At 49.8% G+C, this 57112-nt stretch carries 39 protein-coding genes and 1 pseudogene; 15 read left to right on the forward strand and 25 right to left on the reverse strand.

Annotation, left to right across the window (positions count from 1 at the left end; all coding sequences use genetic code 11):
* Positions 1-92: 92 nt before the first annotated feature.
* From D515_RS24110 to D515_RS24120, 3 genes are all read right to left on the reverse strand, one after another.
* Positions 93-932, reverse strand: coding sequence for an isopenicillin N synthase family dioxygenase (locus tag D515_RS24110; protein WP_002542561.1), 840 nt, complete (start codon positions 930-932; stop codon positions 93-95).
* A gap of 162 nt (positions 933-1094) precedes the next feature.
* Positions 1095-1862, reverse strand: coding sequence for an alpha/beta fold hydrolase (locus D515_RS24115; protein ID WP_002542562.1), 768 nt, complete (start codon positions 1860-1862; stop codon positions 1095-1097).
* Between the two features lie 15 nt (positions 1863-1877).
* A complete protein-coding gene (locus tag D515_RS24120; protein WP_002542564.1) occupies positions 1878-2441 on the reverse strand; it encodes a GNAT family N-acetyltransferase in 564 nt (187 codons plus the stop codon).
* A gap of 310 nt (positions 2442-2751) precedes the next feature.
* On the opposite strand from D515_RS24120, the gene D515_RS24125 reads away from it, so the two are divergent.
* On the forward strand, positions 2752-3165 hold the full coding sequence (locus D515_RS24125) for a globin family protein (RefSeq protein WP_002542566.1): 414 nt from the start codon (positions 2752-2754) through the stop codon (positions 3163-3165).
* Here the strand turns inward: D515_RS24125 and D515_RS24130 are convergent.
* The 5 genes from D515_RS24130 to D515_RS24150 form a co-directional block, all read right to left on the reverse strand.
* Positions 3162-3842, reverse strand: a complete 681-nt coding sequence (locus D515_RS24130) for an SOS response-associated peptidase family protein (RefSeq protein ID WP_002542567.1) — start codon at positions 3840-3842, stop codon at positions 3162-3164. The two genes, D515_RS24125 and D515_RS24130, sit on opposite strands and share 4 nt — an antisense overlap.
* 106 nt (positions 3843-3948) lie before the next feature.
* Positions 3949-6426, reverse strand: coding sequence for a trimethylamine-N-oxide reductase TorA (torA, locus tag D515_RS24135; RefSeq protein ID WP_002542568.1), 2478 nt, complete (start codon positions 6424-6426; stop codon positions 3949-3951).
* 13 nt (positions 6427-6439) lie between these two features.
* Positions 6440-7618 (reverse strand): pentaheme c-type cytochrome TorC, encoded by a 1179-nt coding sequence (gene torC, locus D515_RS24140; protein ID WP_002542569.1) that lies wholly within the window; start codon positions 7616-7618, stop codon positions 6440-6442.
* A gap of 41 nt (positions 7619-7659) precedes the next feature.
* Positions 7660-7839 (reverse strand): periplasmic nitrate reductase, NapE protein, encoded by a 180-nt coding sequence (locus tag D515_RS24145; protein WP_002542570.1) that lies wholly within the window; start codon positions 7837-7839, stop codon positions 7660-7662.
* A gap of 219 nt (positions 7840-8058) precedes the next feature.
* Positions 8059-9762 carry a methyl-accepting chemotaxis protein gene (locus tag D515_RS24150; protein ID WP_002542572.1) on the reverse strand — a complete coding sequence of 568 codons (1704 nt, stop codon included), beginning with the start codon at positions 9760-9762 and terminating at the stop codon, positions 8059-8061.
* 250 nt (positions 9763-10012) lie between these two features.
* Here D515_RS24150 and D515_RS24155 point away from each other — a divergent pair, with 250 nt between their 5' ends.
* Together D515_RS24155 and D515_RS24160 are read left to right on the forward strand one after the other, a co-directional pair.
* Positions 10013-11629: an alpha-amylase family glycosyl hydrolase gene (locus tag D515_RS24155; RefSeq protein WP_002542574.1), complete on the forward strand. Its 1617-nt coding sequence runs from the start codon at positions 10013-10015 to the stop codon at positions 11627-11629.
* Positions 11630-12045: 416 nt separating this feature from the next.
* On the forward strand, positions 12046-13587 hold the full coding sequence (locus D515_RS24160) for a glutamate synthase-related protein (RefSeq protein WP_002542577.1): 1542 nt from the start codon (positions 12046-12048) through the stop codon (positions 13585-13587).
* A gap of 241 nt (positions 13588-13828) precedes the next feature.
* Here D515_RS24160 and D515_RS24165 read toward each other — a convergent pair whose 3' ends face one another.
* From D515_RS24165 to D515_RS24195, 7 genes are all read right to left on the reverse strand, one after another.
* Positions 13829-14962 (reverse strand): ABC transporter ATP-binding protein, encoded by a 1134-nt coding sequence (locus D515_RS24165; protein ID WP_002542579.1) that lies wholly within the window; start codon positions 14960-14962, stop codon positions 13829-13831.
* A gap of 17 nt (positions 14963-14979) precedes the next feature.
* A complete protein-coding gene (locus D515_RS24170; RefSeq protein WP_002542580.1) occupies positions 14980-16602 on the reverse strand; it encodes an alpha-glucosidase in 1623 nt (540 codons plus the stop codon).
* An 8-nt stretch (positions 16603-16610) separates the two neighbouring features.
* Positions 16611-17441, reverse strand: a complete 831-nt coding sequence (locus D515_RS24175; RefSeq protein WP_002542581.1) for a carbohydrate ABC transporter permease — start codon at positions 17439-17441, stop codon at positions 16611-16613.
* A gap of 1 nt (position 17442) precedes the next feature.
* Complete coding sequence (locus tag D515_RS24180) at positions 17443-18363, reverse strand: carbohydrate ABC transporter permease (protein WP_002542582.1); 921 nt, start codon at positions 18361-18363, stop codon at positions 17443-17445.
* A 60-nt stretch (positions 18364-18423) separates the two neighbouring features.
* Positions 18424-19686: an ABC transporter substrate-binding protein gene (locus D515_RS24185; RefSeq protein ID WP_002542583.1), complete on the reverse strand. Its 1263-nt coding sequence runs from the start codon at positions 19684-19686 to the stop codon at positions 18424-18426.
* 29 nt (positions 19687-19715) lie between these two features.
* Complete coding sequence (locus D515_RS24190; RefSeq protein ID WP_239644016.1) at positions 19716-20075, reverse strand: hypothetical protein; 360 nt, start codon at positions 20073-20075, stop codon at positions 19716-19718.
* 414 nt (positions 20076-20489) lie between these two features.
* On the reverse strand, positions 20490-22472 hold the full coding sequence (locus D515_RS24195; protein WP_002542585.1) for a replication initiator protein RctB domain-containing protein: 1983 nt from the start codon (positions 22470-22472) through the stop codon (positions 20490-20492).
* Between the two features lie 1341 nt (positions 22473-23813).
* On the opposite strand from D515_RS24195, the gene D515_RS24205 reads away from it, so the two are divergent.
* The 6 genes from D515_RS24205 (at position 23814) to D515_RS24230 (ending at position 31455) form a co-directional block, all read left to right on the forward strand.
* A complete protein-coding gene (locus D515_RS24205; RefSeq protein WP_002542587.1) occupies positions 23814-25022 on the forward strand; it encodes an AAA family ATPase in 1209 nt (402 codons plus the stop codon).
* A 3-nt stretch (positions 25023-25025) separates the two neighbouring features.
* A complete protein-coding gene (locus D515_RS24210; RefSeq protein ID WP_002542588.1) occupies positions 25026-25994 on the forward strand; it encodes a ParB/RepB/Spo0J family partition protein in 969 nt (322 codons plus the stop codon).
* A gap of 133 nt (positions 25995-26127) precedes the next feature.
* Positions 26128-28173 carry a tRNA(Met) cytidine acetyltransferase TmcA gene (locus D515_RS24215; protein ID WP_002542589.1) on the forward strand — a complete coding sequence of 682 codons (2046 nt, stop codon included), beginning with the start codon at positions 26128-26130 and terminating at the stop codon, positions 28171-28173.
* Between the two features lie 9 nt (positions 28174-28182).
* A complete protein-coding gene (locus D515_RS24220) occupies positions 28183-28935 on the forward strand; it encodes a phosphatase (RefSeq protein WP_002542590.1) in 753 nt (250 codons plus the stop codon).
* Between the two features lie 186 nt (positions 28936-29121).
* The gene (locus tag D515_RS24225; RefSeq protein ID WP_002542591.1) at positions 29122-29505 is read left to right on the forward strand and encodes a PilZ domain-containing protein; all 384 of its coding nucleotides are present in this window, start codon (positions 29122-29124) and stop codon (positions 29503-29505) included.
* Between the two features lie 285 nt (positions 29506-29790).
* Entirely contained in the window at positions 29791-31455 is a 1665-nt protein-coding gene (locus tag D515_RS24230; protein ID WP_002542592.1) for a DUF342 domain-containing protein, read from the forward strand.
* Positions 31456-31839: 384 nt separating this feature from the next.
* On the opposite strand, the gene D515_RS24235 is transcribed toward D515_RS24230, so the two are convergent.
* The 8 genes from D515_RS24235 to D515_RS24270 form a co-directional block, all read right to left on the reverse strand.
* Positions 31840-33957, reverse strand: a complete 2118-nt coding sequence (locus D515_RS24235; protein ID WP_002542593.1) for a type I secretion system permease/ATPase — start codon at positions 33955-33957, stop codon at positions 31840-31842.
* The gene (locus D515_RS24240) at positions 33950-35881 is read right to left on the reverse strand and encodes a bifunctional diguanylate cyclase/phosphodiesterase (RefSeq protein WP_039850651.1); all 1932 of its coding nucleotides are present in this window, start codon (positions 35879-35881) and stop codon (positions 33950-33952) included. Before D515_RS24240 ends, D515_RS24235 begins: the two co-directional genes overlap by 8 nt.
* A gap of 6 nt (positions 35882-35887) precedes the next feature.
* Positions 35888-36556: a transglutaminase-like cysteine peptidase gene (locus tag D515_RS24245; RefSeq protein ID WP_039850648.1), complete on the reverse strand. Its 669-nt coding sequence runs from the start codon at positions 36554-36556 to the stop codon at positions 35888-35890.
* A 16-nt stretch (positions 36557-36572) separates the two neighbouring features.
* A complete protein-coding gene (locus tag D515_RS24250) occupies positions 36573-37166 on the reverse strand; it encodes an OmpA family protein (protein WP_002542596.1) in 594 nt (197 codons plus the stop codon).
* A gap of 3 nt (positions 37167-37169) precedes the next feature.
* Complete coding sequence (locus tag D515_RS24255) at positions 37170-38489, reverse strand: TolC family outer membrane protein (protein ID WP_039850649.1); 1320 nt, start codon at positions 38487-38489, stop codon at positions 37170-37172.
* An 83-nt stretch (positions 38490-38572) separates the two neighbouring features.
* On the reverse strand, positions 38573-39973 hold the full coding sequence (locus D515_RS24260; RefSeq protein ID WP_002542599.1) for an HlyD family type I secretion periplasmic adaptor subunit: 1401 nt from the start codon (positions 39971-39973) through the stop codon (positions 38573-38575).
* Between the two features lie 374 nt (positions 39974-40347).
* On the reverse strand, positions 40348-41655 hold the full coding sequence (locus D515_RS24265) for a sigma-54-dependent transcriptional regulator (protein ID WP_002542600.1): 1308 nt from the start codon (positions 41653-41655) through the stop codon (positions 40348-40350).
* Positions 41652-43460 carry a sensor histidine kinase gene (locus tag D515_RS24270; RefSeq protein WP_002542601.1) on the reverse strand — a complete coding sequence of 603 codons (1809 nt, stop codon included), beginning with the start codon at positions 43458-43460 and terminating at the stop codon, positions 41652-41654. The genes D515_RS24265 and D515_RS24270 overlap by 4 nt, the downstream gene beginning before the upstream one ends.
* Positions 43461-43592: 132 nt before the next feature.
* Here D515_RS24270 and pdxH point away from each other — a divergent pair, with 132 nt between their 5' ends.
* A complete protein-coding gene (gene pdxH, locus D515_RS24275; RefSeq protein ID WP_002542603.1) occupies positions 43593-44231 on the forward strand; it encodes a pyridoxamine 5'-phosphate oxidase in 639 nt (212 codons plus the stop codon).
* Positions 44232-44312: 81 nt separating this feature from the next.
* Here pdxH and D515_RS24280 read toward each other — a convergent pair whose 3' ends face one another.
* Together D515_RS24280 and D515_RS24285 are read right to left on the reverse strand one after the other, a co-directional pair.
* On the reverse strand, positions 44313-45023 hold the full coding sequence (locus D515_RS24280; protein WP_002542604.1) for a helix-turn-helix transcriptional regulator: 711 nt from the start codon (positions 45021-45023) through the stop codon (positions 44313-44315).
* 510 nt (positions 45024-45533) lie between these two features.
* Positions 45534-47372, reverse strand: a complete 1839-nt coding sequence (locus D515_RS24285; protein ID WP_002542606.1) for an SUMF1/EgtB/PvdO family nonheme iron enzyme — start codon at positions 47370-47372, stop codon at positions 45534-45536.
* A gap of 740 nt (positions 47373-48112) precedes the next feature.
* Between D515_RS24285 and D515_RS24290 the strand changes: the two genes are divergently transcribed.
* From D515_RS24290 to D515_RS24310, 5 genes and pseudogenes are all read left to right on the forward strand, one after another.
* Positions 48113-48886, forward strand: a complete 774-nt coding sequence (locus D515_RS24290) for a helix-turn-helix domain-containing protein (RefSeq protein ID WP_002542607.1) — start codon at positions 48113-48115, stop codon at positions 48884-48886.
* 216 nt (positions 48887-49102) lie between these two features.
* A complete protein-coding gene (gene putA / locus D515_RS24295; protein ID WP_002542608.1) occupies positions 49103-52210 on the forward strand; it encodes a bifunctional proline dehydrogenase/L-glutamate gamma-semialdehyde dehydrogenase PutA in 3108 nt (1035 codons plus the stop codon).
* The gene (locus D515_RS24300) at positions 52207-52944 is read left to right on the forward strand and encodes a hypothetical protein (RefSeq protein WP_002542609.1); all 738 of its coding nucleotides are present in this window, start codon (positions 52207-52209) and stop codon (positions 52942-52944) included. The genes putA and D515_RS24300 overlap by 4 nt, the downstream gene beginning before the upstream one ends.
* Positions 52945-53362: 418 nt before the next feature.
* On the forward strand, positions 53363-54859 hold the full coding sequence (gene putP / locus D515_RS24305) for a sodium/proline symporter PutP (protein ID WP_002542610.1): 1497 nt from the start codon (positions 53363-53365) through the stop codon (positions 54857-54859).
* Positions 54860-55103: 244 nt separating this feature from the next.
* Positions 55104-57112 (forward strand): annotated as a pseudogene (locus D515_RS24310) (hypothetical protein); the annotation flags it as partial.

Consider the following 57112-nt stretch of genomic DNA (forward strand, 5'->3'; position numbering starts at 1 on the left):
CGAAATTTGCCTCGAATTGAACGCATTGATGACCTCTGAACTCAGCATCTTCAGGTCGTTTGGGTATATAAATCTAGCTTGGAATTGAAGCGTCAGATCAGACCCAACTCGCGCAGACGTTCCATCAGATAGCTGTTGGCCGTATAGCGTTCAGACAGCACCACTTCTGGCTTTGGGTGCAGGAACAAAGGCAAGGAAATGCGGGACTTGGTCATGTCAGCTCCTTCCGGGTTAACCACGCGGTGTGTGGTTGACGGGAAGTAGCCGCCAGATGCCTCTTGCAGCATGTCGCCAATGTTGACAATCAGGTAGCCAAAATCACAAGGCACATCCAACCACTCGCCGTCTTTACCCAATACTTGCAGGCCTGGCTCATTGGCCGCAGGAAGGATAGTCAGCAGATTGATGTCTTCATGGGCGGCAGCACGGATAGCACCTGGGTCTTCATCACCTTTCATTGGCGGGTAGTGCAGTACGCGAAGCAAAGTCTGCTCGCTGCCATCCACCATGCTCGAGAGGGATTGCGAGTAAAGTGAAGATACATTTTCCGGCGAGTGCGCTTCTACCCAGCCCAGCAGGATTTTCGCCAGACCGTTCGCTTCGTCATAGTAACCTTGCAGCTGTTCTCTCAGGTCATCCGGACACTGACCCCAAGGGTAGTAATGGAAGAACTCTTTGATGTCTCTTTTCTCGTGGCCTTTTGCCACTTCAGACACCTCTGCCGGGAACAATCCGTCCTGAGTTTCTGGCTTGAATCGATATTGCATTTTCTCTTCGCTATCGAAAAAGCCTTGCCAGTTTTCATACACTGACGACACCAGATCCTGGCTGATTGGGTGATTTTTCAGAACGCCAAATCCTGTTGAGCGTAGGGATTCAACAAAACGTTCAGCCGCGTCTGGCGCGTTGAAGTCGACTGCTTCCAATTTCATGGTGACTCTCTTGGTTTCTTTTTTGTTTGGGTAGATACCCAAACAACTTGAAGATGCAGCATTCAGGTCGTTTGGATATATATCGCATTTTCTTTGAAATGCGTTGCGAGAATTCTAGCAGTTGAGTGAAGCAGAACAATCTAAAGGGGTGAGAAAGGTGCGCTAGGTTCGTTCAATCAGCCAATGACTGAGCACTTCGTTGAACTCAGTCGGCTTTTCAATCGGAACAAGATGTCTGGCATTGGGAAGACAAGCGAATTGCCCATCAGGATAGAGATAAGCGAGTACTTTTTTCGACGCGACCGGCGTGTAATCAAACTCTGAGGTCAGCATAAACAGCGGACATTTCAGCTTGGAAAGTTTGTTCAATGCGTCCCAGTTCACCACGGCATTAAAGGCCGCAATGTAGCTTTCCCTGTGGTTTTTCGACCAGCGACTGATCACCTCAATCCGAGTTTGGGCGTGACCATCTCCCGGTAGGAGTTGCTTCGCCATCAGTTTGGCAATGGTTTCGACGCTAACAAACTTAAGTAAAAAGCGTCTTGAAGCCAGCATCCACCATTCATTGAGCTTTCTCGGGCGACATTCCGCGAGCGCATTCACTACACATAGTCCTGCAACATGCTTAGGAAAACGGGTGGCTAACTCAATACCGACCATGCCGCCCATTGACACCCCAACCACCAGCACATCGCGAAGTTCCAGCTTCTCAATCAGTGAAGCAATGATGACTGCACACTGCGGCAAACTGAAGGTATCAATGTCGCCGGGTGAGGCGCCGTGCAGCGGGAAGTCAGGTGCAATCACATCAAACCGGTCGCTGAATGCGTCGATTTGATGCTGCCAGTCTTCGCTGCTCGAACCCAAGCCATGAAGAAGCAGGAGCGGTCGCCCCTGCCCTTTGCGTAGATAGTGAATATGAGATTCCATGTTTACAGTGTAAAGCTATCCAACACAGCGAAGTGTATCATCGCCTTTACTTTGCGCCTGCCACTCTTCGCGAAGCACCCCATAACGGAGCGAATCGTAGTACTTGCCTTCAAAGTAGCGAACCCGTCTTATCCGCCCTTCTTCCTGAAGGCCAAGCGCTTCGGCACATTTCATCATGCGTGGGTTACCCGACCAGGTTGTCAGGCCAATACGGGCGACGTCATAACGCTCAAAGAGGTGGGTGATCCAAAGGGTCAGCGCTTTACGTCCGAGTTGTTTTCCCCAGTATTGGGAAGTGAAAAGCGTAATACCTACTTCCAACCAACGGGTCGACTGATCTTCCCAATAGCAGGAAAGGTAACCAATGGCCTCTCCGTTGTAGTCAATCACCATGGCAGTCTGCGCTTCTTTCAGGCGTTTAAACAGATGACGTCGGAATTGAAAGCGGGATTGATGCTCGAGCGGAAAATAGGGGGCATCGTGTGCCTTCCACTCGTTTTGCACATAAATGAAATGCCACAAATGATCGCGTTCATCATTCCGGGCGGGTCGCAAGCAAATATCTTCAAGCTTTAACATGTCTCTCCTTTTTCATGTCGCCGCGTTTACGCAGTCTTTTCTTTCTACATTATCAAGCTACCGCAGCCCTAAAAGGATAGCCAACAGAAAACGTTATTATTGATTATTATCAGCTTTAAACTGTGTTTCCTTCCCCAAATACGCATCGTATTTCATTTTGTTGGCGATCTGATGCATTGAGCCAGCTATCAATTGGACATGTGAGCAGGTTTTTCTACGCTTGTTTATATGAATAAAGATCCATAAAAAATGCACCATCACTATTAAAGGTCAACAGAACTTTGGGCCTGTTAACCTTGGGGATACTGCAATGTCGCTAACACAACAACAAATCACACTGATCCAAACCAGTTTTAGCAAGGTGGAACCTATTTCTCTCAAAGCTGCGGAGATTTTTTATGACACCTTATTCTCTTACGATCCTTCCCTTAAAAGGCTCTTTAAAGGGGACATTAAACAACAGGGCAGAAAATTGATGGCGATGCTCCATGCCGCGGTCAATGGACTGAACGACCTTGAATCTTTGGTGCCTGTGTTGCATCAGTTAGCGCAACGTCATGAAGGCTACGGGGTAAAGAAAAGTCACTTTACGCCGGTCGGCAATGCCTTGCTGCATACCCTGAAAATCGGTCTGGGCGATGAATTTACGCCAGAAGTTCGCGCCGCTTGGGTGGCACTGTTACACATAGTGGCAGACACCATGAAATCAAAAATGGCCGCCTAGTCAGCTGCCAATAACACGCTCTCGCCTATCGGGTTCCGCTTAGACGCTTTTTCTATCGGCGTCACCTTCAATGGCAGTGGTAATTGCGGTGAGAGCAGTGCTTCCAATTCCCCGGCATTCACTGCAGTGCTTGCCAACCATTTTCTCTGAATATCCGGGTCGGGCGGTAGTATTAACGGCATCGACTTCGCATGGTAAGGTGCGATTTTAGGGTGTGGCGGCAAAGTAACGATTGAGCATGACAGGACTTCTTCTCCGGTTGTCCCATCAATCCAGCGCCGGAACAAACCACCAAACGCAATGGCACTCCCCACGGGATCCATCGCATAGGCATTGCCTTGTTGGGTTTCGACAAAGCCTGACGCAGGAATAATGCAACGCGTCTGGCGAAAAGCATCAAAACCTGCGCTGCCTTGGACATTGAGTTTATCGCTACGGGTATTGAAGCTGGCGTATTTGGTGAGTGGGCGAATGCGTCCATCTTCATGATGCATCAGCAGCCACCAGCAGGCTTCTTTCAATACCGTCTCTTTCCCATTCGACACCACAATACTGACCGTTTCGGTGGGTGCAATGTCGTTACCCACCCTAATCGGAAGTTGGCCTAAATCTACGCCTAAGCTATCCAACAGCGCGTGCATATAAGGGTCATCGGTGACGTTAAAGCGACCGCACATTGCATATCCTTTATCTTTTAATATTCAATAAAGTGTATACAAGGGTCGGATTGCGCCCAAAAAAAGAGCCGCAATTGCGGCTCTCAAGACAATTTTTATCCCAGATTTACAACGAGACAATCTCTGGGCCTGAGAAGGCATTCACGGCTGGCGCCTCGCCTTTGAATTTCTCGTAGTCCACCAAACAAGTGTATGCACTACAAGCCTGTGCAAGCTCAGAAGTGCCGACATCCAGCGTCACCGTATTTGGGTCACCATAGGTGTCAATCGCACCGATTTCAGAGCCCGTTGGGCCATACCAAGCCCCTTCCTGAATACGGATAACACCCGGTGGGTAATCGTCCGATACCACAGCGCCGGCAATCAGCTGTCCACGGTCGTTAAACACGCGGATCAGATCGCCATCTTTCACGCCACGCGCTTTAGCATCTTCAGGGTTGATGTAGGCAGGCTCGCGACCCTGCACTGTGTAGGTTTCACGCAGTGCGGGCGATTCACACATCTGTGAGTGCAGGCGTTTATCCGGGTGACATGATTGCAACCACATCGGGAATTTCTCAGAACCCGGGCCGCCGTGCGAGCGCTCGGCTTTCTCAAACCACATAGGGTGTTCCTGACAGTATTCGTAACCAAATCCGCCGATTTTGCGGCTGGTGATTTCGATAAAGCCAGAAGGCGTTCCCAATGGATTGAGCTCAGGATCTTCACGGAACAAAGCGTGACGGACAAAAGTACTGCCCTTACCAAAGCCGACATAACCATCCTTCCAGAAGGTTTCAAAGTCAGGCATTTCAAAGTTGCCTTTGTTGGCTGTCACACACTCGTTGTAGAGCTTCTCAACCCACTGCATCTCAGTCATTTCCTGCGCGTACTCTTTGTCTTTATTCAAGCCAAAGCGGGCAGTCAGACCTTTGAAAATCTCAAAGTCTGTGCGGGATTGATAGAGCGGATCCACCAGCTTGTGCATAGCAAGGACACCCGTCGCTGAATACGCACCGTAGAGGTCGATATCGTTACGCTCAAACTGGGTACAGGCTGGCAACACAATGTCCGAGAAGCGGCAGGTTGCCGTCCACGCAAAGTCGATGGTGATGGCCGTTTCAATGTTGTGGTAGGCCTTCTTCATCCGGTTGTGATCCTGATGGTGATGCCATGGGTTGTTACCACTCACCACAACCATTTTGATCGGCGGCAATTTCACTTTGCTGCCGTTGTAGTTGATCACTTTGCCCGGCTCTTCAATCGCCTCTATCCATCGTGCCACCGGAATGGTGCTCGCATAGCCTTTGAAGTCACTGTTGTTGTATTTCGGCTCCATGCCAGGGTCGAGGTTTCGAGGGAAGCCACCAGGGCCAGCGGCACCTGTAGCTGGCTCACCAATCCCGCTGTAGTGGTGCGCGTAAGAAACACCTGCACCCGGAAGGCCAATACCGCCGAGCATACTCGCCAGTACAGCCCCCATCCAGTAAGGCTGTTCACCGTGTTGCTGGCGCTGCACACACCAGCCGAACATCAGTTGTGTGCGCTCACTAGCCAACATGCGGGCAAACTCGCGAATGCGATCAGCATCGACGCCGCAAATCTTAGATGCCCATTCCGGCGTTTTCTCGACTTTGTCTTTGGTTTTACCCATGACGTAATCGATGAAAGGTTCAAAGCCGAGGCAGTAAATCTTGATGAATTCTTTGTCGTACAAATCCTCTGTGTAAAGGGTGTGCGCCAGTGCCAGCATGAAAGGCACATCAGTTTGAGGATTGATGTACTGATGCTCACAGCCGAGGAATTTCTGGGTCTTGCTGACCACAGGATCAACCGAGATCACCTTGATATCACCGCTGGCGACTTTGTCTTTCAGTTGATCGAAGTAGCCGTACACATCATGGGTTGGACACTGCCAGCCAACCTGCGCGTTTTTCACCGGATCGTTCGCCCAAATCACAATCTGCTTGGCATTATCCAACACCAACTGCCACGAGGTTTGCTGCGCGTATACTTCAGTTGAACCCAGCACATAAGGCATGATGGTTTGTCCGGCACCTGTCGAATAATCCCCGATTTTCTTCACGAAGAAGCCGTGCATCGCCATCGCGCGCTGCATGTGAGTCGTACAACTGTGGAACTGACCTGTCTGACGCCAGCCGGTTTGTCCTGCCAGCACGCCTGATGGACCATAAGTCTTCTGCACACGCTCAAGTTCGCTATAGAAGAGATCAAGCGCCTGATCCCATGTCACGCGAACAAAACGGTTATCACCGCGTGTGGTGTTCCAGCCTTCGGCACGTTTCAACCAATCAAGGCGCACCATGGGGTAGCGCACACGGGATGGGTTATAAATCAGGCCTTTCACCCCTTCCAACATTTCAGTCGGGTGTTTGTCATGGCTGAACGCAACCACCTCGGCGACTTCACCGCCGACGATACGGGCGCGGAATGCGCCCCAGTGAGAACCAGAAGTGCGCCAAGTGCCCTCCAGCAGTTCTGAATTGGCATGTGCGTCTGTAGCAACGAGAAGGCTGGGACCAATGACAGCCGTTGCACTGACAGACAACATGCCTTTAAGGAAAGTTCGTCTATTGATTGTCATACTGTTATCCCTCTCAGTGTTCTACAAAGGTGCTGGAATGTTTCTGCAGGTACTTGAGCACCAAAGCCTGAGTTGCCTGATCAAAGTTAACAAAGCCCATCATGCCGTCGAACATGCCCGGCCAGGTGTTGGCATCAAAGTGCGCCACATCAGGCTGGGTATGACACAAGCTACAGTTGGTGTCGTAAGCCTGTTTTGCTTCCGTCCAGATTGGATCGATACTGTCAAGGAAGTCAGCTTTTTTCACCCAAAGATCTACCTCCACGCGCTGCCAGGTCAGGCCGGTTAGGTCGTCTTCTTTGGTTTCAAAAGTGCGGATATCGGTCTGGCTTTGTGCCACTTCTTTCGACAAGGCGGCGGAGGCGATATTCAGGCCAAAGTCTTCGTAAATCACACGGCCAAAACCTTTCATCTTACGCCAGCCAGTGAGGGTGACTTTCGCCGCGCTGTCGTTCTCTTCAAGAATGGTCACCATAGAAGCAGGCTCGAGTACACCACCATCTTGTTGCAGGCCTTCATCAACATACATTTCCAGGAAATTGATGCTGTAAATCGGCGCACCTTTGTTGAAGTCTGTGCTGTGAGAGCGGGAAATCAACTTACCGATCAAGCCACCGGTTGAATCCATTTCCGCAGGCAGTTCGTGAGCGATCCCTTTGTGGCAGTCGATACAGCTTTGGTCGGTTTGCGCCGCGTGCTGCATTTGGAAGCGCGACGTTGGCCTCATCTTATCAAACTGCATGCTGGCGTAATTGTGGCAGGCCTTACACTCTTTCGAGCCATTGGCACTGAACCTCGCCCATTCATGCTGTGCCAGCTCCAGCCGCTTATCGAGAAACTTCTCCCGCGTGCCAATCACGCCGAAGACCTGGGCAAATACCTCTTTACTGGCCTGCATCTTACGGGCAATTTTATCGGTCCAGTTGTGCGGAACGTGACAGTCAGGACAGGTAGCGCGGACACCGGAACGGTTAGACCAGTGGACAGTTTTCTGTAGCTCCGGGTATACGTTGTCACGCATGGAGTGACAGGAAATACAGAACTGCTCAGTGTTGGTCAGCTCCAGCGCGGTATTGAAACCACCCCAGAAGATCACCCCAGCAATAAAGCCCCCGAGCGTCAATGTCCCGAGACTGATTTTGGTAGCAGGACGCCGCATGGTCGCCCAAAGTTTTCTAAGAAATTCTTTCATGATTGTGTGCTCTTGATTGGGTCAGTGTATGTGCATCGCTGTTAACCGTGACCCGGAGGGCCAAAAAAGAACACCTGACTCATCCAGATGAGAAAACCATATCCACCAATCAATACCACGCTGAGAATGGGGAACAGGAAGACGGCGATAAAGAAGAAAGCACGCCACTCAAACGTTCCTTTCTCGCCTTCCTGAACAATATCTGTTTCGCTTTTGTCCATGACGTTGTCCTCGCTTTTCCAGCTTCTTTTTATATGCCGAGCCGGAATTGAAAATGTGCTCCCCACAAGTCTAGGAGAGCATCGCTTTTAGCGTGTCTCTTTATTGACTCACTGAACAACACAAAGTCTTTGAATACAGTGCGCTAGAGGGTATATGCAGTAGGAAGGAAAACTATTTCATTGTTAAGACTGGGGACATATTGTCCCCAGTCTTGAGTTTTATTGGCCTGTCGCCACTTTGAGGACTTCTGAAAGTTCGGTAAGCAGTTTTTGGGTATCGTCAGACAGACGGTTGATTTCACTGGTCGATTCCGAAGAACGGGTCGCGAGTTGACGCACCTCATCGGCGACCACTGCGAAACCTCGGCCATGTTCCCCGGCACGCGCAGCCTCGATAGCCGCATTTAGCGCGAGCAGGTTAGTTTGCTCGGAAATGCCGTCGATGACCTTAGCAATATTGGAAATCTCTGAGCTGGATTTCGCCACCCCATCCATGATTTCGCCCATGCCATCACGCTGCTCAACCTGAGCTGTCACATCTTTCACGAAGGCGGTGTACATGGTTTTGCCATCAATCTTCACCTTGGAAAGAGACAAAAGGCCGTGATAAAGCTGTCCATCTTTACGGTGGATCGGCACTTCCCGACTCGAACCGACAATTTTGTCGTTCCCTGTGACGCGGTTTGAATTCACGAGCGCGTCATGGTTAGACTGAATTTCTGGTGGCACCAGTAACTTCACATTCTGACCAATCACTTCTTCCGACGAATAGCCCCAAAGCAACTCTGCCGCCGGATTAAAGAAGGTCACGATGTTGTTTTCATCAATGGTCACCACCGCATCCAATGCTTGTGACAAAGTCTGGTTGATAGATTCCTGTGCCATGCGCTGGGCAGAAATATCTCGGACGAAGGCGGTGTAACCGATATTGCCCCCGATATCGACTTTGGAGAGCGAGAAGTTCACCCAAATTCGGCTGCCATCTTTTCGCTGCATTTCCAACTCCCGGGCGTTACCGACGATTTTGTCGTTGCCGGTACGGCGGTTGGTGTTGACATAGTTGTCATGGTTGGCCTGAAACTCATCTGGCACCAGCATGCGCACGTTATTGCCGACCACTTCATCCGCCGAATAACCCCATAGCTCCTCGGCAGCAGGGTTAAAGAAGGTCACGTTGTTGTCGGCATCAATACTGACCACAGCATCAATAGCCTGACGAAGTACCTGCTCCGTCTCCTCACTGGCAAGCTTCTCTTTGGTGATATCCCGGGCAAATGCGGTATAACCCACTTCGTTCCCAACTTCGACACGTGACAGGGAGAGATTCGCCCAAATCCGACTACCATCGCGGCGCTCTAACTCGATATCCCGGCTCGTACCAACAATGATGTCAACACGGCTCTGACGGTTGGTGTTCACGTAGGTATCGTGAAACTGCTGGATTTCCTTTGGCACCAACATCTTCACGTTCTTTCCAACAACTTCATCAGCGCTGTATCCCCAAAGGGCTTCTGCAGCAGGGTTCATGTAGGTGACATTGTTCTGACCATCAATTGACACCACCGCATTCACAGATTGCTCCAGCATTTGCTCGTTGCGCTGACGTTCACCGTATTCCTTGGAAATATCTTTCACAAAAACCGATAAGCCCTTGCCGCCAGACACTGCAATTTCGGAGACATTCACTTCCACCCAAGCTTGACCGTTGAGCTGGGTTTGAAATGAACCTGTATTCAGGCTTCCAAGATTGAATGAGGAGATATCTTTCCCCTTCGCATCTTTTGCAGACATATTGAAAAGCCGTTCTGCCGCTGCATTGATGTAGCTCACACGGTTTTTACTGTCTGTGTAAAGCACTGCATCGTTGGCTTTGTCCAGTACTTGCTTGATGACGCTGTCGTTGCTGTTTCCGAAAAGTCCCATGTCTCTGTCCTACCTTGAGTATTGGAAGTCAAAAGCTCACATTTGTGACTAATACTCAAATCTTAGACAGCGTTGGAGATAACCCCAAATATACAAAGTTTGTTTTTGCAACTTGGTGATAATTAAGCGCTAATGAAAATTCGTGGATTGAGACGCCATATTTACAGTGTAAAGCAAGATAACACCCTAAAAGCCCGACAAATTGCACTACGCTGAAAGGGTTAACCCGTTAAGGAATAAAACAAAAACAATGAAACCCAGCGCATCACCTATTCTCTATCACATTTATGTGCGTAGCTTTTATGACAGCAACGGTGATGGCATCGGCGATCTGCAGGGCATCATTGAAAAACTCGACTATTTTGACTGGCTGGGTGTTGATGGCATATTGCTTTCCCCTGTCTTTGAATCTCCCCTTAGCGACTTTGGTTACGACATTACCAGCCTCCGCGGACTCAACACTGAATACGGTGACATGGCGACATTCACCAAGTTAGTAGCGGAAGCCAAAAACCGTGGGCTTTCCGTGATGCTGGATTTTGTCGCCAACCACACTTCCAGCAAACACCCTTGGTTTATTGAAAGCAGTGCCAGCGCAACCTCCGCTAAGGCGGACTGGTATATTTGGGCACCGGCGAAAAACGATGGCACACCCCCGAATAACTGGCTCACCATATTCGGAGAATCTGCTTGGCGTTGGCACCCCACGCGCGGGCAGTACTATTTGCACAACACGTTAAGCAACCAACCTGACCTCAATTACCGCAATCCCGATGTGGTGAGAGAACTCAATAAAAGCGTGCGGTTTTGGTTAGATACCGGGGTAAGTGGCCTGCGCTTGGATTCTGTGAACCTGTTTCTTCATGACGATAAGCTTCGCAACAACCCACCCCGACATTTGGGCTGGCAAGATGACGCCCGTACCGATCCCTATCGTTACCAAAGCCAGCGATACAACATCAGCCGACCAGAGAACATTCACCTGCTCAAGCAACTTCGGGGGATTGCTGATGGTTACGACGATAAAAAGTGGCTACTGGGTTCTCTAAGTGACCCATCGCCTTACGCGGTGATTGACCGCTACACCAGTGAAAGTGACGCCCTGGATGCGGCCAATGTTTTCGAATCGCTGAGTCTTTGCCACAGTGTTGGGCAGGTGGGTGAGCAGCTCGATGATTTTATGAAGTCGGTGCATCCCGGCATAGGCTGCTGGAGCACGGGAAACCACGATATAGCCAGAACCGTCAGTCGCTGGCAGGACGCCAATAATCAGCCAGAGGCAGCAAAATTACTTTTGACTATGCTGATGTCGCTGCAAGGGGTGATCAGTCTGTTTCAGGGCGAAGAACTTGGACTGCCAGAGGCCGATGTCCCTCCTTCTCTACGCAGGGATTTATTCGGTAAACAGGTTATCGCCAATTATGTGGGTCGCGACGGATGCCGCACGCCAATGCCCTGGCTCAGTGAGGCGGAAAACCTCGGCTTCAGCGCATCACCTCCTTGGTTGCCAGCCGACCCGACGCATTCAGAATATGCCATCGATAAACAGCAACAGGATGAAAGCTCTGTGTTGCACTTTACCCGCGCCTTGCTTTATTGGCGCAAACAACATGTCGCCATGCAGCATGGTGCTTGCCGCGTGCTGGCCTACAACCAGACGCTGATGGTGCTGGAACGCCACCATGAGGAGCAAACCCTCATCATTGCACTCAATGCCTCAAACAACGAGGCAACTGTCAGGCTCAACCTGCCCTCTGACGCAAAATCCCTTTCGCTTCCGCATATGGCCGATGCAGTGCCCGAAAACCATGGGGTGCTTAAGCTTCTCCCCTGGCAAGCATGGGTAGGCGAATTGGTTCGCAGCTAACTAATTTAGGTTTGACTCATACTTGTTGCGCATTAGGTATTGAAAAACAGGCCATACTTATACCCAAACAGCCTGAAGATGCAGGATTCAGCGAGTTTGACTGGCGTTGTGATCGCGGCGTTCCTTTGCTGGTGTAGCCATCTCCATCAAAAAGGAACAACAAAGAGTACGGCGTCAGTCAACTCGCCCGAAGGGAGGCCATCAATGCGCCCACTTCTTCGTTAAACTCCACGGAAATAGAATGACTATTCCTCGCGGAATTTGCCTCGAATTGAACGCATTGATGACCTCTGAATACGAACACCTTCAGGTTGTTTGGGTATACATCTGACGATCTTCGACACTATTCCTAAATAGGCGTGAAAAACGCCAATCACGTTGATCGTCTGAAGCAATGTCGCTTAAAGGAGTAAGTCATGACAGACCCTGTTGTATCCAATAACAAACCGATCAAAGTCGAGCTCGAAAAAGGTAAAGAATATTACTACTGCCGCTGCGGACGCTCGAAGAAGCAACCCTATTGTGACGGCTCCCATGCCGGGACGGAATTCACGCCTCTGGCCTACAAGGCCGACAAAGATGGCGAAGCTTGGTTCTGCGCCTGTAAACACACCGGAAACGAGCCTTTCTGCGATGGCACCCATACCCGCTATGCGGATACTGATGTCGGAAAAGAAATGCCGCCGGTTCAAAGAGAAAGCGCTTCCCCCGCGCCAAAAGCGACCAAGGAAGAGCCTTACGTTGAGCTGATCCACCAGCTCGCAAAAGAAGGACTGGAAAAATTTGGCCACCACGGGCCGATGACCTCCATGGGCGTGCCACGCTATCAACTCCCAACCTGGGACGATATCCAGATCATGGTGGCGCAAATGGCAACGAAACCACTCTTGGATGACGAATCTGTCGGCACCGAACTTATCGTTGGTCCCCGCGCGAAGAAGCCACTGAAACTCGACACGCCGCTGTTTGTGTCTGACATGAGTTTTGGTGCGCTGTCAGAAGAAGCCAAAGTGGCACTGGCAACCGGTGCGGAAAAAGCGGGCACTGGCATCTGTTCGGGTGAAGGCGGCATGCTGCCCGAAGAACACGCTGCGAACAGCCACTATTTCTATGAACTGGCAAGTGCCAAGTTTGGCTTTGAGCTTTCCAAAGTGCGCGATGTTCAGGCTTTCCATTTCAAAGGTGGTCAGGGTGCGAAAACCGGTACAGGTGGTCACCTGCCGGGCATCAAAAACCATGGAAAGATTTCACAGGTGCGCGGTATTCCAGAAGGGAAAGATGCCATTTCGCCATCCACCTTCCCTGATCTGAAAACACCCGCGGATTTTGCGCGCATCGCGGATGAAGTGCGCCGTGAAAGTGGCGGTATTCCAATTGGTTTTAAACTGAGTGCCAACCATATTGAAGCCGATATCGGCTTTGCGCTGGATGCAGGCGCCGATTACATCATCCTAGATGGACGAGGCGGCGGCACAGGTGCAGCGCCGACACTATTCCGGGATCATATCAGTGTGCCAACCATTCCGGCGCTGGCCCGCGCAAGACGCTTCCTGGACGCACAAGGCGTGAATGATGTCACCTTGATCATTACTGGTGGTCTTCGTGTGCCGAGTGACTTTGTAAAAGCATTGGCTCTGGGCGCGGACGGTATTGCCCTCTCCAACAGTGCAATGCAAGCGATTGGTTGTGTCGGTGCACGCATGTGTAACTCCAATATGTGTCCGGCGGGTATTGCGACGCAAGATCCAGAGCTTCGCAAGCGCCTGAATGTGGAGGCAGCTTCCGAGCGACTCTACAACTTCTTCACCGCATCAACCCATCTGATGCAGGTGATGGCACGCGCTTGTGGCCACGATCATCTGAGTAAATTCACTCACAGCGATCTCGCGACTTTCAATAAGGAAATGGCGGAGCTTTCCGGTATTCACTACTCCGGTACAGGCCCTTCAACGCTCTGATCCGATTCCATTGAGCAAATAATACCAATCACAGTAGGTAGGTGATCAGAAATAGCGCAGGAAAAATGCTCGAGAACAAGGCGAAAAATTTCGATAAGTAGTTATTCTACAATCAAATTTTTCAACACAGTGATCGAGCATTTTAACAAGCTAGGATGAGCAGATATTTACTACGATTGGTATAAAAAGAGGCAGGACTAAAAAACCTGCCTCTTTTACGTTTTCAGCGGTTATTTGCTAATTACGGCGTCACAACCAGTGACGGTTTGGTTTCGCCCACCACAGAGCGTTTGAAGGCCTTTCCATCGCGATCAAACAGGTGGCAATAATCCGCAGGAAACTCGATACAACGTTTATCACCTGCACGGATATTGGTTTGCCCTTCGGTGCGAATCACCACTGGCTCGGCACTTTGTGGCGTAATGAAGTACATCAGGCACTCGTTACCTAATTGCTCGACAACACTCAGCACCACACCACCTTCCTGGATCGCATCTTTCTCGCCGAAACGAATATGCTCAGGACGGATCCCAATCACGCAAGGATCGCCGACGCTGGCGCCGATCGTGTTGGCTGAGACTTCCACTTCCTGACCACGGTGGATCTGAACGCGGGTCGTCATCTCTCCTGTTTCAACAATATCCGCCGTCAGAAAGTTCATCTTCGGTGAGCCGATGAAGCCGGCCACAAAGGTGTTTGCAGGGTGGTTGTATAGCTCAAGCGGAGAACCCACCTGCTCAACACGGCCAGCATCCAGCACCACGATCTTGGTCGCGAGTGTCATCGCTTCCACCTGATCGTGAGTCACGTAGATCATGGTTGCGCCAAGACGTTCGTGCAGACGGGCGATTTCCATGCGCATTTGCACGCGAAGCGACGCATCCAGATTCGACAATGGCTCATCGAACAGGAAGACTTTTGGCTCGCGCACAATTGCACGGCCGATTGCCACACGCTGACGCTGACCACCGGAAAGCTCTTTCGGCTTGCGTTCCAGCAATGGCTTCAGTTGAAGCGCCGCTGCCACTTCGCGCACTTTCTCGTCCACGGTTTTGGCTTCGGTTTTCGCCAGTTGCAGGCCAAACGCCATGTTCTCGTATACCGTCATGTGCGGATACAGGGCGTAAGACTGGAACACCATGCCGATACCACGCTCCGGTGGCGGCAGATCGTTACAGACTTGGCCATCAATCTTCAGATCGCCCGTGGTGATATCTTCAAGACCTGCGATCAATCGAAGCAGGGTTGACTTACCACAGCCTGACGGGCCAACGAATACCACAAAATCGCCTTTATCGATGTGAAGATCCACATCCTTGGTGACATGTACCTTGCCAAACTTCTTGTTAACTTTATTTAAAATGACCTCAGCCATATTGCGTCCTTACCCTGTTATGTCGTTGCAAATGCCGCCTGATAAGGCGGGAGGGTGACCGATCCATTTTCCAGCCTGAATGCAAATCCATGACCTTCCAGCGCCTGCCAGTTTCCTTCCGGCAGGGAAATAGTCATGTCTGAATCGGACAGGTTAAAGGCCACCAGCAGACGTTGCTCGTCGTTGTAGCGGACGAATCTGAGCCCCTGTGCATTGGACTGCACATCACTCAACTCGCCATCCACCAGCACGGCGAACTGCTTACGCCAGCGAAGGTAAGTACGGTAATGCGCCAGCATGCTGTCGCTTTGCTGCTCTTGCTTATCAACCGCCAGCGAGTTGTGGCGTGGGTCAACGGGCAGCCAAGGTTCGGCAGAGCTGAAACCTGCGTTGCCTTCATCACCAACCCAAGGCATTGGGGTACGGCATCCGTCCCGACCTTTGTATTCCGGCCAGAAAGGAATCCCATAAGGGTCCTGAATTTTCTCAAACGGTATATCCGCTTCAGGCAATCCAAGCTCTTCCCCCTGATACAGACAGACACTGCCGCGAAGCGAGGTGACCAAAGCCAACAACACTTTGCCGTAAGCCACTTGGTCTGCTTCTTCTGCCCCCCAACGGGTGATACAACGCACCACGTCGTGGTTTGACAGCGCCCAACACGCCCAGCCATCGTTGATGGCCCCTTCGATTTTCTCAATCACGGACGCCAGGTAATCCGGCTTGCGGTGAATGTTGAGCAAATCAAAGGTGTAAGCCATGTGCAGCTTGTCGTTGTCTGCCGTGTACTGAGCCATCAGTGCCAGTGGGTTATCGTCGCCGATCTCCCCAACAGTGGTGATGTCATCGTACTGATCGAGCAATGCACGCAGCTTTTTCAGAAAACCAAGGTTTTCCGGCTGCGAAATGTCGTACTGGTGTTTTTGCATTGAATACGGGTTGGTTCCCGGCACGCCGAGCGATTTACTGTCTCCTGCCGACAACCCAGGGTTGTCACGCAACTGACGGTCATGCATGTAGAAATTGACCGTATCGAGACGGAAACCGTCGACGCCCAAATCGAGCCAGAATTTCACGGTATCCAACAGGTGTTCCACGACCTCTGGGTTGTGGAAGTTCAAGTCAGGCTGGCTGACGAGGAAGTTGTGCAGATAATACTGCTGACGTCGGCTTTCCCACTGCCAGGCACAGCCACCAAAAATGGAGAGCCAGTTGTTTGGCGGTGTACCGTCAGGCTTTGGATCAGCCCAGACATACCAGTCAGATTTCGGGTTATCGCGGCTCACGCGGCTTTCCTGAAACCAGGCATGTTCATCCGAGGTATGGCTGAGAACCTGATCGATCATCACTTTCAGACCCAGTTCGTGCGCAACCTGCACCAGCTGCTTAAAGTCATCCAGTGTGCCGAACAGCGGATCGACATCGCGGTAATCGGATACGTCGTAGCCGAAGTCTTTCATGGGCGATTTGAAAAAGGGCGACAGCCAGATGGCATCTACGCCGAGCGCCGCCACATAAGGCAGTTGCTGGGTGATACCCGGCAAGTCACCGATCCCGTCCTGATTGGCATCGTAAAAGCTGCGTGGGTAGATTTGGTAAATAACCGCGCCGCGCCACCAGGTTGATTCTTGTTGTTTCATGTTTCGATTTATCCCTTAACTGCACCGGCGGTGAGGCCGGAGACGATTCGACGTTGGAAGACCAGCACCATAACGATGAGTGGCACAGTCACAATGACGGAAGCCGCCATGATGGTACCCCACGGCAATTCGTATTGACCGGCACCGGAAATCAGTGCGATCGCCACAGGAACCGTGCGTTGCTCATTGGTCAGGGTGAAAGTCAGGGCAAAGAGGAACTCGTTCCACGCGGCGATAAACGCCAGCAGACCTGTGGTCACCAATGCTGGCCATAGCAGCGGCATCAACACTTTGGTGATGATCTGCCACGGGGTTGCGCCATCCACAATCGCAGCTTCTTCCAGTTCAAGAGGGAGTTGCTGCATGAAGGTGGTCAGCACCCAAACCGTAAACGGCAGCGTGAAGATCATGTAGGCGAGCGCCAGACCCGGCATGGAGTTGTAAAGCCCAAACGCGCGAATGAGCTCAAACAAACCGGACAGTACCGCCACCTGTGGGAACATCGATACCCCAAGGATTGTCAGCAGCACGATATTGCGGCCGCGGAAACGGATACGTCCCAACGCATAGGACGCCGTCACACCCAGCAGCAGCGAAATGGCCACCACAACGGTCGACACCAGCACGGAGTTCAAGAGGTTGCGTTCAAACACCCCACCGGAAAACACCGAAGCGTAATTGCTCCAGTCAAACGATGATGGCAAATACTCCACCTGAAACAGTGCTGAACCAGACTTAAAGGAGGTCACGATGGCGTAGTAAAACGGGAACACCGAGAACACGACAATCACAGCAACCAAGAGGTAGAAGCCTACCTGCAAATACCATTTCTTCGACATATCAGTTGCCCTCGTTCATGCTTTTACGCCCAACGTAGAGATAGGCAATGGTGCAGAGCGCGACGATCAGGAACAGCAGCGTGGAAGCGGCTGAGCCATAACCGACGTCCTGAAAGTCTACGAGGTTCTGTCTTGCGTACACAGACATCGACATGGTGGCTTCGTTGGAAGGTGTGAGCACATAGATAAGGTCGAACACCCTCAGCGCATCAAGGGCACGGAAAACCACAGCAACCATAACCGCAGGCATAATGAGTGGCAGAGTGACTTTGAAGAAGACTTTGACCGGATGGATACCGTCAATCTTGGCGGCTTCGTAGCAATCAGACGGCAGCATCTGCAAGGCAGCAAGCACCAGCAGGGCCATAAACGGTGTGGTCTTCCACACGTCTACCGCGATCACCACATTGAGCGAGAGATCAGAATCCGCCGTCCAGGCGAGTGGCGCAGCAATCAACCCCAAGGTCATCAGAAAGTCATTGATGATCCCAAACTGATCATGAAGCATCCAGCCCCACATTTTGGCGGAGACAATCGTTGGGATAGCCCACGGTACCAGTACCGCGGCACGAACCAATCCCTGCCCTTTGAACTTGGTATTAAGCACCAGAGCGACCACGATCCCGAATACTGTCTCCAGGCTTACAGACACGATGGTGAAATACAGGGTATTCCACACCGCCTGCCACCAGGTGGGATCAAACAAGATGCCGTAAAATTCGCCGTCTTCGTAGATAAAGTAGTTATCCAAGCCAATGAATTCCGCTACCCCACTGCCATCCAAAGTGGCATTGGTCATACTGAACCAGAAGGTTCTCAGTAACGGCCACCCTGCCACCATGGCAAGGGTGATCATCATAGGCGTCAGAAACCACCAGGCGGCGCGAACGCGCTTACGCGTGAGTGCGCTGGTCTGTTCCATACAATTTTCCTCTGGAAGCGGCTGTCAGGCGCTTAGGGAGCCTGACAGCCAGATCAACACTTACCAACGACCGTTGCGACTGATGCGCTTAAGATCTTTGTTGAGTTTGGTCAGCGCAGCATCGGCATCTTTGTTGCCGGAGAGCACGCTGTGTGTTGCGTTCCAGAAGGCGTTCGACACCTGGTTATATTTCGCACCCGTTTGCGTTGAAGGACGGGGGGTGCCGTTGGCGAAGGTGTTGTAGAGGCTACCGAAGAAAGGCGCCGCAGCCAGGACTTCTTCATCCTGATAAAGCGTTTCGATAGTCGGATTGTATGAGCCTTTGATCGCTCGGCGTTTTTGCTCATTGAACGAGGTCAGGAACATCACCAGGCTCGCTGCAACCTCCGGACTCTCTGAGTATTTTGATACGGATAACTGCCAGCCACCCAAAGTACCAGCATGGCGACCTTCTTCACCGCCTTTTGGCAGTGCAACCACCCCAATCTTACCTTTCACTGGCGAGTCATCACTGTTACCCAGAGACCAGGCATAAGGCCAGTTTCGCATAAAGACTGCATTGCCGGTCTGGAACACGCCACGGGCTTCTTCTTCACCATAGTTGAGCACACCAGGTGGAGAGATGGTGTCCACCCACCCTGCTGCTGTGGTCAGAGCCTGTTTGGCATTGTCGTTATTGATAGTGACTTTGCCTTCTTCATCCACGATGGTACCGCCGTTGTATGAGGCTACCCATTCCAGTGCGTCACAGGTCAGGCCTTCATAAGCGCGGCCTTGCCAAACGAAACCCCACATCTTGTCATTGCCCGCTTCCCGTTCACCTTTTTGCACTTTCTCAGCAGTCGCGGTCAACTGCTCCCATGTAGTAGGTGGCTGCTCACCGTATTTTTCCAGCAGATCGGTCCGGTAATAGAGCACACCCGCATCAGTAAACCACGGCATTGCGACAAGACGGCCTTTCACCGTATTGTTCGCTACAATCGATGGGAAATGCGCTTCCTCATCACCGTTGGAGTACTGTTTCAAATCGATAAAGTGATTGCCGAGGATCCCCGGCCAGATGACATCAATTTGGAACACATCAATGTCTTTGGCACCCGCAGCCAGCAGCTGTTGGTAAAGCGCCAGGCGCTCAGTGGTTGAGTTTGGAGTGGTAACAATTTTAACGGTGTGTCCGGTTTCTTTCTCCCACGCGGATACGCCTTCCTGACAAAGCTCCAACTCCTGTCCGACAGCGCCGCAGGAAATGGAAATGGTTTCAGCATAAGCGCTCACGCTCAGCAAACTTGAAGCAACGACGGCTCCGAAGATAGCACGTTTCATGAAAAACTCCCTGTCGCGTCATCCCGGGTTTACCCGTGTTTTTCTCCCCGCCAGCGAGAGGTCGGCACTTCCAGTTCGTTTGCATTGGCAGAAGGCGCGGCGTCATTGGACGAAGAGAAATCCGGGTTGGATTTTCGACCTATCAACCATCCAACAGGAACAGAGGTGTACAGTGAGTTATCGAGCAATACGCGCTGTGTTGTCGACGTGTCGCCCTGTGACAGGGCTTTGTCAGATCGCTCGGCGATTTTCAGAACCTGATGCCAGTTTTCAAAACCCTGCAGGCGTGCGACCACGTCCAGCGCTTGCATGTGAGAACACTGCAATTGGCGCTTTTGCATTTTGGCCTGTCGCTTGAAGGCTTTGATGTCTGAATCAGTCAGGATCATGGATGTCACTGTGTTCCCTTAGGATCATTGACCGGTGAAAATACGCACGCAACGGCCCACTCGTAGCCCGCATCCCTTCCGGGTGACAACCAATTTCTTAGAAGTATTTTAGGAAGTAGATATTGCGTTAGCTTTGCCATCGTGGGCGGCCAGCCGATATCTGCGGCAGTTAGATAAACGCTAGCATTGCGATTACATATTTGCAACAGGTGGAAATGTGACTGACCGTGCATTACCGACATCTGCCGAAATGCTGGACAAAAAAAACGAGCCAGAAGGCTCGTCAAAGGGTTAGCAAATCAATGCATCGGGCGAACCCAGATGCCAATAGGACAAAGGTATCTATTCGTAGATAATCCTAGACGGCATCGAAGGTTGGCATGTCAGAATTTTGTCAATAAAGGGTGAATTTTTCTATACACCCGACGCAACTTCGTCCAAAACAGCAAGCACAGCGCTGTCTAAATGACCGTCATAAACTTGACGACAAACCTTGCGTCGTACCGCCAAGCCAGAGATCAAGCGCTCGATAGACAGGTGTTTATCTTGCTGCTGGCTGTTGTAGAACTCGATCGTTTTACTCAATGTTTCGTAAGAGAGGATGTCGCCGTCTACGCGCAAATAATCAAGCTTATCCATGTAGGACTGGCACTCTTCTGCGATAGTGGCCGCGGGGTGTCCTGTCATGGCGGACAACGCCGTAATGCCGCGTTGCATCGCTTCCTGTGACGTGTACTTCGACAAGGTGATCGTCAACTCATCGGCATTGATTTCCACCAGGTGCTTACGCAACTTCACGCGTCGACCCAAACGGCCGCCACGCTTTTCCTTACGCTGGATAGGCTCAAACTCGCCATCAATGATCTCGGAAAGCTGATCAAGGTCCTGCTTCGGCAAGATCTCATTACGCAGCGGGTTTGGCATGGTCGGCGCAAGCGATCGTTTCCCTTCGTTGTAGGTCTTGGCACGGGAGAAACGGATCACTTCATCCACGTTGCACTTGATGTCAATGCGATAGTCCGGATGCTTCTTGTCGTCATCCAACCGGTAAAGCGTCAGGTGATAACCATACAGATTTACGGCAAACACGCCGTCGGCGATCGTTTCCTTCTTCGCCATCTTACGAAGCTCACGGATCAGATCACTCGAAAAACGCCGCCATTCGATGTTTCTCGCCATTTTCTGGTTCAAGTCGCTCAATGTCATGGAATCTTCCAATCGACGCGACATACGGCTTCTGAAGAGGCTGTAGAGCTGGAATACCAGAGTATGCTGGCGCAAAATCTCTGGCGGGAACAGGAAGAAGTAATCACGTGTCATCAATTCTTCAAAAAACGATGGCTCCCAAACCATGATATAGAGATTCGGTTTGATACGGATCTCACCATCCTCCCCTTCCCTTGGTGCTTCTTCCGATGCGGTGATCGTGCGGGCGATAAACCGGAAGCGATCACTCTTGAAACCTTCCGGCATGTTTTCGCTAAGCCAACGCCCGGTCAATTCGTGAAGTTGAAAATCGGTAAATTCAATACGATCAATACTTTCCCGAATGGAATCACGGGCCGGTCCGCTGTCTTTCTTTCCGCGCAAAGAAAGGATATCCGTGATGTAAACCGGTGTTTTGTTACCCACTTTCTGGGTTTGCAATTCATAACTTGGCAGATGGTGATCGTGGTACTGCACCGTTAGGGTAAACAGCGCAAACAAGGTCATTAGATCGTCCACTGTCATGATCGATTTAGAGGATCGTGTCTCGATGATCGCTTTGGTGCCACTGATCGCCACCATAGATTTCTGGTAGCTTTTCTTGGTACGTGGGGGCGCCAAAGCCTGATCGATAATACCTGCCCAGCTGGTGGGAGAAATCAGGATCTGATCTTTTTCATCAGGCATGGTTGGCGGGGTGCCAAGACCGTGTTCATGCAGTAACTGCTTGTTCACGTGGTTTTGTGCCAACGCTTTGGAGCGCTTTTGTTTTGCGATGACTTTGGTTTTTTCGGATTGAAGGCCTGCAGAGCCCAAGACAGAAATCAGCTGGCTAGGGTTTACAAAGCGGTGCAGCATGGTTTTGCCCGCAAGACCTTCTTCAAAGCGTACGCCCTGTTGGGTAAACAGGCCAATCTGCACAGCGGCGCGCAGTCTTTGCTGTATAGCTGCACGGGTAAGTTGGCCATCTGTTGCTTCAACCAATTCTGTGGTTGAAACCAGACCATCTTTCGAAGAAAAGCCACGCAATGAAATGAGGTTGAGTAGTTCCAGAATACTTTTGGTGACACCTCTGAAGTGTTCATACTGTGGAAGCCAATCTACCAGTTGGCCGTGAACTTCAAACAGGTGACCGTCTTTGTGGGATCGAGGGGCTGTGATCAATATTTTTTCAGAGGGACTTGAGGCCATTCGCCACAGCTCCTTGTTAAGCCAATGTGTTATAAGAATACAGATGCCCGTAATTACGCCATCTTTCCGAAAAGATTAAAAGAAAAAATGAAAGAAAGAAAGATCTTTTTGTAGAGGCTTTTAAACTGATCTTTTTGATTTAAATAGATCTAATTGATTATATGATCTTATGATCCGGGCAAGGAGATGGTCGTAACTCATTGTTATTATTGAAAATAAACTTCACCCCTCTCGAAACAATGATCAGGGTGTCCTTGGAAAGATGATCAATAAAGCATTGAAAGCATGATCATTATAAGGCCGAAACGATGATCATCAATGAATCGAAAGTGTGATCATCGAATGTCCAAAAGCATGATCATGGTACTTTCACAACTTATCCACAGCGGTTTTTCTATACATGGTGAAAACTCGCTGTTTTGAACACTCCTATCCCCCTTTTCTATTCGGAAAAATGATCAGGGGAGCGTGTTTTCGACATCGTTTTGTCCCAATTTACGTGTTCAGCACTGATATTGCGTCCCCCGCATACTGGGTATCTGTTCAGTTGAACTGACATTAGACGTATTTTAGCCGTTCCTATATATGTGTCCGGTAATCGAAACGATGATCAAGTGAGTGTTTGTGCATTTTGGATGAGACTGGGCTGAGCCCCGGCTCTTGCCATTTAAGGCTTAACGTCATTGATTTTTTGGAGAAAGCCAGTATTGAAAAGGCATCAGCCGTAATTTGGCGCCACGTTGTCATCGTTCCGGTACTTCAACTTGATGATCAATATGCGGAATGTTACTTGATCATCTTTTCGGAAAATGACGATCCGATCGCCCAACTCTTTGGCGAATTATTCCTCTGATTTTCACCTTGATCATTTTTCCTATTCAGTACTCTGCGATTGAAAGCATGATCAAGGATGAGCAGAGGATTTACATCATTCCAATAACGTTTCCATCTTCAACTTGATCATGCTTCCGAAACGATGATCAAGAAGAGATGCAATAGCGTGACTCTGTCGACCAGAATCAGGTATTCAATCTGAAATCAGCGAACACTTATGTTGAAATAACATCGACCGTAAATTAGACGTATCTTTTCAGCGTTCCGGTGCTTTTAGCTTATTATTGCTTTTTAATTCAGGTTTACATTGTAAAAGGGTGACACTGTAACACTTTAAATCTGAGTGTTTAGACCTGTCATAAGTCACAATTTATTTGTGCGATTTTTCATCATCTTGACATAAAGTGAGCAAGATCTTAATTATTTTGCAGTATGTTCAGCTATTTATTGTGCGTGATGTATTTTGCTGTACAATTTGTTTAATTCTCTTTTATGGCGAAAAGAAAAATGAATAGGGAAAAGACAATAGAAAACCTGCAAACTATTGCAGAGCAAACAAAGCAGGTTCAAGCGGACCGTATTGAAATCGTGATGGAGGAACGTCACGATCAACTGTTTCCACCTATGTCAAAAGCATTGATGGAAACACGTTCAGGTTTGACACGTCGTAAATTGGATGAAGCCATTGGCCGTATGGAAGAGTCTGGCCATCAGTTCACTAAAAACAATGCGAACCACTACTCCATCACACTGGATGAAGCTCATCAGATCATGGAAGCCGCGAAAATCCCTGCTTTCCATGAAGGCAAAGGTGCTGGCTACAAACCTTGGGTCATCAATATTCAAAACCAGAAGGGTGGTACCGGTAAGTCAATGAGTGCCGTTCATATGGCTGCTTGCATGGCACTGAACCTTGAAAAACGCTACCGCATCTGTCTGATTGACTTGGATCCACAGGGTTCGCTTCGTCTTTTCCTGAACCCTCAGATCAGCATTACTGAGCAGGAAGGTATCTATTCTGCTGTGGATGTGATGTTAGATAACACGCCACAGACACCTGACAAAGAGTTCATGATGAAGAACGTACTGCTTCCTACGCAGTACCCAAATCTGAAGACGATTGCTGCGTTCCCTGAAGATGCTATGTTCAACGCTGAAGCGTGGCAGAGCCTGGCGACCAATGGCTCGCTGGACATTGTCCAGTTGCTGAAAGAGAAAGTGATCGATGTGATTGCCGATGAGTTTGACGTCATCATGATTGATACGGGTCCACATATCGACCCGCTGGTCTGGAATGCCATGTATGCTTCAAATGCGCTGCTGATCCCTTGTGCAGCAAAGCGTCTGGACTGGGCTTCTACCGTTAACTTCTTCCAGCATTTGCCAACCGTGTACGAAATGTTCCCAGAGGATTGGCCGGGTCTTGAGTTTGTACGCCTGGTGCCTACTATGTTTGAAGATGACAACAAGAAGCAGGTCTCGGTGCTGACAGAAATGAACTATCTGCTTGGTGATCAGGTTATGATGGCGACGATTCCACGTAGCCGAGCATTTGAAACCTGTGCCGATACTTACAGCACAGTATTTGATCTCACTGCCCAAGACTTTGAGGGTGGTAAAAAGACCCTATCAACGGCGCAGGAAGCGGTTCATCGTGCCGGGCTGGAGCTGGAGCGGGTGCTTCACAGCCATTGGTCGCAGCGAAACCAGGAGTGATAAATGGCTATTAAAACGTCAGAACTGAATGCGCGTCTGTTTGGTAAAGCGGATAAACGTCGCGCTACCTCGGCTCAGGAAGCGCAAAAAGCCGCTTCTGATAAAGCAGCGGTGATTGAACTTTCTGTTGCCGGTGAAGCCACTGTGGAATTTGAACTGGTGCGTGTGGCAGCAGCGGATGTCGCTAACCGCACATCCGTGTTCTCGGAAAACGCTCGTGAGCAATCTTTCCTCAATGAACTCGCCCTACAAGATATTCTCACCACGCTGAAAGATCGTGGTCAGCAATATCCTGCTGTCGGTCGTTGGCTGGAAGGCGGCAAGATTGAAGTACTGGACGGTAGCCGCCGTCGAATGTCCTGTATTCTCGCCAAGCAAGACTTCCTGATTTATGTCGCTAAAGGCATCAACAGCAAGCATGCGAAATTCCTGTCGGATGTGGCCAATGCGCACAAACCGCTGTCGCTTTATGAGCGTGGTAAAGAGATGCAGGCCATGCTGGATCGCGGTGATGTGCTTGATCAGAAAGAGTTAGCGAAGGTTTGTCAGTGCAGTGAAGCGCTGGTCAGTGGCGCATTGAAAGCCGCTGCGCTTCCTTTATCACTGCTACAAGCTTACCCAAGTGTCGCTGAACTGGGCCGCCCTACCATCGTTAAGCTGCACAAGCTTTACTTCTCTTTGACGGATGAAGAAAAAGCGGCGTTGGATGCCAAATTTGAAGGTACGCCGGTTTGGCAAACCGTTGAAGCGACGGGGGTGAGCCGTATTACCCGCGAGGTGACCTTGGTTTTGGAGCAATGGTGCGACTCGCTGAAACCAAAAGCGACGAAACCTGAAGCGCCGGCAATTGATTTGATCAAAGGCCGCGCAAGCTACCGCCGAAAAGGTGATGCGATTTCAATTAATCTGAAAAAGCTTAATGATGAAGACGCTGATGCCATTCTGGCGTTTATCAAGTCCCGTCTTGCGTAATTTGATAACGACACTAAAACGCGCCTCTCGGCGCGTTTTTTTTCTTCGATTTAGAGCAACCACATTTTAACTCTCTCTCCGCTATCGTATTTCCGTTATCATTGATGGGTATTCATTGATAAACGAAAAGATTGTGACCACTGATCCTCTTCAATTACTGCAGATACTTAAAGACAAGGCAAAATCAGGCTTTGCCAGATTTCCGGTTTTTCTCTCGGGAGACGAAACGTTCTTAAAGGAAATGCTTTCTGCCTGTGACTTAGATTCGGTGATAAGTGATGAATTGAAGGGGGTAGATGCCTTTCCCTGGAGCAAAGCCAAGAAGCTGTTAGGGCAGGAAACCGGGACTCTTGCTCTCGATCTTCGGCAAGGTTTGGACGTCGATAAGCTTTGTGCTGCCGCAGGAAGCGTGCGAGGTGGTGCTTTATTGCTTTTGATCGTGGACGAAGAAAGTGCAATTCGTAGCCGTTTTTATCAACGTTTTCTCCGTTTTGGGGCGCACCCTTCTGCTGCGTTTCTCCGTCAGCACGGCGAATCATCGTTGCCAAGGATGGATGTCACTATCGCAAAGTGCAAAGGGATTGATGCGAACACTGGGACGACCGAATCTCAGAAAATGGCAATTGATGCCATAGAGAAGGTATTGAAAGGACATCGCCGTCGCCCTGCGCTTTTGGTGGCTGACCGTGGACGGGGTAAATCATCAGCAATGGGTATCGCAGCCTCTGAAGTGATGAGTCAGGCCAAAAAACAAGTCGTCGTGACTTCTCCAACCTTTTCGAATGTTGAAACTCTATTTTCGCATGCAGCGGAAAGAGGAGGGCTGGCTAAGAAGGGACGGTTTTCACTTGTGTCAGACTACGGTAGCGAACTTTCCTTTGTCGCGCCTGATGCCTTGCTTCGAGATAAACCGCCATGCGACCTTCTTTTGGTTGATGAAGCCGCCGCGATTCCCCTTCCTATGTTGTCGAAAATTTTGAAAGGCTTTAGCCGAGTTGTCTTTTCTTCGACGGAACATGGTTATGAAGGTACCGGCCGTGCGTTCAGCACCCGCTTTAGAAATATGCTAAATGCCGAGGCTAAAGGGTGGCGTGAAGTCTGTCTTACAGAGCCGGTCCGCTGGGCTGAGAATGACCCTCTTGAGTTGTGGCTGTTCAGCGCATTTTTGTTTGATGCAGAGCCTTTATTGCCTAATACATCGGAGCAGGCTGTCACCATCAGACCTCTTGATGCGGATAACCTTGCCAATGATGAAAACACGTTAAAACAGCTGTTCTCTTTATTGGTGACTGCTCATTACCAAACCTCACCCAATGATTTGGTTCAGCTGCTTGATGGCCAAGACCAGCATATGATTGGTGCATACTGTGGCAACATTTTAGTCGGGGCGCTACTGGCATCAAAAGAAGGGGGCTTTGAGCGTGAATTGGCACAAGCTGTCGTCGATGGCAAACGCCGTCTCAAGGGACATCTCCTTGCACAAAGTCTTTCCACCCACACTGGGAACGTTGAGGTACTGACAAGTGCTCTTCTTCGCATTGTTCGTATTGCCGTGTTACCGGAGTTCAGGAATAGGGGTATTGGCAAGCAGTTAATCGGCGAGTTAGAAGAAGTGGCAGCCATAGAAAACATCCAGATCGTTGGTACCAGTTTTGGCGCCAACTATGGACTTTGGCTGTTCTGGTCTTCATTGGGGTATCAGCCTTTGCGGTTGGGTGTACAAAGAGATGCTGCGAGCGGTACCTACTCGCTTCAAATGGCAAAGCCAATTCAACACAAACCTGATTGGTTCGATGGCATTCAGCACTTGTTCTATCTCAACCTGAGTTATCAGATGGCTGAACAGTTTTCGGACATGGATACGGTGTTGATCCCTGCTTTGCTATCAGGCGCAGATGTCGTCCCGACGCCTTCAGAAACTGCACTTCACCAGGTTCGTCTTTTTGCACAGGGTAATCTGGGATACGATTTAGTCACGGGAAGTTTATGGCAATGGTTCATGCATCGGCTTGCCTCTAAGCCTGCAGAGAATAAACCTGACGAAATGCGTTCACTGATGATTGCACGCCTTCTCCAACGACAGTCTTGGGCTGATGTCGCAGAAGAGTTCGGCTTTCGTGGACGCAAAGATACAGAATCAGCAATGCGTGATTGGACTCGTCAGCAGTTGGCACAATAAGGACATACAATGAAACTCGTCGTTGATACCCACACCCATACTCTTGCTAGCGGGCATGCCTACAGCACCATTTTAGAGAATGCTGCACACGCCAAGGAGGTAGGTTTAAGCCATCTTTGTGTGACGGACCATGCCAGCTCTATGCCTGGCGCGCCACATCACTGGCATTTTGTTAATCAAAGGGTGATCCCTGATCACCTTAACAATGTGCGTATTCTTCGTGGCGTAGAAGCCAACATTATGAATGCCGATGGCGAATTAGATATGCCGACTTATGTTTATGCTGGGATGGAGTGGGTTAATGCCAGCTTGCATGAGGCGGTTTTTCGGGCTCAATCTAAAGAGGCGCATACCCAAGCAATGATTCGCGCGATGGAAACTCAGTTAATTGATGCCATTGCACACCCGGGAAATCCAAATTATCCCATTGATGCAGAGGCTGTGGTTGATGCTGCCGTTCAACATGGTGTGGCTATCGAGCTAAACAATTCCTCTTTGAATGGCTCGCGTAAAGGCAGTGAACCGTTCTGCCTTACTATTGCTGAACTTGCGAAGGAGAAAGGGGCTTATGTCTCGACGGGATCAGATGCGCATTTCGCCTTAGACATTGGTAACCTTTCCAGCGTACAGAGAATCATTGAACAAGTCGGTCTTTCAGAAGAGCAAGTCATCACGTCAAAAGCAGAACGTTTCGAGACATTCCAACGTCGTCGATTTGCAATCAGGCAAAGACGTGTCGAAGAACTCTCTCAGAGAGCATAAATTTACACTGTAAATGAACGTGAAATTTCTCAGAGGTTTGGATAAGATTTATCTAACATTCAATACATTCAATGTATTGAATAGCAAATATACTTTGTACTCTGCTGCAGAGAAACTCAGTGCTTTACCATTAGTTGGCCGCTGAGCACAAAAGAGGGAAGAGGCTGATGTCGGGGAGGCAGTGTAATGAACGGTTATGAAAAACTCTGCGATACCCTGATTGAAAAATCAGGGGGAGAAGGTGAGTGCAAACGCTTCCAGGAAAGAATTGAACTTGGTGGCGGCGGTATTCACGCCCGCTTGTATGTTACGTCCCACCCCTTGGATGAACATGATGAAGAAGATTTTGGTCATCCCGTCGTTATTCGGGATATCAGTCGTAGTGGAATGGGATTGTTGACCCAGGAAAGTGTCGATATTGATGCCAATTACTTTTTGAAAGTTGTTGATATTCCTTCACTCAAAGGCACTCTGGTCTATTGTAACGATGAATCTGATGGTAAGTTTCGTTATGGTTTCAGCTTAGATGAATGGTTATCAGATGAAGAGCATCAGAAGCTATCTCCTTAGCATTCTGGATCGTTAACTTCCTGATTTAAAAGCACACTGAACCAGTGTGCTTTTTTTGTACTTCACAACGTAGGATTAAACTTTAATGAGAGGAGGGCAGAATAGCCAAAACTCTCTATAATTCATTTATATGACACAGGTATCTTAATTGAGTCAATCGTCATTAGTTTAATGAGATCTGATTCTAACTTGAGTGTTGTGGTGTTTCTTTTGAAGTGTTTCATCTAGGTAGAATACGAGTGTGATATTTGTTCGTAGTTTTAGTGTATTTATTTAGGGGATTACATGCTGCAACAGCTTTTGCGGCTGTCTAACGATGGTCGCAGGGTCTACATGACTGTAGTACCTAAGGCAGACCAAGACGCGCCCCAAATCGAAAAAAAGCATATCGTTGATTGGCTTATCCAACATAAAGTGGCCAGTTTCTTCCGCTTTGAGCAAACCATCGAAGCGGTGCTGGTCAAGATTAACGCTTCCACCGACGAGTGGAAGGGGGAGCCAGACGATGTCGTTGTTGCTGAACGTCGTGATGCGACGGTCAGCGCACGCTTTGACGATGAAAAAATGACGGCATTCCTGCGCGTCAATGGCGCGTGTGGTGGTAACCCCATCAAAGGCAATGATCTCCTTGCCGCGCTGAAAGCGTCCCAAATTGTGCGCGGTGTAAAGAAACAAACCCTACAAAAATTGCTCACCGCTTCGGCCCGTCTCAAGCCGGGCGAGTACCTCGAAGTGCCGATTGCCAACGGCAAATGGCCAATTCCCGGTGACGACTCCAAGCTTGCATATCTGGTTCAAGACAGCAAATCCCGCGTGCTCCGCCCTCAAGAGCGAGAAGATGGCACCGTTGATATGCGTGACTTGGGCAAAATGATCACGGTTCAAGAAGGGCAACCGCTAGCCAAGCGCATTCCACCGACAAAGGGGATTGAAGGTTTCCGTGTTACGGGCGAAGTCCTTCCGACCACGCCAGGTAATGATGTACCACTAAAGCTCTACCCAGGCAGTAAATTCAGCAGCAATGATGAAAATGTGATTGTAGCTGAAGTCGCAGGTTTACCGCTTTTGCACCCTGACGGTGTGGAAGTGGATAATGCCCTGTGTATGAAGTCGGTGACCGTCGCGACGGGCCACGTGGACTTTGAAGGCAGTGTCGTCATTAACGGTGACGTGAATGCAGGCATGAAGGTCAACGCGACGGGGTCAATTACTGTCGGTGGTGTGGTGGAATCTGCAACGCTAACGGCGGGTGGAGATATTATCATTCACAATGGTATTTTAGGCCGCCAGGTTCAATCCGAACAAGAGATCACCACCAGCTTGCAAGCCAAAGGCTCGATAGTGGCCAAGTTCGCTCAGTACGCCCGTATAGAAGCCAGAGGTGATATCAATATCAGCCAGCATGCGATGCATTGCCGCACATTTACAGAGAGCAATCTTGTCGTCTGTGATGCTAATAAACGGACGGGAACCTTAACGGGCGGTACGCATGTGGCCCAGTGTGGCGTGAAGGTGCTTACGCTTGGGGCAGCCTCCGGTGTCCATACCAATGTTCATGCCTTTACAGGCCTCAGTGATTTAATGGCAGACACGCTACACCTCTCTAAAGAGCTGGATCACGAGCATGAGCAGTTGATGAAGGTGAAAGACGCCGAGATGAAACTGCTTCAGCAACCGGCAAACAAGCGTCCTGAAGAACTTATTGAGCGTTTGGCGTGGACTAAAACGCATCACTTTGAACGCATTGCGGAAATCAAAGCTAAGATGGAAAACAGCTCCTCTGAGCTCAGTACCTTGTACCGCCGCTATGTGATTGAAGTGTATAAAAACTGCTTCCCAGGGGTTTATTGTCAGATTGGGGACACATCCGCCAACTTGGTGAACGAGTATGGTGCCTGTAAATTTGTCACAAATGGCAAAGAAGTCACGATTGAAAAATCTTCTTCCTGATGTGTATACCTAAACTTTAGGGGCTGTTGACCTTTGGTGATGATTTTTGCAGCAGTTTGCGGGGGTTTTATGCAAGGCAGAAGCTTCGATGTGTAGTAGCCTACATGAGACGCTGATAACGCAGCAGAAATTCCCCACAAACGCTGCCCGAAGGGTTCGACTGCGCGTCCCGTACTCTAAGCGTTTTATGCTTTGTTGAGGTGTATTTGCTTAGAATGACTAGGCGGCACACACCTCGCCGCGCCTAAAACGCTTATAGCGAGAACAAAATTTAACCACCAAAGATCAACAGCCCCTAGTTACCGTCATTTACACTGTAAAATGTCAGACACAAAAAAGCACCGATATCGGTGCTTTTTTGTTGTCTAGCAGGGACGGTTTTTATCATCCAACCTTCTGAATTTTTCCGTCTTTTAAAGCCTGCAATACGGCCAGTTTCGGGCCATCTGCCACTATGCTTCCCTGTTCGACCACAATGATGCGGTCAACGACATCCAGCATACCAGTTTTGTGTGTGTTGATGATCAGTGTTTCGTCCCGGCGAAGTGAAGACATTTGCTGCTTGATGTATTGCTCAGAGCGGTTATCCATAGCACTGGTCGGTTCATCCATCAAAAGCACTGGAGGACGACCCAACATGGCGCGGGCGATAGCAATAGATTGGCGTTGGCCGCCGGAAAGCTGATTGCCGCCTTCGCCCACCTGACGTTCAAGGCCTGCAGGATCTCGCTGCGTAAAGGTGGTGACGCCAGAACGGTTGGCGGCGTCAAGAATGTCTCTGTCGTCTGCCAATGGACGTCCTAGAGTAATGTTGTCACGGATAGAGCCAAAGAACAGTATAGGGTCCTGCGGGACACAGCCTATATTACGGCGTATGTCGATATTGTGGATTTGGCTGATGTCTGTCTCATCGATACGTACTGAACCCGCTGTAGGGCGATACAGGCCCATTAACAGTCGACTGAGTGTCGTCTTGCCTGAACCGATACGTCCGATAATAGCCACCTTCTCTCCGGGAAGGATAGTGAAGGAAATATCACGGAGTGCGGCCACTTCTGAATTGGGGTAGTTGAAGTTCACGCGGTCGAATTCAATCTTGCCACGGATAATAGGGCGGTGAATGTAGCGTTTCCCCTCTTCCTGTTCGGAAGGCATATCCATCAACTGGCTGATGATTTCCATGGCGGACTTGGCTTGATTGTAGCGCGTGGATAGCAAGGACAGTTGAACCATTGGACCTACGGCACGGGAACTCAACATGGTTGCCGCAATCAATCCACCCATGGTCAGGTCACCCGCAGAGATAAGGTACACACCAAACACTATCATCGAGACATTGACGAACTGTTGAATAAAGCCCGCGGCGTTTTGAACCGAGTCAGTCAGGCGGCGGGTTTTGATCCCCCAGTTTGCCATGTGTGCCACGGCTTCTTCCCAGCGATATTGGAACTGACTCTCAGCGCCAAATAGCTTGATGGTTTCCAAGCCCGCCAGACTTTCAATCAGGTTGGCGTTCTTTTGGGAAGACAGGCGAGAGCCTTCTTCAATGGTATGGCGTAATGGCTTTTGGATGATAGCGGCGTGGATCATCAAAATCAGCACAGCTGCGATGGGCACAATAACCAGAGGCCCAGCCACAATCCAGATGATAAACAGGAAGAAGAACGCAAAGGGTAAATCAATCAAGGCCGAGACAGAAGCAGAGGTAAAGAAATCCCGTATGGATTCGAACTCCTGCATATGGCGAGCAAAGGCACCGACAGAAGGCGGGCGTGCCTCCATGCGAATACCCATGACTTTCTCAAAGATTCTGGAAGAGATCAGTAAGTCCGATTTTTTCCCTGAGATATCGATGAAGTAACTTCGCAGCATCTTGAGCACAAGATCGAACAGGAAGATGACGAAGACCCCGGTGGCAAGAACCCAAAGTGAGTCAAACGCCAAATTAGGCACAATTTTGTCGTAGACGATGCGCGAAAAGAGTGGGGTGGCGATAGCAAAAGCGTTGATGAAAATGGAGGCTATCAGCACATCACGATAAATCGAGCGGGACTCCCAAAGGGTGCTCCAGAACCAGTGGCCCTGACGCTCTTTAAGAATTTCGGGAGATCGCTCGTCGTAGCGGAACTGTTTTTTCAGCAAGAAAACACGCCCAAGGTAATCCTCTTCCAGTTCGCTGATAGGGCGAACGGCAGGCGTGGTGTCGGTGAGCGGTTCAACCACTTCCGCTTCACCGGTTTCATGATTGATGCTTTGAAGCACACATGCTTGATTGTCCTTGAGTAACAAAACACAAGGACACAGCATCGGCGACAAATCTTTGAGCGCCTGGCGGCTTTCTTTGGCATCGATCCCCGCCCGCTCCGCAGCTCGGGGAAACAGGAAGGGGGAGAGGTATCCGTCAGAAATCGGCAAGCCGGACACTAACGCATCCGGCGAGTTTGATTGACCGAAGTATCGGCTGACGTAAACCAAAGATTGCAGCAGGGGGTCTTTAACCATGATTCTCTGATTTCTTCTCGAATATAAAGCCCTGGAAACCATTCACGAACAGCTCAGACAGTTTATTGAGCTGGGCTTCCGTTTCTACGCGCGTGGCGATGGTTGTGATATTCAGGTTGTGTGCCGTACGACATATTGAAGCTAGCACATGGCTTTGCGACTCGTCGTCGAGATTACTGGTGTAAGCAAAATCAATCTTCACGTATGAAGGTTTGAATTTATTCAGGTAATCCAGCGACTGGAAGTTTCGGCCATAGTTGTCCACACCGAACCCGAAGTTGAAGCGGTGCGCCGCCTCGGTCAGCAGGCTGACGTGATCCGGGAAGCGTACAAACACACTTTCCGGAATTTCGAAGAACAGGCGCCCCGCCATGTTGCGGTGCTTCTGCATCGTCGTAGTCAGCCAGCGAATGAAGGAAGCATTGGTGACACTGTTCTGGGTCAGGTTGATTGCGACCGGACCAAGGTTCGGGTCATCACCCAAACGATCAATCATGTGACTCACCACGTAGCGGTCGAATGACTCACCCAGTTCCAGTTGCTCAACAGCACCAAGGAAGTGCGCAGCGCCATAGTAGTCTTCACCTTTCTCAATTGCGGAGAAGACTTCCTGGTGAATAACTGTCTGATCACTGGATGAGGCTGACTGGAACTTGAACTTGAACCAGTCGTGCGCCATGGCATCAAGGATAAGTGATTTCCACTGCTGTTTACCCATCGAAGCATCATTCGCCGTTTGGTCAATCATAGAGATTGGGTGATTCGGCGTATTGCGTGCTTGAGTCAGGGCGTTATCTGCCTGCGCCAGCAAAACACTCGCATCGCGGTTATCTGAGCTGTTAACCGCGAGGCCGATAGCCACTTTCGGTGGAGTAATCCCCATTGGGTCATGCTGCATATCGTTCACGATAGCCATGATACTTTCACCGATAATTTGCAGATCTTCACCTGTGCTGTTCGGTGCCAGAATCACAAATTCGTCTTTCGAGATACGCGACGCAGTGCAGTCAGCATCGGTCAGGGTGGTGTTCAGCTTCTTGGCAAACTGACCAACAATGGTGTCACCTTGGGCAAAACCCTGATTGCGGTAGGTATCTGTGATCAGGTCAACTTTCACCATCACCAGACCACCGACGGCTGATTCTGCCAGCCAAGATTTAAGCTGGCCAACGAAGAAGCTACGGTTACCCAAACCAGAAACAGTATCACGGTAAGCGTGCTCACGCAGGCGGTCGGCTTCTTTGGCTTGTTGCTCAAAATACGCTTCGAGCTGGCTGCTCATTTGGTTTATGGCGCGAACCACGGTTTTCAGCTCGCGAGTCGGTGGCAATGGTATCGGTTCGCCAAACTTATTACGGGCAATTTCTTTTGCACGTTTGGTGATGGTATCAAGTGGTCGCAGTGAACGGCTGAGCTGTATGGCGATAATAAGCATCGCAATAACAAACAAAATACCTATCCATACACCCAGTTGAATGGTGGAACGCCACATTTCCTTGTAAGCGTAACCCGGGTGTGAAACCACGGTGACTTCTGCAAGCTGTAACCAGCCGCTGGTAAAGGTGCGTTCTTCCGTAATAACAGGGAAGAGTTCCAGGTTGGTATACCAGTCTGGCACGCCTTCTACATGTATCGGATATTCGCGGATAATTTCGCTGCCATCGGAGAGCATTTTCAGACGGACTTCCTGATAAAAACCGCCATCGAACAGTGCATTGATCACCGATTCCACAGCGACTTTATCGTCGTCTTCAAGATAAGGCGCGAGGGCAAGGCCCATCGAGTTAATGGTGTTATTTACCTCAGCCGATTGCTGAGTCAGCAGAAAATTACGAGTGGTGTTTAGCTCAATACCTGTCACTGCCAGAATCAGCAGGAAGAATATCGCCAACATCCATGTAAACAATTGCCGGTATAAAGTCATAGACATTTACCCATCATAGTTTTTGATCGGTCTGTTCAGCTTTACAGACCCCATGCGCGCCCGGAGATCGTTCCACAATCCCAGTCGCGATGATTTGCCTGCAAGCTCACCTTTACCACGTTCTTTCATGAGCCATAGCCTGCTACCGTTGAAGCTGTATACAGGAAGTAGGTCTCGTCGTTTTGAGGCCTTTTTAATTTCTGGGTCGATATTATCCAGTAGGACAGGCTCGGAGGAAGCAGTTGGGTAATAGGCAACAACCATATGGAATTGATTGAGTTTGATGGCTTTAACGTAAACAAGACGAAGCTTTTTATCGTCAATGCCGAGCTCTCTGAGCGTGAAGTATTTCGCGATACTGAAATCTTCACAGTCCCCTGCCGCGCTGCCAAGAAACTCCAATGGTGTCGCCCAATAGTCCTTCTTTCCCCACAAATCGATATCATTCACAAAATAGAGCTGGTTGAAGAAGTTATTCACTGCTTCAAGCTTTTGCGTTTCTGAAAGATCGGCAGACTGCGCGACAACATCACGCCATGCCGCGACTCGTTTTCCCGCTCTTTCGCCGTAAAATGACGCTACTTTGTTGATCCACTGACTGTCAGTATCACTCAGTGCGAATGTTACGATAGATGGCAACAGGAACATGAGGAGTAAGGTCGCCCGTTTTCGCATCAGGCAACCTCAGCCACTATTGTCCCCGCTGGGTAAAGATGGTCCATGCTTCCTTTATTTCCCCTTTAAATCCTTTCACGCGACCTACAACACGTCGATTCACAAGCTGTGTGGTTTCTGTGCTGTCGGCCAGCATGAGATCGCCTTCACCCAGGCCTACAATGGTGAGACGATCGACTGGAACGCCTCTTTCTATGAGCTGTGCTTGAACTGCTTTGGCACGTTGGACAGACAAGCCCCTGTTGTAGTCGTCAGACCCTGGAGAACTTGTATGTCCTTGAAGTTCTAGAAAGGTTTCGGGATAAAGCTTAAGGAATCCAGCCATTTTGTCCAGTGCTTCACGGTAAGCGGGTTCTACAATTGCAGAGTCGTTTGCAAACTGAATTCTTAATGAGTTGTCACTTTCAAGCAAAAGGTAGTTCGGGCACCCATCGTTATCGATGATTGCCACGTCTGGCGTGTTGTCACATAAATCGCGCGCGTTGATCACACCGTCACTATCATCGTCCAATAAATCGGCGCGTTGTTCAGCAAGAGGAGGTTGGTCAGCGGAAAGTGAGCAGCCGCCAATGGCAAGGAGAATGCTGCTGAATAGCAATACGTGTTTCATGGATTAACCTTCTTTGTCTATCACAGGTTCAAGCCATTCCTCCGGTACATCGACACGCAGCGCATCCAGCAGGGTGCCCATACTGTTGAGTACACGGTATTTGGCCGTAATGTTCGCGTAGTGCGCATCGAGATATGATCGCCTTGCCTCAAACAGTTCATTTTCAGTATTGAGCAGGTCCAGTAAGGTTCTGCGGCCAATTTTGAATTGCTTTTCGTAGGCGATAACGGTTTCAGACGCCGCATCTACGTGTTGTGCAAGATATTTCTTTTGTTGCTCGGTTAGCTGGTACGCGCTCCAGGCCAAGCGTGTACCCTCTCCCAAAAGTCGCGAGGCGTTGTCGAAAATGTCCTTCGACTTGTTCAATTGATACGCGCTGCGACGCATGTTGGCGGCATCGGTGCCACCGTTATATAGGTTGAATCGAACCCGCAGCATGGCGCTGAGCTCGTTCACTTCGTCTTCGACACCACCTGCTTCTTCACTCCAGCTCTGGCTGGCCTCGAAAGTAAACGATGGGTACATGTTGCCTTTGTTTTGTCGATACTGGGCACGTGCCGCATCGATGTCATAGGTCGCCAGTTTGACTACCGGATTGTTGGCAAAAGCCACTTCTAACGCTTCTGCTTGTGACTGGGGTAGATAGAGAGCATCTACCTCTGGGTCGACAGGGTCTTTGATGTCGACGCCGACAATTCTCAGGAATTCGGTTTGCGCGTCATCCATATTACTTCTGGCAGCCAGCATATTAGTGATAGAACGTGCAACACGTGCCTGAACCTGTGACAGGTCAGCAGTGGAACCAATGCCCGATTCTGCGCGCCGCTGAATGTCTGCCAGCATCTTTTCATGGACTTCGACATTGGCTTCAGACAATGAGAGAAGCTGTTTGGCAAGCAGCACAGCCACATAGGCTTCCGTCACTGCCAGCGACTTATCCTGCGCATCGGAGAGCAATTGATAGCGCTGCGCTTCCGCCTCAAACTCAGTGCGGTCGATGTTATCTCCGGTCTGTCCATCCCAGATGAGTTGGGTCAGGCTGATACTGGCGTCGCGACGGTTGAAGTCCATGTCACCACTGGCTTGGGTGGATGAGTTATCAATACGCTCATAACCTACGCCTGCATTGAGGTTGATGTCTGGCAGGTAGTCACCCGTGGCCGCATCAATGCCTTCCCTGTTACTCATGAAGTCATTAAATGCACTTTTCAGCTCTGGATCGGTGGCGATAGTGGTCGCGACGGCTTGTTCCACAGACATGGACCACGCAGGCGCACACAGTGAGCTGATGGCAGAAGCGATCAAAAGCTTTTTCCAGTTCAAAACACATCCCCCTATAAAGGCAGCATTTAGCGCAAATTATTGTTATGTCACAGCCTCTTTTTATGGGCTGGTTTTTTAAATCTTTATTCTCTCAGCGCGGATTTCTGCGCTTGCAGTATGGGTTTTAACAGATAGTCCAACACGCTGCGTTTACCCGTGATGATGTCAGCAGAAGCTGTCATTCCAGGAATAATCGGTAGCTCTTCACCTGCACCCAAGTTATTGGATTCAGTGCGTATTTTTACAAGATAGAAGCTATTTCCCTCTTCGTCCTGAATTGTGTCTGCACTGATAGTTTCCAAAATGCCTGTCAGACCGCCGTAGACGGTAAAATCGTAGGCGCTGAATTTCACGATGGCTTCAAGCCCTGGGCGGAGGAAAGCAATGTCCTGTGGGGCGATTTTGGCTTCGATCAGCAGGTTGTCTTCACTCGGTACGATTTCAACCAAATCCATTCCTGGTTGGATGACGCCACCAACCGTGTTGACGTGCAATTTCTTGATGGTGCCATCGACCGGACTGACAACCACAGTTCGTTGTACACGGTCAGCAAGGGTGACGCGGGTCTCCGTCATGGCAAGAAGTTTGTCTTCTACATCATTGAGGCGCTCCTGCTGTTCACCACGGAATTTCAGCGCGACATCAACGTGCTTAAACACGGCCTCTTGCAGTGCAGAAGTAATAGAGGGGAGTGACAATTCTGCTGAAGACAGTTCGCGCTTGGTGTCGTTCACCTGTCGCTGTAGTTTCAGCAAATCGATTTGTGGCACCACGCCTTCATCAGCTAATGGTTTGGTGATGTTGTATTCTTCGCGGGCAAAATTGTAGCTTTGTCGAAGGTTTTGCACCCGCGCCCGGGTTTCAATGAGCTCTTGTTGTTTCTGGCGAATTTGCTGCGACGTGACGGACAACTGGTTTTGAAGGTTGTTGAGCTTTTCACGGTACTCGGCTCGTTGACGGGAAACCACTGCACGGTGCTCCTCAACGAACGTTGGATCAAATTCAAGCTCTACGCGATTGATAGAGACTGACTTTTGCCAGTCTTCAACCTCGACGTCTGGATCGACCACTACTGAGTCCACCAACGTTTTCAGCGTGACAGAATCGCCCCGCAAACTGGTGAGCTCCTGAATTCGCTCGCGGAAGTCAGAACGGAACATGGTGTCATCAATCAACAGCAATTGCTGTCCTTCTTCGACGATGTCTCCCTCACGGACCAGCAGTTCTTTAACCAGCCCCCCTTCAAGGTTTTGTACCACCTGAAGTTGAGACGACGGAATCACTTTCCCTTGACCCACAGTGACTTTGTCGAGTTCGGCAAATGCCGCCCAGATAGCGCTGATCGTAATAAAAAGAGCGATGACCCATAGCAAGACTCGCGCACTTTTAGGGGTTGAAAGCAAAAGAGCTGCGGTTTTGTCGTCAATATAGTCAAGGTGCTCGCTGGCTGGCAGCTTAGATCCCGGTTTATTTGATTTTGTCATTGTTATGCCGACTAAAATATCCAAGAAAGACAAAAAGAGTTGCAGGCCAGAAATGCCAACATGCCCTAATAAAAGAGTAGTTTATCTATGAGATTCTCACTAATCGGGAGCAGTGTAACGAGAATGAGCAAGAGCCAGTTTCTCACTGGCGAGAAACTGGCGAGTATTCCGTAACTTAGGCCTCATGCGGCTTTAGCGCGAAGAAGGGGTGTTGGTGGTGTGGAAAAAATTTCTTTTAAAAAGTGAAAAAAACGTAGGATTTTCCGCTCGTTTTGCTGCGTATTTTTCCTGACTTTTTGAAGGGTTAAGTGTTTAGGTTCATATTAAAGGTCTGCCAAAAACAAGGCCCAGCTACCGAGGAGGTGGTTGGAGGATTATCCTTTAAAGCTCTGCTTGTCGAGGTGATGCTTTTTAAGCTTTTCGTAGAGGGTCTTTCTGGCCAGCCCCAACTCATTTTGCACCTCTTTGAGCATGCCGTTATGTCTGTTTAGGGCATCGAACAAAATAGCTCGCTCCACTTTCAAAATGCGATCTGCCAGTGTGTCGCGTTCTTTTTCATGCTCTGTCCCGCTTTCATTCGTCAGGCATTGCTCTCCCATCAGCACCCAGCGTTCTGAGTACGCTTGAAGCTCCCGCACATTGCCTTTCCATGAGTGTTGTAGCAGTTTTTCTTTGTGCTCAGCGTCTAAAGTAGGTGGGGCAACACCAAAGCGAGATGCGGTGGTGCGCACGAAGTTCTGGCAAAGGGTGATCACATCTTCGCTGCGCTCCCTCAGCGGTGGAAATGCCAATGTGGTTTCAGACAGGTTCTGGAACAGACGTTGATTGAATCGCCCTTGGGCAATGCTGGCAGTCAAATCGACGCGGGTTGACGCAATAATACGCGGGCGGCCTGATGATTCTGTCAGGTCAGCGAGTTTTTCCTGTACGTTGGCAGGCAGCGCTTCAATACCATCGAGAAAAAGGGTGCCTTTACCCGCCGTTGCCACCTTACTGTGTTTATAACTTGGCAGGGTGGCATACGCTTGTTGTTCGGATCCAAACAGCTCCATCGCAACCAAGGCTTCGGGGACCTGGCGACATTTCAGTGCAACAAAGGGTTCGTCCTGTCTGGTCCCCTGATCGTGGATAAAGCGTGCAGCCAGCTCTTTCCCTGTTCCTCTTTCCCCTTGAAGCAGTACATCGCTGTCTTGATCTTTCAAATGGAAGATCGTTCTCCTGAGCTGTTTGACCGAATCCGCGTTCCCCAAAATCCTTGGTCCTGGTGCACTTTGCGTTTCCAGTTGCCTTTTCAGCTCGCGGTTTTCCATCACCAGCTGACGTTTATCAACCCCTCGTTTGAGGACATCAAGCAGGTGATCGGTTGAGAATGGTTTTTCGAGAAAATCGTAAGCTCCCTGACGCATGGCTGAAACGGCAGTAGAAATATCCCCGTGTCCGGTCAGCATGACAATTGAAAGCTCTCGGTCGATTTCCAAGGCTTTGGTTAAGAACGTCATGCCATCCATTTGCGGCATGTTGATGTCTGAGATAATCACGCCTTCAAACGCTGGAGTTAGCTGTTCAAGTGCCTCTTTGGCGGCGGCAAAAGCGCGGGAGTGAAACCCTTCAATTTCCAGGGTCTGGCTCAGCGCATCACGGATAGTGCGCTCATCATCAATGATCCATATTTCCGGTGTCACTGCGGGGTATCTCCATCGTAAAGACGTTGAAGGGTGATGGTGAACTCAGCGCCACCGGTTGGATGGTCGCTGATTTGAAGGCTGCCGCCAAACTCTTCAACTATCCGTCGGCAAATGGTCAGCCCTAATCCGAGCCCCTCTTTTTTGGTGGTGTAGAAGGGTGAAAAAATATGCTTCTTGGTGTCGTTATCAATGCCGGGTCCATTGTCCCACACATGGATGGATACGCGATCAAGAAAGGTTTCTACCTTGATACCAATTTCTGGTGAAGGGGTATTGGCCACTGCCTGTGACGCATTGTTCAGAAGGTTCAAAATCACTTGCTCAAGCTGGACGGTGTCCGCATTCACTACCAGTCCCTTCTCTGGGATGTGGCAAGCGATCTGGATACCTTTTTTGATAAAGCTTGCCGCTGATAACTTCAGTGATGCTGAAATTGCATCATCAACTGAAGAGCGTGCTTTGCCTTCGAGGTTTTGTTTACGGGCGAAGATTTTAAAACGCGCGACAATGTCTGCGACCAAGCCAATCAGCTCATTGAGCTGGTTAAGGTTGCCATTGACTGACTCATAGCGTTCCTTTTCCATTAGCTTGATGCTGTTTTCGGTATAAGTGCGCATGGCGGCCAGAGGTTGGTTGATCTCGTGATTAATGCTGGCAGAGAGCTCGCCCAGCATGGCCAGCTTTGCCGCCTGAATCAGTTCATTTTCCGTCTGGCGCAGGGCTTTTTGTGTGTCTTCATATTGTTGAATGCTCTGACGCAGCTTGGTGTTGGTTTCCTCAAGGCTCGCGGTTCTTGAGGCCACTTTTTGCTCCAGTTCATCGTTGAGCCTTGCAAGTTTTCGCTGGGTTTTGACGGTTTGGAGCCAAGCGGTAAGCACCAAAACCAGCAGGCCGTAGAAGGTAGCGAAAATCAGGACAGACTGGGTAACCACTGGCCAGGCATTGCTGGTGGGAATAAAACCGTATATCCGCCAACCAGCAGTGCCAAGGTCGGTATTGGAGACGAGCACACGTTCGCGATCTCTATTGGGCAAGCCAAGATGGAGAGCGTCCTGCGCTTCAATATCTTCCAGTGCTTTGAACCTTGTGAGATGACTTAAAGACGAGTCCCCATAACGTCGGGAGTCACGAATCGTTTCTTTTTGTTTGTCAGACAGAATGGAAAGGGACTGATATAGCCACTCGTCGCGCGAGCTGTAGAAAACCACTCCGAGTGGATCGGCAATCAAATAGTCGAATTTCTGCTGATCCCAGATGCTGTCGATGATAGAAAGGTCGACTTTTAGGGTCAGCACACCCGTGATTTCTTCGCCATCCCAAACGGGATAAGAAAAGTAATAGCCGCGCTTGTCAGACACCACCCCCAATGCATAGTAACGCCCTTTCTTGCCTTCTATTGCTTGCTGAAAATAAGGACGGTAGTTGTAATTGTGTCCCACAAAGCTTTGTGCGTCTCCGGCATTACTGGCTGCCAGCGTGAGGCCGTTTTTGTCCATCAGATAGAGCACGTCACTTTTAAGGCGCGTATTCCAGTTACCCAGCAAAAGATTGGTATCATTCAGTAATCTTTCACTCTTCGGCACACGTAGAAGACGTTTCAATCTTGGATCTGCAGAAAGAACAACAGGGATTTCACTGTAACGGGACAGCTCTGCAGAGAGTTTTTCTTGAAGCTGATTGACGTCATACTCAATTTCTGTGGTGAAGCGCTTTTCGACTGAGGAGTAGGTGAAAACACCGACCAATACAGTCAGTAATACGCCAATAGCTGTGATCAGTGAGATAAAAAGACGACGGCGCATAGCTTCCCTGTTAAATAGGTTCCATAACTGGTTGATGTGATGAGCGCCAACCGCCTGTAGAGTGCGGAAATTCGCTTGAGAAAAGACGCATGCCCCATCACAATGACGTAAAAACGTATTCGGAGCACCACAATGGATTTGTACGATATTCGCAGAGAATATAACCAAGGCGGTTTGAGACGCAAAGACCTGCCTGAAAACCCGGTTCAATTCTTTGAGCATTGGCTCAAACAAGCCATTGAGGCCAAGCTGCCAGACCCAACGGCGATGACTGTTGCCACCGTTGACGAAAATGGGCAGCCATTTCAACGCATTGTGTTGTTGAAGCATGTCGACAACGACGGGTTTGTGTTTTACACCAACCTCGGCAGTCGTAAAGCTAAACAATTAGCAGATAACTCACGTATCAGCCTCCATTTCCCATGGCATCCACTTGAGCGTCAGGTACATATCACAGGGACCGCAGAAAAACTCAGCAAGCTTGAAGTAATGAAGTATTTTCTATCCCGTCCTAAAGAGAGCCAATTGGCCGCTTGGGCGAGCCGTCAGAGCGAGCGTATTACCGCGCGTTCAGCATTGGAAAGCAAATACATGGAGCTGAAGCAACAGTTCGACAAGGGCGAAGTGCCAGTGCCAACCTTTTGGGGCGGATTCCGCGTGAAGCCAGAGTCTTTCGAATTCTGGCAAGGTGGTGAACATCGCCTGCACGATCGTTTTGTCTTCCAGAAAGAACAGGATGGTCAGTGGGATATTGAGCGCTTGGCGCCATAATTCCGCTGCTCTAAGCCAATAAGAAAGCAGCGCTTTTGCGCTGCTTTCTTATGCCTAACATCGGGTATATATCGCTAAAAGCTATTCTGAAAGCACCAGAGTCAGTTGCTGCTTCAACAGTGAGTCTGGGATTTTGCACCCCACGCCATTTTCCAGCGCTTTATCAACCAACTCGGTTTTACTTGCTGCACCCAGTTTGACGCGCAGGTTAGCGAAATGGTTCTCAATGGTTTTGACCGACACACCTAGAGACTGCGCAATAAATTGTGGCTTTTTACCGAACTGGTGGAAGAAGAGCACTTCTGATTCGCGAGCGGAAAGTGATGCACTTCCTTGTGTGTTTGCAGCGGGCTGGGGCTCAACTGGTTCAATGCCTGCAGCTTTGCAAATCCACTGACCAACTTCCAGTATCGGATTGTCGTTCAGTGCCTGTCCGTGAAAAATTGTTCCCAATACTTCCCCATCATCACCATACCAAGGCACTTTGGTAAACACATGAGCTTGCCATTGACCATTGGGATAAGGGTGGATGTTGAGCACCCGCATATAACGACCACTTTCAATCACCTGCCGATCTTGTTGCTTGAACAGAGCGGCGCAGTCGGCAATCGCATGAGGAAGTTCTTCATCGCCTCTCCCTCTTAGGGCCTCGGGTGAGTCAGCACCGACTAACTTGGCATAGGCAAGATTGACGTGAACAAAACGTGACTGGGTGTCTTTACAGCCCCAACAGCCTGGGAGTTGCTCAAACAGGGATATCAGCATGGAAGGTGGCAGGGATATGTCGTTCATCGTTGGGTGGCGATAGATTTAAGTTACATCGTATTGTAAGTGATTGCTTATGACATTAAAAGCATATTAATCATATGGTTACTTCGAAGTAATGATCAGGAATATCCGAAGTCTCTAGATAAAAAAACCGGCTCGTAGGAGCCGGTAAAGACAAGATCTCACTCACTAGAGTAGTTTCCTGTACGACGTGTAGAAGAGGCCACCTGACACTGTGCTCAAGGGTAATCACACACTGTCTGATGGGTCACCGAGGTAAATTTCAGTGATAAAACAGGCGCATACTGCAATATGCGCCTGTTTGACTCTCACTATACTGAGGAGCCAGAAATTCGGACAGGGGGGGAATGTACTAATTAAGTGAATAACTGACAATGTTATTTGTTATTAGCGACCTTGATCTCGTTTTTCTGTTGATATTTTTTGGGATGTTCAGGCGGGACTGCCAATAATTGTGAAGCATGAAAAAGCCCGCAATCGCGGGCTTTTAGGGACATAAAGAGACGTTGGAAACTAGATGTTTCTCACGACCCTAAAGCCAAGGTAGTTGGCGCTAATATCTGATTTCAGCTCTAGACGCTCTGCAACACGCGCGCTGCTTGGTGAGAAACTCCAAGCACCGCCACGGGCGACAGGTGTCTGACTTTCTGCCCACTCCCACACATTACCTGCAGTGTCATACACACCGAATGGGTTAGCAGGGAAGCTTGCGACAGGCGAAGTGCTTCTGTTTGACCAAACGGTGCCGCTCCAGCCAGTGTTGGCGTTACCAACACCAATATCGTTGCCCCACCAAAAGTCAGAGTCGCTGCCGGCACGCGCTGCCACTTCCCACTGAACTTCGGTTGGGAGGGCATAGCTGAACCCGGTTTGCGTACTCAACCATTTAGAATAGGCTTGTGCATCATCTTTAGTGATACAGACAACAGGTGAGTTCTCAGCTTGGTCAAAACCAGGTTTGCGCCAGTTGTGATTCAGCAGCTGTTTTGGTTCGCCGTTGATCAGAGAAGTACATCCCTGGCCTTCTTCGGCGTCCGTCACATAGCCTGTTGCGGCGACAAACTCTCCAAACTGTTTCACAGTGACGGGCGTCGCTGCAATAGAGAAGGGTTGGTCGACAACCACCGGTTGTTTGGCTTCAAAGCCAACGCGGTATTGGCCTGCACCAATCACCACCATTTTAGGTGCCTGACGATTATTCGAGAGTTTGTCAGCGAAACGCTTTCCCGGCTGTGGACGGTTCTCCTGTTCGCGAAGGTTTGCCCAAACCGTAGAATCCTTGTTCATGAACATCTGGCGGCTGTACGGTTCGAAACCTGGCTTCTCAACGGTCAACTGGTGTTGGCCTGCTGGCAGCATGATCTCTACTGGCGTTGAGCCGTAAGTCACACCGTTGATGGTGACATTGTCTTCATAACGGTTTGAACGGATTTTTACATTAACCCAGCGTTTTGCTTGTTGCTTCGGTGCTGCTTTGGCGGAAGTAAAAGAGTTCTCCACACAGTAGCGCTCAGCGAAATCCAGCAATTTACATGCTGCGTTTTCGTCAGGCTGGCTGCGCATTTCCGCTTGCATACGGGTAATGTAACGATTGTTGCCGCTAAAGCCGCTGTCGACCACGTTATTGTTCATCACATGGATATTGAATGACACGCGGTTGGCGTTGAGTTTTGCAGTGGTCGATTCCGTCACATTATCCAGCACCTGAGCCTGGAAGGTATTAACGGCTTTTTGCATGGTCAGGGTTTTGCCCTGATTTGAACATGCAGCCAGCGTCATCGAATCACTACAGGTAATGGTGTGAACCACTTCGATAGTATCTGCGAAGGTCAGTTCCTGACGAAGACGCTTAACACGGGCTTCTTTTTTGGATTCCTGCAGATTTTCCAACGCGCTAACCAGCAATTGTTTCTGACGGTTTTCGCCTTCAACAATACGCTGCTGTTCGGCAATGGCCTGATCATTGGTTAGAGTGGAAGACTGATTATCTTTTACTGCGCTCCACGCAGCTTGGTAATCATCTTTATATTGGGTGAGATCGGTATCTGGGTTTTCGAGGAGTCGACGGAATTGCTCATCAAGACGTTCTTGGGCGAGATTTCGTTTCTTCTCTAACTCGATAGCTTTGGTGGCCAGCGTTTCACGCTCGCTTAATAAAGCATCCAGTTTATCTCGTTGCGTTTGGAGGTTTTCAGCGTGAACGCTAATTTCACTTCGTTTATCGGCTAGCTTCTGTTCCAGCGCAACGACAGGATCGTCAGTTGCCGCATTGGCCCCATTGGCAAGCGATTGACTACTAAGAAGTATCGGCGATAACGCGAATACTAACGCGGCGATGCGATTACTTTTCATATGTCCCTTGCTTATTCTCAGAAATCATAAACACCTTTACTACGCCAAGACATCCTGCTCATTACTGTATCTCGGCAAAACCCGGTATTTATTAGCTTTGTCCCAATTAGCTAGATTAACACGTAAATGCCAATTAGCCTGTTAATGTTACTAATTATTTGACGCTTATCGTTATTATTCAATGCTTATCTTTTGAGTGATAACTCAATAAATTTTAGCCGCTTTCTGTGTTTTAGGAAATAATGTCTGGTAAAAACAATCATAGCTAAAAAATATCATTTAATTGACGCATTTTGATTATTTATCGTCATATTTTTGACGTTTGATATATCAATACTGAGTGAAGGATAAATTAAACCGGATAACGCGGCTTAGTTAACCTTTGCGATGAAACAAGGAAGATCCTTTTCACCGGAACGATGATCACGGAAAGATCATGCCTTCAAATTACCGAAAGCATGATCAAGTGATTCGTTACATCATGCTTCTGATTGGTTAGTGAATTTAAATGATATTTTACAATGAGTTATAGATTATCTTGGGCCTTACTTATCGTCGGAAGCAAATTTCACCTGTGATCGCAATGGTCTGTTTGTTGAGATCCTGCACAATTTTGGTATTGAAATGACAACCTCCGTAGTTTGGCCCTCTCTTGATCATCTTTCCGAGGCGATTTTTCTTCTCGATTTCCGCTAGAGCGTGGCAGAATAGCTGAAGTTTCCCTACTACAATCGTTAACTATGGCATCCGAACTGAAGCACTCTCAGGTTATTGCTTTACCTAATCACCCGTCGTTGCATGCGCACGAATACCGTCAGGTGGTGATTGGTTTGCAAGGCCAAACTGAGTTTGAACTTTCCGGGCGCGGCAGTCTTGTCGGGCCGGGTCAGGGGTGCCTCGTTTCCGAGTCCGAGCTCCATGCTTTTTCTGGCGTCGGGCAAAACGAAATTTTGGTGATCAACTTACCTGAGTCTGTCTTGCTCGGCGAACTCAGCATGAAAGACAAAATAGAGCGCCTGTTCGACCGTGATGCCTATTTTCAACTGGACAGTCAGGCGCAGACGTTGGTGAAAGCGTTGACGTCTGAAATGATCGCCAACCCACATGATGTCATGTTGGGACGCGCCTGTGCCGATACCTTACTGTGCGTCATGGAGCGTCATTTCCGTGAGCAAATCGCGCCGCGACGTCATGGTCACCGTCTGAACATGGATATCATCGATCTCTACATTCGCCAACATATCAGTCGCAAGATCAGCGTGGCTCAGCTGGCAGGTTCTGTTTTTCTGGCAGAAAGCCAGTTCCATCAGTTATTCAAATCCCAAGTGGGCGTAACCCCGCATCAATATGTGCTGAAGAAACGTTTTGAACTCGCGCAGGAACTGCTTAGCACCAGCGAGTTGAACTTGGCACAGATTTCAGACAGCTGTGGTTTTGCCTCCCAAAGCGGTTTCACCTCTGCGTTTACCCGTGTGTTTGGCGTATCTCCTTCCCGTTTTCGCCAGCAGCACTGAGCAGTAACCCTGATCTAAATCATCAACATATGCAAAAAGTTGTTATCGGCACGCATTGGCCGTGGTTCTCTGTTTGTTAATCATCGGAGTTTTTTGCAATAATGCCGCAGAATTTTGAAAGACTCATCGGCACCTCATACCTAGAATCGGTCTTTAATCTAACATATTAGTAACATATGCCACTGCCTCGTGGTTGATGGAGAGAGGAATCTGCTTATGTTAAAAGCGACCGATGTGCTGGTGCCAAGTTACCTTGAGCAACCCGCTTCCGCGCTATGGCCTCATATTTCTTCGCACTATTGTGTCGATGAAAGTGAGTTGCTCGCATCACTGCTCCCACTTGCAACACCTTCTAATGAAGAGCGAAAACAGACGGAAACCCAAGCGGCTGATCTGATTGAGCGTGTGCGTGCGGATAAAACGGCCGTGCAGATGATTGATGCACTTCTTCTCGAATACAGTCTGGATACCCGTGAAGGCATTTTGCTGATGTGTCTGGCAGAAGCATTGATGCGTGTGCCGGATGCGAAAACCGCTGATGCCTTGATCCGTGACAAGCTGGGCGTGGCAGACTGGAAAGCTCACCTAAAAAATTCCGAATCTTTGTTTGTGAATGCTTCGACCTGGGGACTAATGCTCACCGGTAAAGTTGTCACCATCGATGAGCGCAAAGAAGGCGGTGCAGGAAAGGTACTCAATCGTTTGGTTAACAAGATGTCTGAGCCTGTGATTCGTCAGGCGATGCATCAAGCCATGAAAGTCATGGGTCACCAATTTGTCCTCGGTCGTTCAATCAACGAAGCGCTGGAAAACGGTAAACCACTGCGCCAGAAAGGCTTCACTTATTCGTTTGATATGTTGGGTGAGGCTGCGCTTACTACCCAAGACGCACAAAAGTACTTCAATGATTACATGGTGGCGATTGAAACTGTTTCCCAGCAACTGTCTGTAGGTAACGGGCCATCACCTTCTGTTTCCATCAAACTGTCTGCTTTGCATCCGCGATATGAAGTGGCGAACGAAGACCGCGTCATGGGCGAAATGGCTGAGACTGTGCTTCGCCTCCTGAAGCGCGCCAGGGAGTTGGGTGTGGCGATCACCATTGATGCAGAAGAAGCGGATCGCCTAGAACTGTCACTGAAGCTTTTTGAAAAACTCTTCACTCACGAAGATATCAAAGGCTGGGGTCAGTTTGGTCTGGTGGTTCAGGCTTACTCTAAACGTGCCCTGCCCGTGATTACCTGGCTGGCGGCGTTGGCGAAAGAGCACAGCACCGTGATCCCGATGCGACTGGTGAAAGGCGCCTACTGGGACAGCGAAATTAAGTTGGCACAGCAAGCGGGCTTACCTGGCTACCCGGTTTATACCCGAAAAGAAGGCACCGACGTGGCCTATCTTGCCTGCGCACGCTTCCTGCTTTCTGAGCATGTGAATGGGTTTATCTATCCGCAGTTTGCCAGCCACAATGCGCAAACCGTAGCGGCAGTGAAAGCCATGGCTCAGCATGATAACTATGAGTTTCAGCGTTTGCATGGCATGGGGGATGCACTTTACTTCCATGCTAAAGAAATGTTTGGTCAGTCTGTACGTATTTACGCGCCAGTGGGCAGCCATAAAGATCTGCTGCCGTATCTGGTTCGCCGTCTGCTTGAAAATGGTGCCAACAGCTCGTTCGTTCACCGTTTGGTCGACGCTGCATGTCCGGTGTCTGATTTGACTCAACATCCGGTTGATACATTGGCGTCACGTCCAACGCTGCACAATGCGCGAATTCCTCAGCCTTCTGAGATTTTTGGCGAATCACGCCAGAACTCCAAAGGTGTTGCGATCGACATTGAAAGCGAATGGGAAGCCTATGATGCCAAGGTTCAGGCCTTTATGGATGCAACCTGGAGTGCGGGACCTATCATCAATGGTGAACGCCTGGCAGGTGATGCTCACACAGTGGTTGCTCCTTACGATCACCGCCTGAAAGTGGGTAGCATCAACTGGTCGACGCCAGAGCAAGCCAAAGAAGCGCTGAATGTCGCCGCAGCCAATGTCGATAGTTGGCGAGCACTTTCTGCCAAAGAAAGAGGTGAGTACTTACTTAAGCTGGCTGACTTGCTTGAAGAGAATTTGGGCGAGCTGGTGGCACTTTGTCACCGTGAAGCGGGCAAAACTATTCACGACAGCATTGACGAAGTGCGTGAAGCTGTAGACTTCCTCCGTTACTACCCGGTTCAGGCGGAGATGATTGAAGGCGACTTGCAATCTTTCACCCGTTTCGATGGCCAGTCGGTCACTTTGCGACGTGAAGGCCGTGGGGTGTTTACCTGTATCAGCCCTTGGAATTTCCCACTCGCGATCTTTATTGGTCAAATTTCAGCTGCCTTGGTAACGGGCAATACCGTTGTCGCCAAACCGGCTGAGCAAACATCACTGATTGCGTTCCGTACCATTGAGCTGCTCTTGGAAACAGGTATTCCTGCCGGTGTGATCCATCTGTTGCCGGGTAGTGGCGCAGAAATCGGCAGTGTATTGACGGGGGATGACAGCATCGCAGGTGTTGCCTTCACCGGTTCGACCCCGACAGCGCAGCGCATTAACCAGACGCTTGCTTCCCGCGACGCCTTGCCGGTGCCGTTTATTGCAGAAACGGGCGGTCAGAACGCTATGTTGGTCGACAGTACTGCACTGCCTGAGCAAGTGGTACGCGATGTACTTCGCTCTGCTTTTGCTTCTGCAGGCCAGCGCTGTTCAGCCCTTCGCGTGCTTTATGTGCAGCAGGATGTGGCAGATCGTGTGATTGATCTTATCAAAGGTGCCATGGCGGAAATGCGTATTGGCTTACCTTACCTTCACTCGACCGATGTTGGCCCTGTGATCGATGAAACGGCTCAGGCGAAGTTGCAGAACCACATCAACGAATTGTTCAAAACCAGCCAATTCATTGCCAAAGCCCCAATGAAAAGCGAAACCCGCGTAGGCACTTATATTGCACCTGTGGCGTTTGAAATCGACAGTATCTCAATGCTTTCAGAAGAGCACTTTGGCCCAATCTTACACGTGGTGCGATACCACGCTGACGAACTCGACAGCGTGATTGATGACATCAACAACGCAGGCTTTGGCTTGACGTTAGGTGTTCATAGCCGCAACGAAAGCACTTACCGCTACATTGAATCCCGCGCCAAAGTCGGTAACTGCTACATCAACCGCGATCAGGTTGGTGCGGTGGTCGGCGTGCAGCCATTTGGTGGACAAGGCTTGTCAGGAACTGGGCCAAAAGCAGGTGGACCTCACTATCTCTATCGCTTCACGAAAGAGGAGGTTGTGGCATGAGCAAGGTAATAGGAACGCAAGCAATGAATGAAGTATCGACGCTGGCGGCGCAGAGCCAAGCTGTTTGGGAAGAGTGGAATAATCTGGGTGTACTGGAGCGTGTGTTGCTGCTCAGCAACTGGGCGGACAATGTAGGGCAACGTGGCGGTGATTTTAAGCCTGCAGCAGACCTCATTCGCTTCCACCTTAATCAGGCAGAAGCTCTGATTGCACCTGTCCATGATATGCCTGGTCCAACGGGTGAAACCAACGAGCTCTATACAGCGGGCCGTGGACTGTTTCTGGTGACAGGCGATGAGTCTTTGTCTGTCGTTGCGTTGGCAGGCCAATTGACGGCCGCGTTGGTTGCAGGTAATTGCGCGCTGTTGTCAGTACCAGCATCGTTGAAACATGAAGCTGAGGCGCTGATTGGCGATTTGGTGAAAGCCAGTGTACCAAACCGACTTGTTTCACTGCTTGATGGCGAAACAACGGAGGATGTCATTGTCTCTGCACCGATTTGTGGTGTGGCCGCGGTGGCGAATTCAGCAACCTTGATTGCTATGAACCGAAAACTGGCAGCTCGAGATGGTGTGTTGGTGCAGTTTGTCGCTGAAGACAACGCAACCCAATTACCTCTTGTCGCTTCGCCAACCTATCTACTCCGCTTTATTACCGAGCGGACGAGAACCATAAACGTCACTGCGGTAGGGGGCAATGCCACCCTGCTGGAACTTGGTAGTGGCGAACATTAAACCCAAGTAACCCGATGTGATGAAGCTCAAGGGGCTGTTGACCTTTGGTGGTGATTTTTGCAGCAGTTTGTGGGGGTTTTATGCAAGGCAGAGGCTTTGATGTGTAGCTAGCCTACATGAGAAGCCGATAACGCAGCAGAAATACCCCACAAACGCTGCCCGAAGGGTTCTGCTCTAAGCGTTTTATGCTTTGTTGAGGTGTATTTGCTTAGAATAACTAGGCGGCACACACCTCGCCGCGCCTAAAACGCTTATAGCGAGAACAAAATTTAACCACTAAAAATCAACAGCCCCTCGGTTCTCTGCTGGCACAGCAGAGACCTTGGGTTTTCTGTTGCTGACGGTTTTAAATAATCGGAATTAGGCACTGGAGATCTATGATCCTCAATCTTTGTGCCTTGTTATTGAGGGAAAAAACATGATTGAAAACAGCTTTGCAATCAGCGCCACGTTTATCGTGTACCTGATTCTAATGCTCGCAATCGGCGTATACGCTTACAAGCGCACGTCAAACTCAGAAGACTACTTCCTTGGTGGGCGTTCACTGGGGCCTTGGCCAGCGGCATTATCTGCCGGTGCGTCAGACATGAGTGGCTGGTTGCTGCTTGGTCTGCCGGGCTATGCCTACGCAGCGGGTATTGAATCGCTGTGGCTTGCAGGTGGTCTGTTAGCGGGTACTTACTTAAACTGGTTGATTTGCGCCAAAAGACTTCGTACTTATAGCATCGAAGTAGACAATGCACTGACCATCCCCGAATTCCTGTCTCGCCGTTTTGAAGATAAATCAAAACTGTTGCAGACCATTTCTGCCTTCTTCATTTTGCTGTTCTTCCTTTTCTATACCAGCTCAGGCTTGGTTGCAGGCGGTAAACTGTTCGAGACAGTCTTTGGCCTTGAATACACCACAGCGGTAGTCATCGGCACTGTCTGTGTGGTTTCTTACACCTTGTTTGGTGGATTCCTGGCAGTATCCTGGACTGACTTGGTGCAAGGCCTTTTGATGGCGGCAGCACTGATGATCGTGCCAATTGCAACGCTGGATGGCTCATTCACTGACTTGCCTGCTGCGCTGGAAGCGAAAAACCCTGAGCTTCTGACCCTTTGGCAAGATGTTAACGGTGAGCCTCTGACTGCCGTGGCGATCATCTCTCTGGTGGCCTGGGGGCTTGGTTACTTTGGTCAGCCGCACATCCTTGCACGTTTCCAGGCAACACGTACCAATGCGGACATCACTACAGCACGCCGTATCGCCGTGGGTTGGAGTGCTGTCTCTATGGCAGGCGCAATCCTGATTGGTTTGGTGGGTATCCTGTACGTTGATCAACACCTCGGTGGTGAACTGGAAGACGGCGAAACCATCTTTATGTATCTGGTGAACGCGGCGTTCCACCCTGTGATTGCAGGTATCTTGCTGGCGGCAATTCTGGCGGCGGTGATGAGCACAGCGGATTCCCAGTTGCTGGTGTCATCTTCTGCTCTGGCCGAAGATTTCTACAAACAAGTGTTCCGTCCTGATGCATCGACCAAAGAGGTGGTCATGGTTGGTCGTTTCGCCGTGGTAGGTATTTCCATCATTGCGTTGATGCTGGCGATGAACCCAGAAAGCTCGGTACTGGGCTTAGTATCTTACGCTTGGGCTGGTTTCGGTGCTGCGTTCGGTCCAGCCTTGTTGTTGAGCCTGTTCTGGAAAGACATGAACCGCAACGGCGCACTGGCTGGTGTTATTGTCGGTGGTGTGACCGTGGTCGTTTGGAAACAACTGACTGGCGGGATTTTCGATATCTATGAGATTGTCCCTGGCTTCGTTCTGGCGGGTCTTGCAATTATCGCTGTGAGTAAAGCGACAGGCGGTGCGGAAAACACTGTGATGCAGACATTTGATGATTATGAGCAGAGTTTGAAGACCTTGCCATAATCCTACTTATCGTTGTTAAAGGGACGCTGAAGCGTCCCTTTTTTATTTTTATATCAACAAGCTATCTAGCCATCAGGTTGTCGTCTCATCCCTTCTCCTCCAAAAGACTGAGTTTAGGATTAAGATCACGCGATCCAGTCACAAGACATATGCACTACGGTTAGTAATGGAGAAGTGCGTCTGGCACGAAATTTACCCGCTTCAACAGGCAGGAAGCCGTTGATCCGAGTATGAGGGCAACACAATGGCCGGCAAAATGATTATTACGCAACTGGATGGTAACGCATTAATTTTTGCACCGGATGGCAGCGTAAGGGCTGCAGAACAATACGCAGAGCTTAAACCGGAAGAAGTGCTAGTCACGGAAAACGGCAGTAGCGCGGTTCTCAAAGAAAATGGTGAAAGGGAAATTCAGGTGAATGCCAACAGTGGCTTTCGCTTTGAAACGCCACCTGATGCTAACGAGGACGTGAATGCAGCTCGGCGCGGCGTCGAAGAAGGGGAGGACCCCAGCGAAAACGCAGATCCAGCTGCTGGCCAAGTCACCAGTTCATCCACATTCTTTGTTGCCGGTGATGTGGTTGTGGAAGGTTCTGGCTCACGCCCAAGCCTGACTGAGCTGCTGGAAGAAGGAGAAAGTGAGGAAAGTGAAAATGTCGAATCACTGAATGCAAACAATCTGACGGCATTTCAGCTTAGCTCCCTCTCTTCACTGCAACGTTTTTTCTTTGAACAATTAAACGAAGCGACACAAACCACTGACGCGACGGATGTGACGTCGTCAGCCCCCACGACTCCCGGAACTACACCAACCACGCCATCTCCAGAGCCATCACCCACTGATTCCAATCAGGCGCCTTCTGTCACGCTCTCGATGCTGACGGTCACAGAACAGTCAGTCATTGAAGGTCAGGTCGTGGCGACTATCACCACGACGGATGCGAATAATGATACCGTTTCCCTCAATCTGCTTGATAACGAAGGCGGATATTTCCGCATTCAGGACGACAATGTGGTGCTGACCCAGGTTGGCGTGGATGCGATTAACAACGATGCCCTTGGCTTGGAAAGTATGTCGATTGTGGTCGAGGCTGATGACGGTGAGTTGAGTGAGCAGGCATCTGGCGTGCTTGCTATCAACAAGGTGAACGACAACGTCCCCACGCTGACATTGGAAGCGGTTGATGTGACTGAGGAGTCTGTTTCTGAAGGCATGGTAGTTGCGACCTTTTCAGCCTCCGATGCAGATGGCAACACCCTTAGCTACACACTGACAGATAACAATAACGGCTATTTTTCGCTAGGAGATGGCGAAGTGCTGCTGACGGCAGCAGGTGTTGAAGCGATCAATAATGATGCCCTGAATATCGAATCATTGGGCATCTTCCTGACCGTCTCCGACGGTGATTTCCAAGCCAGTGCTTCCGACACAATCTCAGTCATTCGAGTGAACGACAACGGTCCTACTGTGAACATCTCCATCAGTGACATTTCTGAAAGTGCCGTCACCGTCGGGCAGGTTGTGGCGACTGTGAGCACTGCTGATGCGGATGGAGATAATGTCACCCTGTCATTGGTTGGCAACGAGGATAACTACTTCCTCCTTTCTGACGGTGAAGTAACCCTGACCGCGGATGGCGTCGCGGCGGTACAGGATGACGGTTTGGATATCCGCTCCCTGACGATCTCTGTTCGGGCCAGTGACGGGGAAAATGTTACGGATGCCTCCGCCACGCTTCTTGTTGGTCGTGATAACGACACTCCGCCAACACTTTCCCTTGCTGTTGAAGATTTGACCGAAGAGTCGGTTACAGAATCAACGCTGGTGGCGACCATCACAACGTCAGATGAGGACGGAGATGATGTCTCGCTGACGTTGTTAAACAATGATGACGGCTACTTCCGTCTCGACGGGAACGGTGTATACCTGACCGCAGATGGTGTTGCCGCTATCAATCAAGACGGTGTGGACGCGATATCCAGCATGCCGATTTCAGTTCAGGCATTCGACGGAACGTATACCGTCGTTGCCAGTGATACGGTGGCCGTCGCGCGCGTGAACGACAACTCTCCTGTTGTCACCCTGAACGAGACGGATGTAATGGAAGAATCCGTCTCTGTTGATACTGTGGTGGCGACTATCTCTGCTTCCGATACAGATGAAAATGAGCTGACTTTCACGATCTCAGGCGCGAATGCAGATTGGATAACCATTGATGGCAATGAAGTGAAGCTGACTGCGGCGGGTGTGGC

The sequence above is a fragment of the Grimontia indica genome (genome assembly GCF_000333895.2).
In the GTDB taxonomy this organism is placed as follows: Bacteria; Pseudomonadota; Gammaproteobacteria; order Enterobacterales; family Vibrionaceae; genus Enterovibrio; species Enterovibrio indicus.

What these genes read in the sequence shown, in the direction of transcription:
- D515_RS24110 (WP_002542561.1), bottom strand. Translation starts at nt 932, where the DNA reads ATGAAATTGGAAGCAGTCGACTTCAACGCGCCAGACGCGGCTGAACGT.
- D515_RS24115 (WP_002542562.1), bottom strand. Translation starts at nt 1,862, where the DNA reads ATGGAATCTCATATTCACTATCTACGCAAAGGGCAGGGGCGACCGCTC.
- D515_RS24120 (WP_002542564.1), bottom strand. Translation starts at nt 2,441, where the DNA reads ATGTTAAAGCTTGAAGATATTTGCTTGCGACCCGCCCGGAATGATGAA.
- D515_RS24125 (WP_002542566.1), top strand. Translation starts at nt 2,752, where the DNA reads ATGTCGCTAACACAACAACAAATCACACTGATCCAAACCAGTTTTAGC.
- D515_RS24130 (WP_002542567.1), bottom strand. Translation starts at nt 3,842, where the DNA reads ATGTGCGGTCGCTTTAACGTCACCGATGACCCTTATATGCACGCGCTG.
- torA (WP_002542568.1), bottom strand. Translation starts at nt 6,426, where the DNA reads ATGACAATCAATAGACGAACTTTCCTTAAAGGCATGTTGTCTGTCAGT.
- torC (WP_002542569.1), bottom strand. Translation starts at nt 7,618, where the DNA reads ATGAAAGAATTTCTTAGAAAACTTTGGGCGACCATGCGGCGTCCTGCT.
- D515_RS24145 (WP_002542570.1), bottom strand. Translation starts at nt 7,839, where the DNA reads ATGGACAAAAGCGAAACAGATATTGTTCAGGAAGGCGAGAAAGGAACG.
- D515_RS24150 (WP_002542572.1), bottom strand. Translation starts at nt 9,762, where the DNA reads ATGGGACTTTTCGGAAACAGCAACGACAGCGTCATCAAGCAAGTACTG.
- D515_RS24155 (WP_002542574.1), top strand. Translation starts at nt 10,013, where the DNA reads ATGAAACCCAGCGCATCACCTATTCTCTATCACATTTATGTGCGTAGC.
- D515_RS24160 (WP_002542577.1), top strand. Translation starts at nt 12,046, where the DNA reads ATGACAGACCCTGTTGTATCCAATAACAAACCGATCAAAGTCGAGCTC.
- D515_RS24165 (WP_002542579.1), bottom strand. Translation starts at nt 14,962, where the DNA reads ATGGCTGAGGTCATTTTAAATAAAGTTAACAAGAAGTTTGGCAAGGTA.
- D515_RS24170 (WP_002542580.1), bottom strand. Translation starts at nt 16,602, where the DNA reads ATGAAACAACAAGAATCAACCTGGTGGCGCGGCGCGGTTATTTACCAA.
- D515_RS24175 (WP_002542581.1), bottom strand. Translation starts at nt 17,441, where the DNA reads ATGTCGAAGAAATGGTATTTGCAGGTAGGCTTCTACCTCTTGGTTGCT.
- D515_RS24180 (WP_002542582.1), bottom strand. Translation starts at nt 18,363, where the DNA reads ATGGAACAGACCAGCGCACTCACGCGTAAGCGCGTTCGCGCCGCCTGG.
- D515_RS24185 (WP_002542583.1), bottom strand. Translation starts at nt 19,686, where the DNA reads ATGAAACGTGCTATCTTCGGAGCCGTCGTTGCTTCAAGTTTGCTGAGC.
- D515_RS24190 (WP_239644016.1), bottom strand. Translation starts at nt 20,075, where the DNA reads ATGATCCTGACTGATTCAGACATCAAAGCCTTCAAGCGACAGGCCAAA.
- D515_RS24195 (WP_002542585.1), bottom strand. Translation starts at nt 22,472, where the DNA reads ATGGCCTCAAGTCCCTCTGAAAAAATATTGATCACAGCCCCTCGATCC.
- D515_RS24205 (WP_002542587.1), top strand. Translation starts at nt 23,814, where the DNA reads ATGAATAGGGAAAAGACAATAGAAAACCTGCAAACTATTGCAGAGCAA.
- D515_RS24210 (WP_002542588.1), top strand. Translation starts at nt 25,026, where the DNA reads ATGGCTATTAAAACGTCAGAACTGAATGCGCGTCTGTTTGGTAAAGCG.
- D515_RS24220 (WP_002542590.1), top strand. Translation starts at nt 28,183, where the DNA reads ATGAAACTCGTCGTTGATACCCACACCCATACTCTTGCTAGCGGGCAT.
- D515_RS24225 (WP_002542591.1), top strand. Translation starts at nt 29,122, where the DNA reads ATGAACGGTTATGAAAAACTCTGCGATACCCTGATTGAAAAATCAGGG.
- D515_RS24230 (WP_002542592.1), top strand. Translation starts at nt 29,791, where the DNA reads ATGCTGCAACAGCTTTTGCGGCTGTCTAACGATGGTCGCAGGGTCTAC.
- D515_RS24235 (WP_002542593.1), bottom strand. Translation starts at nt 33,957, where the DNA reads ATGGTTAAAGACCCCCTGCTGCAATCTTTGGTTTACGTCAGCCGATAC.
- D515_RS24240 (WP_039850651.1), bottom strand. Translation starts at nt 35,881, where the DNA reads ATGACTTTATACCGGCAATTGTTTACATGGATGTTGGCGATATTCTTC.
- D515_RS24245 (WP_039850648.1), bottom strand. Translation starts at nt 36,556, where the DNA reads ATGCGAAAACGGGCGACCTTACTCCTCATGTTCCTGTTGCCATCTATC.
- D515_RS24250 (WP_002542596.1), bottom strand. Translation starts at nt 37,166, where the DNA reads ATGAAACACGTATTGCTATTCAGCAGCATTCTCCTTGCCATTGGCGGC.
- D515_RS24260 (WP_002542599.1), bottom strand. Translation starts at nt 39,973, where the DNA reads ATGACAAAATCAAATAAACCGGGATCTAAGCTGCCAGCCAGCGAGCAC.
- D515_RS24270 (WP_002542601.1), bottom strand. Translation starts at nt 43,460, where the DNA reads ATGCGCCGTCGTCTTTTTATCTCACTGATCACAGCTATTGGCGTATTA.
- pdxH (WP_002542603.1), top strand. Translation starts at nt 43,593, where the DNA reads ATGGATTTGTACGATATTCGCAGAGAATATAACCAAGGCGGTTTGAGA.
- D515_RS24280 (WP_002542604.1), bottom strand. Translation starts at nt 45,023, where the DNA reads ATGAACGACATATCCCTGCCACCTTCCATGCTGATATCCCTGTTTGAG.
- D515_RS24285 (WP_002542606.1), bottom strand. Translation starts at nt 47,372, where the DNA reads ATGAAAAGTAATCGCATCGCCGCGTTAGTATTCGCGTTATCGCCGATA.
- D515_RS24290 (WP_002542607.1), top strand. Translation starts at nt 48,113, where the DNA reads ATGGCATCCGAACTGAAGCACTCTCAGGTTATTGCTTTACCTAATCAC.
- putA (WP_002542608.1), top strand. Translation starts at nt 49,103, where the DNA reads ATGTTAAAAGCGACCGATGTGCTGGTGCCAAGTTACCTTGAGCAACCC.
- D515_RS24300 (WP_002542609.1), top strand. Translation starts at nt 52,207, where the DNA reads ATGAGCAAGGTAATAGGAACGCAAGCAATGAATGAAGTATCGACGCTG.
- putP (WP_002542610.1), top strand. Translation starts at nt 53,363, where the DNA reads ATGATTGAAAACAGCTTTGCAATCAGCGCCACGTTTATCGTGTACCTG.